This is a genomic window from Sulfurospirillum tamanense, from assembly GCF_016937535.1.
Lineage (GTDB): Bacteria > Campylobacterota > Campylobacteria > Campylobacterales > Campylobacteraceae > Sulfurospirillum_B > Sulfurospirillum_B tamanense.
The window spans coordinates 1-56,768 of the sequence record NZ_JAFHKK010000002.1; the positions used below are offsets into that span (position 1 = coordinate 1).

The following is a 56,768-nucleotide window of genomic DNA, read 5'->3' on the forward strand; positions in this document are numbered from 1 at the left end:
GATGTGGTTAATTACTCATCTATGGCACTGGATTAAAGTGTATTCAGTTTTTAGAAATTTAATGATTGGCTTTGGTAAAATACTAATTATTAAACTTTGATTGACAAAGATATTATACGAAGGACGCCCATGAAAAATGTACTCATCATTAACGGACACCAATACTACCCCAACATCGCCGAAGGAAAGCTCACGCAGCTGTTCATTGACATGGCCGAAGCCTTTTTAAAAGAGAACGGTTTTAGCGTCAAACACGCCAAGGCGCAGAGTGATTACGACCCGCTTGAAGAGGTTGAGAAGTTTAAATGGGCGGATTATTTCATCATCCAATATCCTGTCTACTGGATGGGCGTGCCGTGGATGATGAAAAAATACATCGACGAAGTGTTTTCCGCGGGCGCTAACAACGGCATCTATGCTGGCGATGGACGTTCGCGCAGTGACGCAAGTAAGCGGTATGGAAGCGGAGGATTGATGCAAGATAAAAAGTACATGCTTTCTTTGACGTACAATTGCCCTGCTTCTGAGTTTAGCGACAAGGAGGGATTTTTTGACGGTTTGAGCCTCGATGAAGCCCATGTTGCAACCCACAAAACATGGCAGTTTTGTGGTGCCAAACCCCTGCAAACCTACGCGGTGCACGACATTTTCAAAGGCGATTTGAACATCGAGGCTGAAAAAGCGAAGTTTGTGGCTGTTTTGACCAAAAACTTTTTAGGATAACTGTTTCGTGTATAATACGTCCACGAAAACCAAAAAAGGATAAGTTGTGGCGTATTATGATTGGGTGTTGACGTTTCACATTATGGCCTTCATGTCGTGGATGGCGATGCTGTTTTACTTGCCCAGACTTTTTGTGTATCACGTCGAACACGCGGAAAATGAGGGCTTTAAAGAGGTCGCCAAAATCCAAGAATACAAACTCTACAAATACATCGGCTTGCCCGCATTTTGGGCTACGTTAGCCAGTGGCGTGACCATGCTCATCCTCGACCCACAGCTACTCTCAAGCGGCGGATGGCTGTACGCCAAGTTTACGGCCCTCATCGCGCTAACGTGGTATTCGTTTTCCCTAGAAACCTACCGCAAAGCTTTGGCTGATGGAACGTGTACTAAAAGCGGTAAGTTTTTCCGCGCCTACAACGAAGTCCCCACTTTTTTAGCCCTGCTCATCGTGGGCTACGTCATCTTCAAGACCTTCTCATGGGCCTTTACCCTCATCACCATCGGCATCTTCGCGGTCATCGCCGACTTGATTTTGGATGGGAAAGAGAAAAAGAAATAGGCTTACATGTAACGCCTAAAAAGTATTACTGGCGAGAAAAAACAAAGCCTTTAAAATAGTGTTCTATCAATGGCTCCAAAGGTTCTTTCTTTTCTCGCTTGGCTTGGACACTCTGTAAGGCCCGTTTTAAAAGGTATTTTTCCACGGGGTTTAGGCTCGAAAGTTTGGTAAAAAGTGGCATGGTCTCACGTAGAGAATGCAAAGGTTCATTGCGCATTTTTTCCAAAAAAAGGTACTCTATTTCTAGTACGGATTTGGTATCTTTAAAATTTAACTCCAGTAGCACAATCTGCTCTACCTCTTTACATGTAAAGCACGGCGTAAGGGTTTGCGCATAGTGAGACAAGACGACGAGGAGTTCTCGCAGTTGGTCATCATTGTCTGTGCGTAAAAGCTTATAAAGTCTTGGCTTGGTCTTTTTCCAGTTGTGTAAAGTAGCGCGAGTTACTTCATAATTTTCAACAACTTCTTTTATGCTCTTCATCAAATAGTTATCCTTCTTGATTTCAGAACATCCTAACTTCTAAATAATTAGCTATCCATTGTAGATATTATGTATTTTATTTCAAAATATTTTATGCTTACAAAAGTAAAAAGAAGATAAAATCATTTTTATCAAAATATTAGACAATTTATTTATAAACTAATACTTTTAGATAAATTATTTTATAACTGGATTTTCATGCTCTTCAATTCTTACGCTTTTATCTTCATCTTTTTACCCATTAGCTTCGGCATTTACTTTTACCTGAACCATTTACGCCTCACTACCGCTGCCAAGGGTTCTCTTGTGTTTGCCTCTTTATTTTTTTACAGTTGGTGGAACGTGCTGTATCTTCCGCTGCTTTTAGGTTCCATGTTGTTTAACTTTATCATCGGAAAAAGCTTGAGCGAAGCCAAGCGCGTGCGCCCTAAAATTCTGCTAATCATCGGTATCGTCGGCAATCTTGCCTTGCTGGGATATTTTAAATACGCTGATTTTTTCATTGCCAATGTCAATGTGCTTCTGGGTGAAGACGCACTGCCCATGCTCAATCTTGCCCTCCCGCTTGCTATTAGCTTTTTTACGTTTCAGCAGATTGCTTATTTGGTGGATTCCTACAAGGGCGAAACCAATGAGTATGATTTTCTAAATTACGCCGTCTTTGTTACTTTTTTTCCTCAGCTCATCGCGGGGCCCATTGTCCACCACAAAGAGATGATGCCTCAATTTGCAAGCCGCTGGAACAAAGTAAAAAACTACCGTAACATTGCCCTTGGGTTGTTTATCTTTTCGATGGGGCTATTTAAAAAAGTAGTCATTGCTGATACGTTTGCGGTTTGGGCGACTAACGGGTTTGACAAGGCAGAGGTCCTTACTTTTTTTGAAGCGTGGGCGACGAGTTTGAGCTACACCTTTCAACTCTATTTTGATTTTAGTGGCTACACCGACATGGCCATCGGGGCGGCTTTGTTGTTTAACATCAAACTCCCCATCAACTTCAACTCACCCTACAAAGCGCTCAATATCCAAGACTTTTGGCGACGTTGGCACATTACGCTCTCAAGGTTTTTAAGAGACTATGTGTATATCCCTTTAGGAGGGAGCCGAACAGGAAGTTTTCGCACCCATGCAAATCTGTTTGCCACTTTTTTGCTAGGGGGTCTGTGGCATGGGGCGGGCTGGACGTTTATCATCTGGGGAGCGTTGCATGGCTTGGCTATGGTTCTGCACCGCATTTGGAGTAAGCTTGGCATTGTGCTATGGAAGCCTTTGGCGTGGCTGGTGACGTTTATGTTTATCAATATGACATGGGTGTTTTTTAGGGCAACATCGTTTGAAGATGCGTGGAAAGTGCTAAAGGGGATGAGTGGGGCGAGTGGGGTGGTGTTACCTAATGTTCTAGCAAATAGGTTGTCTTTTTTAAAAAATCACGGTGTGGAGTTTGGTGGTTTTGTTGAGAATATCCAAGGAGACTTTTCTATTCCTTTTTGGATTTTAGGCGCGTTGGTTTTGGTACTTGGGTTTAAAAACACGAATGAAAAATTGGTGGCGTTTAATTTTAATCTTTGGTCGGCCATTTTTGTTGCTTTGACCTTTTCTTTTGGCATTTTGTCGCTTACGAAAGTGAGCGAATTTTTGTATTTTAATTTTTAGGATATTAAGATGAGTAGTAAAAAGTGGCTGAAATTATGGGTACTTATTTTTTCTATTTCTATTTTGTTAGTTGCATTATTTAATTATAAAATTGATTCACTAGGATTGGTTGCTAAAAAAGGTTACTTGGATTTAGCTGCAAAAGCCTTAGCGAATGGAAAAATAATTTCTGGTTTAAATAATTTTGACGAAAGGTTGTTTAGAAAAAAGATAATTGAAAATATCAATTATGAAATTGAATGGATTGCTATTGGCTCATCTCGAACAATGCAGTTAAGAAAAAGAATGTTTTTGAAAAAGGATGTCGGATTTCAAAATTATTCTGTAAGTGGGGCGTCACTTGAAGACTATATGGCCTTAATACAAGCACATTACAATAAATTTAACTCTTATCCCCAAAATATTATTTTAGGCATAGACCCATGGATTTTTAATAGGCATAATGGCCAGAACCGATTTTTAACCTTGGAAGACGAGTACAACCAATTTTTATCAATTCTGGGTCACGATAATAAAAAACAACATGAATCCACAAACAATTACAAAAAGCTTTTTTCAGTTGAATATTTTATTGAAAATTTAAAATTTGTTAAAAATAATTTTGATAGTGGTCTGAAAGGCTTTGAAATAGTAACATCAATAGATATAGATACCCAGTTGCGAGAGCCGGATGGCTCTATTCAATACCCACTCAAAAGTAGATTTCCTGATTCTAATGAAGTTAAAAAAAGTGCAATTCAATATACAAAAGGAAGTGTGTATTCGCTTGAAAGGTTTGATAGGATAAATAATAAAAAACTATTTAATCACTTTGTTAAATTTTTGCAGCAAAACAAGATTACTGTTTATTTTTATTTGCCACCCTACAATCCATACACATACGATATTCTAGTTGAAAAAAAGGAGTATCAAATCATAAATGAAGTAGAACTATTTTTGAGTAGCCTTGCTAATAAGTACAATATTAAAATTATTGGCTCTTATAATCCTCATAAATATGGTTTTACTAATGAAGATTTTTTTGATGGAATGCACTCACTAGATAGTGTATATATAATATTATTTAAAGATTTGATTGCTATATAATTTTTTTAAATAAGCGTCACCAAGCAAGTATTGTTCATGTAAAGCCTACCTACTGCTTAGGCCGTTGCAAAAGAATCTTGATGTAAATGAACACGGAGAGCGCCACAAAGTAGCTGATGATGCCAAGGCCTACGCGTGTTTGTGCGCTGGCGTCTTGGGACTGAGGATAAGGGGCGCGTGCTTCAAACAAACTTGGCAACCACTCCAGTCCTAAGACCATCATGGCGCTAATGCCAACAATCACCCAAAAGATTTTAAGATTTGGCATCGTATTCCTTTCGTGAAAGCCACGGCAAGATAAAAAACAAGCCCATTAGTACCGTAGAAAACCCCATGCCAAGCCACAATCCCGCAGGCGTAGTAGGAAGCTTGCCAAGGACGGTGAGTGCTACAAGGCACACCACGAGCGTCCAAAACCACCACCGAAAATAGGGCCGCTCATGGGCAGGAACACGGCGCGGGTTTTTGTCTAACAGAGGCAAAAAGATAAGCCCCGCATTGGCCACCACGAGGCACACCATGCCCACATATGCACCTTTAATCGGCCCAATATCAAAGAAAAAACTCTTCAAGGGTTGCAGCATCCACAAAAAATACCACTCAGGGTAGATGTGTGCGGGCGTGTCGGTGGGGTCGGCTGGCATCATATTTAGCGGGTCTAGGGCTAGATAAGGATGAAAAAAGACACAGTAAAAGAAAAACGCAAAAAACACAGAACACGCCAGTAGGGGTTTGAGTACGGCGTTAGAAAAAAACGGTTTAGCTTCTTTGGGCGGTAGCGCACTTTTGCTAAAGCGGGGTTCTTTGGTTACATGTAAGCCTTTGCGATTAAAGGAAAGTTTTGTGGTGGCGTGCCATTTGAAAAAGTCCGCATGAAAGAGCAAAATACCAATGATACAAAGGGGCATCACGATGATATGCACCACATAAAAGCGCAACAGCGTCACATCGCTGACCGCAAAATCACCCCGCACAAGGCGCATGATGTCTTCGCCCGCTCCTGGAATGTAGGCTAGCAGACTGGTGATGACTTGCGCCGCCCAGTAGCTCATCTGGCCCATAGGAAGCACGTAGCCTGTAAAGCCGATGATGACAAAGCACACGTACAGTGCCATGCCATTGTACCAGTAAATCCGCTTGCCGTGTTTGTAAAACCCAAGGTAAAGCATCCCTAAAAGGTGAATGTAGAGCAACCAAAAAAAGAGCGTCGAGCCCATGGCGTGGATCTTGCGCCACAGCCAGCCATAGGGAACTTCGTGCATGATGATGGTATTGACACTCTCAAAAGCAAGAGCGGCGTCTGGCTTGTAGTGCATGGCTAGAAAAATGCCTGAGATGACCATGAGGATAAACAGTGCTACCATGATGGTGCCCGTATAAAGCAAAAGGTTAAAGTTAGGAATGCGCCATTTCACCCGTTTGCCTCCATAAGTTGCATGTAGGCTTCGCCCGCTTGACCGATGAGCAATAGTTCTCCTTGAGCATCAAAAGGGGGAATCTCTAAGGGCTTTGAAACAGGCCCTCTTAAGGCGTAGCCGCGCAAGTCAAAATAACCCTGATGGCAAGGGCACACGAACTCTTTGGCTTCTTCTTCGTACTTTGGCACACAGCCAAGATGCGTGCAAATGCCTACCATGATGGTGTAGTGGTAAGCGCCAATGGCCACATCGCGCTTGGGGTCAAAAGGCACGGAGGCATCGTGTTTGTAAATAAAAATAGGTTTTTTGAGCCACGAAAAAAAAGAGACGGTGTTTGGGGACAAAGTAGTGGTGTCGATGAGCGTCGCGGCTTCTAAAAGGGCTTTTTTTGGGGGTTCAAGTGAGCCAAAAAGCGTTCCAGCGGTAAAATACCCTCCCGTCCCTGCAAGGGCGAGCAGTGAGTAATTGACCAGTCTTCGCTTAGGGTCCATGCATTTCCTTCTAAAGCTTGTGGCGGGCATTGTACCAAAACTAAGGTCGTAGTTTAATAAAAGCAAAAAACAATAAATTAGGCACAATGAAGAAGAAAAAAGCAAAATAGTTTTTGAACCAATTAAGAGTTTTTGCTATACAATGAGAAAACGGTTTACATGTAATGCAATGGCGGATTTATTAACAAAGGGACACTCCATGGAAATTTCCGTTTCCCAGCAACTTCATATGCTACTCAAACTTGGTAACCTTATTAGCACCAAGGCTGATTTGGTGGAGATTTTGACCATTTTGGGTGACACGGCTAGAGATGTGGTGGGAGCGGAGCGTTGTTCTATTTTCGTGTATGACAAAAACACACATCAGCTTTGGACAAAAATGGCCCACGGGGTTGAAAAAATCACTGTAGATGCAGATTTTGGTGTGGTGGGAAAGGCACTGCTCGCCAAGGAAGTGCAAATTGTTGTGGATGCGTACAAGGATTTTCGCTTTAATGCTAGTGTTGACAAACAAACGGGATACGTTACCAAGAATATCGTAGCTGTTCCTTTGCTTAATCATCTAGGAGAGCCCATTGGGGTATTTCAGGCTCTCAATAAGCGTGAAGGCGTTTTTAGTAACATTGATGCGGAACTGCTTATTTTGATTGGAAACTACGCCAGTGTTTCTTTAGAAAATGCCATTTTGCATGAAAAACTTCGCACGAGTCAAGCAAAAATCATCAATAAACTTACTGAAGCGGCAGAATTCAAAGATAATGAAACCTCAGCTCACACCAAAAGGGTCGGCCTTTATAGTGAGATTGTAGCTCAAACACTGGGATTAGATGAAACTTTTTCCAAGCTTATCCGTCTTACGGCACCCATGCATGACATCGGTAAAATAGGTATTTCTGATGCGATTATCAAAAAAACAGGCGCCCTTACTCCCGAAGAGTTTGCTCTTGTAAAAACCCATGCTATGATTGGCTACAATTTACTGAAAGACCCAGAAGACGAAGTGCTTACTATGGCGGCAAATATCGCCAGAGACCATCACGAAAAAATAGCAGGCGGTGGCTACCCTGATGGCAAAAAAGGGGAAGAGATTTCGCTAGAGGGTCGCATTGTGGCTATTGCAGATGTGTTTGATGCCCTTACTTCACAACGTCCTTATAAGCAGCCGTGGAGCTTGGAACGCTCCTTGGAATACATTAAACAACGCAAAGGGACGCAGTTTGACCCTGATGTCGCGGATGCTTTTTTTAAAAAAGAAGAAGAGATAATCCAAATCCGCTTGCACCTAGAAGACTAGTCGCGTGTCCAAGCGCTAAGTTCGGCGATGTCTTTAGGGGTGGTTTGGCAACATCCGCCGATGAGGCGAGCACCCAGAGCGTGCCATGAGCGTGCCAAATGGGCATGGGAAGAGGCGGGTCCTTGCCATGTTTTGCTCAGTGCGTCGTACTGTGCCCCACTGTTTGGGTAGAGGATGATGGGTTTAGTGGTGCTCTCTTTGAGCGTTTGGGTGAGTGCGCTGATGTGTTCGGGTGCGGTGCAGTTGATGCCAATGGCGAGTACTTGGGGTTTTGAGTCTAGCCACTGGGCGCACGCTTGGATGCGCTCACCGCTACATGTATGTGCCCCATCTTTCGCGCTAAAACTTACCCATGCGCCCATGTGGGGGAAGTCTTGCAAAACCTCCACAATAACCTTGGCTTCTTGGAGGCTAGGGATGGTTTCGATAGCCAAAATATCGGGTCCTGCTCCCACTAAAAGGCGCATCCGTTCACGGTGAAAATGGCGCAAGGTTTCATCGCTTACCCCATAACCCCCACGGTATTCTGACCCATCGGCCAAATAGGCCCCATAAGGCCCGATAGACGCGGCCACGAGAGGTTTGAGGCGTTTTGATTCAGTGCACGTTTCCCAAAACGCATCGCGGGTGCGTTTGGCTAAAAACACGGAAGATTGGATGAGCTCTCCCGCCTCTTTAGCGTTTAATCCACGCGCCATAAATCCTTCAAGGCTAGCTTGGTAACTGGCGGTGATGATGACATCGGCTCCCGCTTCAAGGTAGTCACGGTGTACGCTTGCGATGGCTTTTGGGGTGTGAAGCAACAAGGCTGCCGACCACAAGGGGTCGCTAAGGTCATGGCCACGGTGGGCGAGTTCCGAGCCAAAACCACCGTCGATGACACACGCGCGTTGCTGGTCTAAAAAGGGAAGAAAAGGGTTCATGGGCGTCCTTTGAAAAAAGCAGTGTAAAAGGTTTTGGCTTACGAAGGGCTTTTAGGAGAGGGTGAAAATAGATTTTGCAAAATCTAAAATCTGTTTCACCCCAAAAGAGCGTTATTTTGTTTTGTAAGGGTAGCCTAGTTTTGTACCTATAAAAGAGGCACTATTGTTAGTCCATAAAATTGACGAAAAAATTTATTTTATAGAAAAGTGAGAACGTACGATAATGGATGAAATAACCCCTTCACTTTTTCCTTGGGTGTTGTCAGAATCTGCCATAATTCCTAGTGTCACCTTGCCGCGTGGCGGCGCACCAAAAAAAGTTTCATAATCTTTAAGGATGTTAATACGGTGAGAATTCCAGCTGTTTAAACTGCTCTGGCAATCTGCTAAAGGAACGATATGCACCTTATCTGTATAGGGACTGACAAAACTTTTTGCTTCAATGGGATAAGGGCTGATGACATAAGTTAAGGCTGCTTTTGGTGGGTAAGTACCATAAAAAAGTTTAAGAAGATTGTAGAGCACCTTTTCGCTAAAAGTGGCTTCGTTTGGGTCGTACTCCCATGCTACATAAAGACGGAGCGGGTAGTCGTCACCCTCTTTGTGTTGGGGGCTGCCTTGGATGTCGCATTGGGTAGCTTTCCACCGCATTTCTATGAGTGGAAACATTTGGGCATCATAAGTTTTGTTGAGGCGTAGCGCGGAAGCAGAATTGTCTGAAGAGAGTAAAAGGCCATCACTTGAGAGGGCATAAGTGGATTGGCGAGGGATTTTTTCAAAAGCAATGTGTTCCCATCGCTCAAGAGATTCAAAGCGCTCATCTAAAAAAATCGTAGCATGAAGGGATGAAAAAAATAGACTTAAAGCAATAAAAACCTGTTTCATTCTGCAAAGCCTTTGACGAAAAATTTAGAAACAAAAACGGATACTTTATCAGAAAAATAATTTAAAATAACTTTTAAAGATAGGATTAATCTTTACATGTAAAGGCATTCAGGAGACTCAAAGAGGGGCTAAAGTACTGTACGTTTTTTAGACGTTACATGTAGCGCCTAGCTTATTCTTAGCAAAGGGAAAAATCCGATGACCATCTCTCCCATGACTTCCGAAGATTTTCAACTCTTTTGGCCAGAATTTGAAGCCATTATTAGCGCCCAAGAAACGTACGCTTACGACCCAAACATGACTTACGCGGAGGCGTACGCGTTGTGGTGTGAAAGCCCACAACGGTGCTTTGTGGCCAAAGAAGGCGAAGAGGTGCTGGGGACATACTATCTCAAGCCCAACGGCATGGGCCCAAGTAGCCATGTGTGTAATTGTGGCTACATGGTAAGCATGCACGCTAGAGGCAAAGGTGTGGCGCGGGCGTTGTGCGAACACTCCCAAGAAGTAGGCCGAGTTTTGGGCTACCACGCCATGCAGTTTAATGCGGTGGTTTCGGCCAACGCCGTGGCTGTAGCCTTGTGGCAAACATTGGGTTTTGCTATTGTGGGCACCATTCCCAAAGGCTACAAACACGGAAAGCTCGGGTATGTCAATACCTACGTGATGTACAAGGAGCTTTAGCCCTTTACATGTAAAGGGCTAAAAAAGTAGAGTTAAAAGCTCGCGGGTGTAAAGACGAGTCCGAGGCTTTTAGCCACAGCTTCGTTGGTACAGTTGCCTTGGTGGCAATTAAGACCGTTGAGAAGTCCAGCGTCCGCTTTGAGGGCGGCTTCTAGTCCTTTGTCGGCGATGGAGAGGCCGTATCCAAGGGTGGTTGAGGTGAGTGCCATGGTTGAGGTGAGCGACACGGCGCCAGGCATGTTGCCCACGCAGTAGTGCACGATGCCTTCTTGGGTGTACGTGGGTGCGTCGTGGTAGGTGACTTTGGAGGATTCAAAACATCCCCCTTGGTCGATAGCGACATCTACGATGACCGCGCCTTTTTTCATGACTTTTAAATCCTCAGTTTTGACAAGCTTAGGCGCACTCGCTCCAGGCAACAGCACCGCGCCGATGACCAAATCCGCTTCTTTAAGCGCGTCTACAAGGTTGCTACGATTGGAGTAAAGCGTCGTGACTTTGGAGCCAAAAATATCATCATAATACCCAAGGCGCGGCGCGGCAATGTCCATGACCGTCACGTTTGCACCCAGTCCCACGGCCATCTTGCACGCATTCATGCCCACAACGCCACCACCGATGATGAGCACATTGCCCCGTTTTACACCCGGTACACCACCTAACAACACACCGCGTCCGCCGAAGGGTTTTTCGAGGTATTTGGCTCCTTCTTGCACGGCTAAACGCCCTGCGATTTCACTCATGGGCGTGAGGCATGGCAAATGGCCATTGCGGTCGGTGATGGTCTCGTACGCTACGGCACTAACCCCTTTTTCCATGAGTGCTTTGGCTTGGGCAGGGTCGGCCGCAAGGTGCAAGTAAGTGAAAAGAATTTGGCCTTTTTTAAAGTAATCGTACTCCCCAGGCAACGGTTCTTTGACTTTGACAATCATATCCGAGGCATCAAATAGGGCGTGTTTGTCCGTTTCGATGCGCGCACCCGCGGCTTCATAAGCATCATCTTCAAACCCAGCCCCCTCTCCCGCACCCTTTTCGACGATGAGCGTATGGCCGTGGGCTACATAGGTAGCAACATTTTCAGGCGTAAGCCCAACGCGGTATTCGTGAACTTTGATTTCTTTGACTAGACCGATAACCATAAGAGACTCCTGTTAAAAGATACGCGTGTGCAAGCGACACACAAGGCGTTTGACGAGGTAAGCGGGTTTTCCCCAAAGAGGCACTCCAAAAGAGAGTCCCGCGGCATTTTTTCCTCCAAGATCCACTAAAACCCCCTTATTGATGACGGGTTTTGGGCGCGGTAAGGCACGTTTGGCCAAAAGGGCTTTGAGAGTTTTGGCAACGTGTTTGGCTTGCTGTTTGGCCACTTGGGCCGTGGGCAGGTTTTGGTTGCCGTTAGCATCGTACGAACACACGATGTCGCCAAGGGCAAAGATACTTTCAAGCCCACGCACGCGGTAGTGAGCATCCGTTTCCACAAGCCCATGGGGTGTAAGAGGTAGAGCGGGTGTGAAAGTTGGAAGAGTTGGGCTCACACCAATGACAAAAAGAGCTAGAGAAAAGGGCACTTCGCGCTCATCGCTTAATCGAAGAATCCTATCATTGACTGCGGTAACAAAAGCACCATGGTAGCGTTTGATGCGCAAGGTTTCACAAGCTTTCAGAGCGGCTTTGGTGAGGTGAGCGTCCATGCCTGGAAGTGGGGTGGGTTTTTGCTCCACCAACGCGATGTGCACATGGGGAAAGCGTTTGGCTTTTTGGGCCAACTCTAGGGCAATTTCTGCCCCGCTAAGTCCGCCGCCAATGATGGCGATAGTGTGCTCGTGCTCTTTATCTTCAAAAAGTGCTTCGGTGCGTTTTTTGGCTTCTTGTAAGTGGCTTGGAAGCTTGACGTCGATGGTGTGAGCGTGGATATTTTCGATTTGTTTAGGGAAAAACGAGGTACATCCTGTGGCAACCACCAAGGTGTCATAAGAGAAGGTTTCGTTTTCGGTGTAGACGTGTTTGGTGAGAGGGTCTACATGCGTGACGCGCTCTTGCACAAAGTCCGCCCCGTATTTGGTGCAAAAACGTCCCAAATCGTAGGCTACTTCCTCGAAAGGCAAATCGCCCGCCAAGTAGCGGTGGAGCTTGGCTTGGACAAGGTGTACAGGGGATGCATCGATGAGTGTAATGCGAAGGTTGGGAGTACGTGCAAGCTGAAACACAAGGGTGGTTCCCGCGTAGCCGCCTCCGATAATAACAAGAGAGTGTTGCATCGTTGAATCCTTGCTGTTGTAATTCACGAAAAGTATAACAAAAAAAGAGAGAGATGCGTGCTAAAAATTTAATCATACTAAAATAAATTTAGTTTTGTTGATGGTTATGTTACTTAAATTAAATTTTACTTCATGGGTGCTAAAGCCAAAAAGGGTTACAATGGCTAAAAAGATTCTTAAGAAGAGGCTAAAATGGAAGAAGAGTTTAGCGTAGGTAAAACCGTCAAAACGTTGCGCTTGGCGCAAAGTATGAGCGCCAAAGACCTTGCTACGCAAGCTGGCATTTCCTATGGGATGCTCTCTCAGCTTGAAAACGGCTCCACGCAAGGTTCGGTAGAAACCTTGCGCCGCATTGCCAAGGTGTTAGATGTGACCCTTGCCCAACTCTTTGCCGATGAAGAAAGTCCCTTGGCCTCTGGTGACGAATCTGCCCTCATTGTGCGTAAAAACGCCCGCAAAACCATCTCCTTTCCTGACCCGCTTTACTCCTGTCAACTGCTTACACCTAATCTGCAAGGGAACATCGAATTTGTTTTGGTGACTTTGCAGCCGGGCCGCATCACCGAAGAAATCTTGCCCCACACCCGCGGGGGCGAAGAGTGCGATTATGTGCTTGAGGGGGTCATTGAAGTGACCCTTGGAGAGAAGGCCTTTACGCTGTATGCGGGGGATTGTATCCGTTTTGACCCTTCCATGCCCCATAAAATCGAAAACAAAGGCGACCACGTAGCGACGTACATCAGTGCTATCACGCCGCCCTCTTTTTAGTCTTACATGTAAAGGTTAGGATGAGACTTGAGGGGAAGGTCGGTCGATAAAATAGCCTTGTGAAAAGTCAATGCCTAAAGTTTTTACCGCCGAGAGTACCGTGCTGGAGTGGACAAATTCTGCCACGGTTTGAATGCCAAGTTTTTTAGAAAAATCCACAATCGTTTCCACAATCATTTGCGCGTTTTTATCCACATCAATGTTTTTAATGAGGCTACCGTCGATTTTGATGAAGTCGGGGTTGAGTTTGATGATGTAGGAGAAGTTGGAAAATCCACTGCCAAAATCGTCGATGGCAACCTTGGCGCCGTGGCGTCTGATTTCATTAAAAAAGCGCACCACTTCGGCAAAATCATGCACTTGGTCAGATTCAAGGAGCTCAAACGTGACTCGCTCTCCCAAGGCTGAGTCTTTGAGTTTTGTGATGATGAACTCGGAAATGTGCGGGTTAATGATGTCTTCAAAGGAGAGGTTGACGCTAAAATCAAAAGGGTCTTTGGTAAAGATTTCAAAGCTTTTTTCGATGATGGTGGTGGTGATTTTGTCGTACACCTTGATGGTTTTGGCTACAGGGATGAAATTGTTGGGCGAGTGAATGATGCCTTCTTTGTCGACCAAACGCGAGAGGGTTTCAAACTTGACGATTTTTCCTGTTTTGTTGTCTATAATGGGCTGGAAGTAGGGCACAATACCTGAAGATTCGACGATAGCTTTTCGGATTTTGGTGGCGTATTTTAAATTGGCTTCATACTCCTTGGAGAGTTGCATCATGTCTTCGTAAATCCAAAATTTTAAGCGTTTTTCTTTGGCGTATTTGAGTGCCATGTTGACTTTTGAGAAGATGTCGTCTTGTTCGTAGCTCACGCACGAAGAAAAAGTACAATCCACAAAAATTTCTGTTTGAGCGTATTGGTAGCACAGGTGTGAAAAGCGTTGGATTAAGATGCCTAAATACTCCCTTAGAGCATAAAAGTTCATCTTTTCATGTTTTAAAATGGCAAACTCATCACCAGCGATACGGTAGACTTTGGCGTCTTTAAATTCATCTTTAAGGGTTGTGGCAAAAGATTCTAGAACAAAATCACCGACGATAAATCCGTAAAAATCATTTAAAAGTTTGAAGTTGTCAATGTCTACAACGATGAGGGTAAAGTCGTTCATTTCCTCAAGGTCATAGCGAAGTTTATAAAGGTTGGGAAGAGAGGTGAGCGTGTCAATGTAAAATTGGCTTAAGAGTTTTTTTCGGGTGAGTTCAAGTTCGCAAGAAAGTTCCTGAATGCGTGCTTCAAGCATACGCTGTTGCTCCACAATTAACTCCTCTGTCAAAATCTTGAAAAGATTGTAACAAAGCTTCATAAAAAAAGAGATTATGTGCCTTATTTGTTAAAAATGATGAGCAAGGGTTAAGCTTACATGTAAGCATCTCGCAGTTGACAACAAAGCGCAAATAGCAGTAAGATTCCCATCAAAAAGGCCCCTTTATGCACGCATTCATTCATGCTCTTCCCAAAGCCGAACTGCACGTTCATCTTGAAGGCACCCTAGAGCCCGAACTCTTGTTGCGCTTGGCTCAAAAACACGGCATCCCCACGCCCTATGAAAGTGTCGAAGCGGCGCGCACGGCATACCAGTTTGACTCCTTGCAGTCTTTTTTAAACCTCTATTACAAGGGCGCGGATGTGTTGCGTGACGCGGAGGATTTTTACACCCTCACATGGGAGTACCTCACCCGCGCCCACGCGCAAAATGTCTGCCATGTGGAGCCCTTTTTCGACCCCCAAACCCACACCGCTAGAGACATCCCTTTGGACGCAGTGTTTGAGGGCATCACGGGGGCGCTACGCCAGGGGGAGAAAGAGTTTGGCATCACATCGGGGTTGATTTTGTGTTTTTTGCGCGACCTGAGCGAAGAAGCGGCACTGGCCACCTTTGAAGCGGCCTTGCCTTTTCGCGACCAGTTTGTGGGTGTGGGGCTAGACTCCGCGGAAGTGGGTAATCCGCCCAGTAAATTTACCCGCGTCTTTGCCAACGCCAAGGCCGAGGGCTTACACCTTGTGGCCCATGCGGGCGAAGAGGGTGACAGCAGTTATATTTGGGACGCGCTGAACGCTTTACATGTAACGCGCATCGACCACGGCATCGCGTGTGAACAAGACCCTGTGTTGGTGGCCTATTTGCGTGAACATGCCATCCCTTTGACAGTGTGTCCCCTTTCTAACCTCAAACTCAAAGCAGTGCCAAGTATGAAAGAGCACAATATTTTGCGCTTGCTAAAAGAGGGGGTGTGCGTCACGGTAAACTCCGATGACCCTGCCTATTTTGGCGGGTACATGAACGAAAACTACGAAGCGTTAGTAACCCATTTGGGTGCGACTAAAGAAGAACTAAAAGCCCTTACATGTAACAGTTTTCGCGCCTCCTTTTTGGGCGAAAAAGACAAGCAAGCCCATCTGGCGCGCGTGGAGAGTATGTGAGATGGAAGAGGCATTTTTAGCCCACCAAAAAGCCCTTTTGGGGTACGTGTACAAGCGGGTGAAAGACAAGCACATTGCTCAAGACATCGTGCAAGAAGTTTACCTCAAAGCCCTAGAAAAACAGACAACATTGCGTTCACCTGAACGTTTGGTGGGGTGGTTGTACACAATTGCGGCCCATGCGATTGTAGATTTTTACCGCGCCAAATCTCCCGCGTTGCCCCTTTGCGATGACCACGCCCAGCCCCAAGTGCGCAAAGAATCCTTGGAAGAATTAAGTGCGTGCGTGGAGCCACTGCTTGCTTTGTTGCCGAAGCATCATGCCCTTGCTTTGCGCTTGTATGAGCTAGAAGGCCTTTCGCAAAACGCCATTGCAAAGGAGTTAAACCTCTCTTTATCCGCCACCAAATCCCGCATTTTACGGGGCAGAAAACAACTCAAAGAGCGTTTATTGGCGTGCTGTGAGATTGAATACGTGCGTGGCAAAGTGGCAGGATTTACCCCACGAAAGGACTGCGATAGCACGTGTGCGTGCTAAGGGTTGCATCTTTTTTGCTCTTTTTCCGTCTTTACATGTAAAGCATTCACAAAGGAGAAAAGATGATAACGACCAAAGAGCAACTTTACGAAGAGGTGCGTACGGTGTACGGGGAAATTGCCCAAGGTAAGCGTTGCGGATGTGGGCCAAGTTGTTGCGGGGACGCACAAGCGCAAAGTTTGGGGTTGGGTTACAGTGCCACAGCCTTGGCTTCGGTGCCAAAAGAGGCCAACAAGGGGCTAGGATGTGGAAATCCCACGGCCATAGCAAGCCTCAAAAAAGGCGAAGTAGTGGTGGATTTGGGCAGTGGCGCGGGACTTGACGCGTTTTTGGCGGCGCACCACGTGGGCGAAGAAGGGCGAGTGATTGGCGTGGACATGACCCCGCAAATGCTCACTAAAGCCCGCGAAAACGCCCGTAAAGGAGCGTATCAACACGTCGAGTTTCGCCTAGGGGAAATCGAAAACTTGCCCATTGCTAATGGCGTGGTGGATGTGATTATTTCCAACTGCGTCATCAACCTCTCCCCTGACAAACCCCGCGTGTTTAAAGAAGCCTACCGCGTGCTAAAACCTGGCGGCCGCTTGGCTATCTCAGACATGGTAGCCCTAGCGCCATTGCCTGAGATTTTAGCCCAAGACATCGCCTTGTACACAGGATGTTTAGCGGGGGCGTCGGTGGTGGGTGAACTGGAAAACCTGCTCACCTCCTGCGGGTTTGAAGCGGTTTGCATTACCCCAAAACACACTACCACCTGCGGCACAGGCCAAGAGCGCATTGAAGACTACGTGGTTTCAGCGACCATCGAAGCGGTGAAGCCAAAACCGTAGTATAATGCGCAAAATTCTTCTAAGGCGAGCAAAATGACGTGGTACCTTTTAGGCTTAGTGGCAGGGTTTGGGCTACTGGTGTGGAGTGCGGGAAAATTTGTCGAAGGTGCGGCGTCTACAGCGAAACAGTTGGGCGTGCCCATGCTGCTCATCGGGGTCTTGGTGGTGGGCTTTGGGACGAGTGCGCCAGAGATGGTTGTCTCCGCCATGGCGGCCATGGAGGGCAATCCTGCTCTAGCTTTGGGCAATGCCCTTGGGTCAAACATCGTCAACATTGCTCTCATTTTAGGCGTAACAGCGGTGATTGCGCCCATTGCGGTGCATTCGGGTATTGTCAAAAAAGAGTTGCCGTTATTGCTTGGCATTAGCCTTTTGAGTGGGGTTTGTGTGCTAGATGGTCGACTCAGTCTTGGCGAGGGCTTAGTGCTGTTGGCGGGATTTTTTGGGCTCATCGGGTGGTCGGTGGTGGCGGCACTTAAGGGCAAAAACGACACGCTAGAAACGGGAGTTGAAGCAGAAATCCCCGCGATGAGCTTAGGGGCAAGCGTGGCGTGGCTCGTGGTTGGTTTGGTGCTGTTAGTGGCAAGTTCGAGGTTGTTGGTGTGGAGTGCGGTGGGCATTGCTGAGGCTTTTGGCGTGAGTGATTTAATCATCGGGCTGACCATCGTGGCCCTTGGCACCTCCCTTCCCGAACTGGCCGCATCTATTGTTGCTATTAAAAAAGGGGAACACGACTTGGCCGTTGGCAATGTGGTGGGGTCAAACATGTTTAACATCCTTGCCGTCATTGGCATCGCAGCGGTGATTCACCCGATGGAAAACATCGCGCGTGAAGTACTAACTCGCGACTGGGTGGTGATGATGGGCCTTACCCTTGCGCTTTTTGCCATGGCGTATGGGCGCAAAGGACGGCAAGGGCGCATCAACCGCGTCGAGGGCGCGTTGTTGCTTGGCGTGTACGTGGGGTACAATCTTGTGCTTGGGGCCTCCATAGGGGCGTTTTAGGGGGAATTTTTTGCCTCACCCTAGTCTCTCTTGGTGGCGAGGCAAAAAATCTTTACATGTAAGGAGTCAAGTGATAGAATTTTTGCTGTTTTTAGGCTTGCTTGGGGCGCTTAGTTCTATCGTCTTTTGGAGTGTTTTGCTGGGTATTTCACCTATGCCTTCTCTTCCTAAAACCGCCCGAAAAATTGCCCAACAGGTAAAGAAACACCCCGCTTCTACGGTGGTAGAGCTTGGAAGCGGTTGGGGGACGTTGGCTCTTTGCATCGCTAGGCATAACCCCACGAAACAGGTGTTGGCGTATGAGCGCTCTTTTGTGCCGTACGCTTTTTCTTTGCTTCTTCAAGCCCTTTGGCGCACGCCTAATGTCACGTTTAAAAACGCCAATTTTCTTACCCACACTTTTACGAACGAGCAGATTGCCGTGGCGTATTTGTGTCCTCGCAGCATGGTATCTTTGTGGGAGCATTGGAGCAAGAACGGCTTTCCTAGGGTGCTTGTGAGTGCCACCTTTGCTTTACGTGGAGTCATCCCGACGCAAACCTTAAAGCCCTCAGGGTTTTTGGAGGCTATCTTGTTTGAATACACCACGTTTAAACCCACCGTGCTAAAATAGCCCATCAAAAACAACAATATGAAGGAGTAGTGTATGAACTTAAAAACCCAATTTTTAGACGCCATGCAGTTTCGCCATGCGTGCAAACTGTTTAATGAGCAAAAAATCTCCAAAGAAGATTTACGGTTTATCTTAGAAGCAGGGCGGGTAAGTCCTAGTTCTTTTGGCGCTGAACAATGGAAATTTATTGTAGTGCAAAACGAAGTCCTAAAAAAAGAGATAGAGGCGGCTTCTTGGGGTCAAAAACAAGTTTCCACTTCCAGTGATTTGATTGTCATTTTAGCACGCAAAGACGTGCGCAGTTCTGATGTGTACACCAGAGCCCAACTACGCCGTTTTGGGTTGGCGGAAGAAGCCTTTAATGGTTTTATGGAAATTTACAAAGCGTGGATTGATGGCAGAGATGACCAAACTTTAGAATTATGGAGTGAAAAACAGTGCTACATCGCCGCGGCGAACATGATGAGTGCAGCGGCGTTTATTGGGATTGATTCATGCCCTATCGAAGGGTTTGATGCCGCTAAGGTCAATGCTATTTTAGGCATCGATACCGCCGTGTTTCACACCGCTTTGCTCATCCCCTTTGGCTACCGCGCTAGCGAACAACGCGCCAAGCACCGCTTGAGCTTTGACGAAGTCGTAGAATTTCGAGTCTAGTATGCTAAAAGCCCTTGAGACCTTTTTACATGTAGTGGAAAAGGAGGATTTTGTGGAAGGCCATGAAGTTCTTGAAGACACGTGGCGTGCGTGGAAAAATGACCCCGCGACCCGTCAAGAAAGCTACATCCTCAAAGGTCTCATCAACGGGGCTACAGCCTTGGCCTTGGTGCGTTTAGGGCGGGAGCCATCGGCACACAAAGTGTGGGAAACCTATGAAAAATACCGCCCGCTCATCGACACCACCCCTTCGCCGCTTACGCCCAACTACCGCCAAGCGTGCGCCCTTTTGGAAGAAAAATACACGAAAGTGTTTTCTGATTTAGCTCCTTAGGCACCTACTTCTACCACGGTTTCAATCCAGCGGTCAGATTTTACCTTCCCTTCCTCAGGCGCTTGTATGCCAAGTTTTTCAGGGGCCACACCCGCTTTTTTTAAGGCTTCTGCGAGAGCTTGTGCTCGCGCGTTAGCAAGGGCGTGAAGTTCTTGTTCCAAGACTAAGATACTCTTTTTTAGCGCTGCTAATAGCGCTTCGTGAAAGAGGGCAAGGTCCAGTTTTCCCTCTTTGGTGTGGGTTTTTTGCAAGGCTTCGTACGTTTCTTTGGAAAAAGTCTCATGAAACCATGCACTAAGAATCTCCTCGTACGCTTTTCCCTTTTTAAGCTCCGCCTCAATGCGTGCCATGGCCGCTGTGTGTTGCAAAGCCGCGGTATCGCGCGCCGCATGGTAGGTGCCTGTAATGTTCAGGCGCAACTGAGGGCGCTCTTCTAGAATCTTGCGGTAATGGACCATTTTTTCCTCTTCGGAAGGTAACAAGGTCGTCACGCCCGCGTCAAAATCGATGGCTTTTAAAGTCTCGCCATCGATGCCAAGTAAGCTTCCTAGCAAGCGAAAAGGAGAGGTGACAATGTTGGTGAGCACGTTGGTGAGCGCACGCCAAATGATGGCTCCGTAACTAAACTGCGGGTCGTTTAAATCCCCGTGAACTGGCAGGTTCAAGTCGATGCGCCCGTTGCGGTCTTTGAGTAAGGCGATGGCAAGGTTTAGGGGCAGATTCAACGCTTCTGGACTTTCGATGCGCTCCCCGAGGGTCAAGGTTTGAAGCACGATGGTGTTGTTGCCTTGGAGAGACTTTTGGCGCACCTTGTAACCCAAATCCAAATCCAATCGCCCGTCACTGATGGCGTAGCCTACAAATTTTCCCGAATAGGGCGAAAGGCGCGTGAGGTCGATATTTTTAAACAAGACCCCGATGTCGATGTGGTTGGCAAGGTCAAAAGGAAGCATCTCCCCGTCAATTTGCACGTAGCCGTAGCGGTCAACAGCTCCCGTGAGCGCTAACTTAGAGGGTTGGGTGGAAGTGAAATTCAACGTGGAAAGTGTGCCTTTGAGGGAGTGAATTTGGGTGGCAAAAGGCAAAGGTAAAGAGTCGTCTTTAAAATCCATCGATCCTTTTTCGAGCCCAAAGCGACTTAGCGTGACATCCGCAGGAGCTGATTTTTCAGCAGGGGTTTGGTCGGATGTTTCAGGAAAAAGTTCTCCTATGTTGGTACTCATGTCGGAGCGAATGTGTAAGGAAGCGTAAGGCTCCAAAAGTGCCACATCCTTTACATGTAAGGCAAAGGGATGAGTTTGAAATTCTAATGCTTTGACTCCAAGGTTTTTCCAGCGCACCAAAGGCGTGTTGGCACGGTCGCTAATGGCAATATTTTTGAGGTTAAAGGCACTGGTAGTATGGAGGGAAAAATCCTCTTTTACAGCGTAAGAACTTTGCAACTCTAGCGATCCTGAGGTAAACGCGCCACGGAAAAAAGGCTTCAAATAAGGTGCGTAGTAGGGAAGGTTGGGGTGAGAAAGGGTGAACATGCCTTGGGCATTAAAAGGACTCACGTGAAGAGTTCCTGTGTTTACCACTTCTGCCCCGTCGGCTAAAGCCTTCAGGGTGTAGGCAATGGGTTTAGAAAAATCACTAAGAAGAGGTGAAGCTTCTAAAGATAGCTCTTCTAGGCGGTGGGTTTGTGGACCCCCTAGAAGCACTGCCTTGCCTTCTTTGAGTTGCAGGGTTTCCACTTGTGCTAAAAAGGGTGATTTGGGGGTTTCTTGCTCTTCTTTTGAAGGAGGCAAAAGATGCGCCAAATCCAAGGTTCCCTCCTCTAGTAATGTAGCCTGAACAAAAGGCGCATCTAGACCAATATTCTTTACATGTAACGCTTCCTCTTGGAAGGTTATATCCGTTACATGTAAGGTTTTTAAAGTTCCAAAAGGAGTATCTTCGCCAGTTTTAGCTATCCAAAAACCCTCCATGCGTGCCAACGGCAAGGTGGCAAAAACGTGTTGACTTTTGAAGACACCCTGCATGTTGCGTAGGGCGATAGCGTTAAGTTTGGCGTGGAGAGTGTTGGCGTAGGAAAAAGCAAGTGTTGAAGCATCAAAATCAGCCTGCCCAAGAACGCCTTTCCAGCCCTCTTTGTTCATATCAAAATTAGCTCTCACGTTAGAAATTCCTAAACCAGAAGCATTAAAAAAGGGTTGTCCGCGCTCTAAAAGTGCCACATCCCTAAGCTCTAGTTTTGCCCCATCAAGGCTTACATGTAAGCCTTCTTCACCCCACGTCACGAGATAGGGAAGTTCTAAGGTGGCACGAGCGTTAGTGAGGGTGTAGAGTGAATCATGCAACAAATAATCCCAAAATGCTTTAAGCCTCGCGTTTTCAAGCCGTGCATTACCGTAGAGTTTGAATGGATTCAGGCTTACGCCCCCTTCCCAGCCTAGCTCATCAAGCAACGAACCCACCCCGTCAAACTGTTGCGCTCCTATGGCGCCTCGTTTGGTGCTTAAGTCTTGCGCGGTGTAGTTTAGGCCTCCTAATGTCGTAGAAAACACCTCGGCTTTGCTTGCGTCTGTGTAGGTAAGGCTCCCTTCTTTGAGGTGAAAATGTTTTAAGAGAAAGTGTACAGAAGAGGAGGAAGAGGAGGTTTTTTCTTTTGGCGAAGAAGACGGTAGAAGATGGGCCAAATTTAAGCGTCCTTGGGTGGTAATGGTGATAAAAACCCGAGGGTTTTCAATGCGCAAAGCTTCAACAACCACCGTTTTGGTAGCGAGTGCCGTGGGATTTACATCTACAAAAAGCGTTTCAATGCGCAAGGCGGTGGCGCCGTATTGGTCGTCCAGACGCACATCATGAAGGCTTAGGGCAAAGGTAAAAGGATTAAAACGCGCGTGGGAAAAATCAAAGTAAATATGGTGGTTTTTTGCCAAATAAGAGGGCAAAAAAACAGGGAGAAGCAGGGGCAAAAAAAGTGCGCCAACAAGAGCATAGCCAGCAATGATGCCGCCTATCCAAAGGCTTAAGCGTTGGTAAAAAGGACCCATGAAATCCTCCTTTGGTGGTGCTAAGATTGTAACACAAAGCCCTTGAAAAAGTGTGTTATAATCGCCCCAAAAACGAGGTTTTTGCATGCTTGTGCATATTTGTTGCTCGGTGGACAGCCACTATTTTTTACAACGTCTTCAAGAAACCTTTCCCCAAGAGTCCCTTGTGGGGTTTTTTTACAACCCCAACATTCACCCTTACGAAGAATACCTTTTGCGCCTTGGAGATGTGCGGCGCAGTTGTCAAGAGCTGGGTATTGGACTACTAGAAGGTGAATACGCCCTTGAAGCGTGGCTAGAAGAAGCCAAAGGGCTGGAATGTGAGCCCGAAAAGGGCAAGCGCTGTGAAATGTGCTTTACCATGCGTCTCAATGCCTCGGCCCAAAAAGCGGTGGAGCTGGGCATTAAGCGCATCACAACGACCTTGCTCATGAGTCCTAAAAAATCCCTCCCACAGCTTGAAAGTGCCGCCAAAGAAGTGGAACGCGCCTTTGGTGTTTCTTTTGTATCAGTGGATTTTCGCAAAGGTGGGGGCACCCAAGCCCAGTTTGCGTTGGCTAAAGAAGCGGGGTTGTACCAGCAAAATTATTGCGGGTGTGTGTTTGCCCTTACCGCCCAACGCGAAGCCCAAAAAAAACCCTGTGTGGAACTGACTTTCTCTCTTGCCAACCAAATCCAACCCGGCTCTATCAACGAGCGTTTGGAGCTTTATGAAACGTCCCAACCCAAACGCCGCCAACGTTTTTTAAATTACCGGTTGAACCACGCACGGGTGATGCAAAAAGAGCAGGTAATTCCCTCGTATGTATTGTTTTATTCCTTGCCTAGTAAACCGTTGCTTCAAGGGGAGTGGAAAGAGGTAGAAAAAGGCATAGCTTTGTTTTCCAAAGAACCCGCTTTGATGCTTACGTTGGAAGTGTTTAACGCGCTTGTAGCGACACAATTTCAGGATTTAAAGCAGCTTTTAGCTTCGCCTGTGGGTGTTGAAAAAGAGTTACATGTAAGGCAAAAACTCGAAGGTGCACTTTTCTCTTTGACGCCCATTCTTGTGGTTGAGCATATCCCCCAAGGCAAAACAACCCTTTCCCTAGAGGCGACACTCTTTGATGATGTTAGAGAACTTTTAGCAACCTTTCGCTAAAATTGACAGATTTTGCTTATGAGGTACTTATGATCGATATTAATGAAATTCAAACCATTCTTCCCCACCGTTATCCGTTGCTACTCATCGACCGTGTCACGGAGATGGAAACGGGGAAATCCATTGTTGCGTATAAAAACGTCACCATCGGCGAGCAGGTATTCCAAGGCCATTTTCCTGGACATCCCATTTACCCTGGCGTGATGATTATTGAGGGTATGGCCCAAGCGGGTGGCGTACTGGCATTTAAAAGCATGGCGCCTAGTGCCCAAGAGGAGACCAAAGAAAAAGTGGTCTATTTTATGAGCATCGACAAGGCCAAGTTTCGCGCACCCGTTACCCCAGGTGACAAGCTTGTGTACTGCCTTAGCGTGCTCAAACACAAAGGCGCTATTTGGGTCCTAGATGCCAAAGCTTATGTGGATGAAAAGCTAGTGGCTGAGGCCGAGCTTAAAGCCATGATTGTAGACAAATAAATGCCGCATATTCACCCTACCGCTACTGTTGAAACAGGCGCTACTTTAGCCGAAGATGTCACGGTTGGCCCTTATGCGTTTGTGAGCGCGCAATCGGTTTTACACGAAGGGGTTGAGGTGATGCAAGGGGCGCAAGTGTGCGGAAAAACCACCTTGCATGAAGGGGCGAAAGTCCACCAATACGCCATCATCGGTACCCCGCCCCAAGACCTTGGCTACCAAAAAGAAGACGACGTGGGTGTGGTGATTGGCGCGCGCACCATCGTGCGTGAGTTTGCGACCATCAATGCAGGTACCAAAAAAGGCGGTGGCACGACACGCATTGGTGAGGATTGTTTTATCATGATTTACTGTCACATTGGGCACGACTGCCAAGTGGGAGACCGTGTTATTATGGCCAACAATGCTACCTTGGCGGGCCATGTGGAGATAGGCTCCTATACGGTTATTGGTGGGATGACACCCATCCATCAGTTTGTGAAAGTAGGTGAGGGATGCATGATTGGCGGGGCTAGTGCCATTAGTCAGGACATCCCACCTTTTTGCCTTGCTGAGGGAAACCGTGCTTTGGTACGCGGACTCAATGCCATCGGCCTTCGCCGCCGATTTGATAAAGAAACAATTGGTGCGCTCAAAGAAGCATACCGGCAGTTATTTCGTAGCACTTTGCCTATCAAAGAGAGCGCTCAAATGTTGCTTGAAAAAAGCATTAACCCCCAAGTGCAAGCACTATGCCAATTTATTGTAACAACAAAACGGGGAATCCCATACGAGAGGGCAGAACAAAATGAATTATAGAGAATGTAGTTTTTGTGGCGCAAAAGAGAGCAATGACACCCGTTTAATCGCAGGAAACCATGTGTATATTTGCGAGCACTGTGTTATTTCGGCCCACAAGATTTTCTTTGGCGAAAGCAAAGAAAATGATACTGGTGTGGCTGTTGATAAAGAGCTTTTGGCTCCCAAGGCGCTCAAAGCTATGCTAGATGAATTTGTCATTGGACAAGAAAAAGCCAAGCGCGTTTTTTCAGTGGGCGTTTATAACCACTACAAGCGTATTTTTAAACAAGGGCTTGTGGAAAAAGATGATACAGAGATCTCCAAATCCAACATTTTGCTCATCGGACCAACAGGAAGCGGAAAAACACTCATGGCGCAAACCATGGCCAAGTTTTTGGATGTACCTATTGCCATTTGTGATGCTACAAGCCTCACCGAAGCTGGGTACGTGGGTGAAGATGTGGAAAATATTTTAACCCGTTTGCTTCAAGCGGCGGATGGGGATATTAAAAAAGCAGAACAAGGCATTGTCTTTGTGGATGAGATTGATAAAATTGCCCGCATGAGTGAAAACCGTTCCATTACCCGTGATGTTTCGGGCGAGGGAGTGCAGCAAGCGCTTTTAAAAATCATCGAAGGTAGTGTGGTCAACATTCCACCTAAAGGCGGGCGCAAGCATCCTAACCAAGAGTTTGCCCAGATTGACACGTCTAATATTTTGTTTGTGTGCGGGGGTGCCTTTGATGGGATGGAAGAGATTATTAAACGGCGCATCGGCAACAATGTATTAGGCTTTGGTCAAGAAAAACGCGGCAAGAGCGAAGAAGAAGGGTTGCTAGAGCTCATTGAGCCGGATGATTTGGTACATTATGGGCTTATTCCTGAACTTATTGGCCGTTTACATGTAGTGGCGACCTTGGGCAAGATTGGGCAAGAAGAGATGGTGCGTATTTTAACCGAACCCAAAAATGCCATTTTTAAACAATACAAAAAACTGTTTGCCATTGACGGGGCAGATTTAACCTTTGAACCCGAAGCCCTTGAGGCGGTAGCAAGTTTAGCCATTAAGCGCAAAACGGGCGCGCGGGGACTGCGAAGCATCATGGAAGAGTTGATGATTGATATCATGTATGAACTTCCTGAATTGGAGGGGTATGAAATCCTTATCACAGAAGACACGGTTGTTAATGGCGCCAAGCCCTTGCATATTAAAAAAGATAAAAAAAGCGCCTAGCGCACAAAAGGTAATGTGAATGATATTAGATCAGTTAATCGGTTTTTTCTCTAGCGACATGAGTATTGACCTTGGTACGGCCAATACCTTAGTGCTTGTAAAGGGCAGAGGTATCATTATCAACGAACCTTCTGTTGTGGCAGTACAGCGTGATAAATTTGGGCGTCAAAAGATTTTAGCCGTAGGTCACGAAGCTAAAGAGATGGTAGGAAAGACTCCCGGCGACATTGAGGCAATTCGCCCCATGCGCGATGGTGTTATTGCGGATTTTGACATGACAGAGAAGATGATCCGCTACTTTATCGAAAAAGCCCACAAGCGCAAAAGCTTTTTGCGCCCGCGCATCATTATCTGTGTGCCTTATGGGTTGACACAAGTGGAACGCAAGGCGGTACGCGAGTCTGCCATGAGTGCAGGAGCACGTGAAGTGTTTTTGATTGAAGAACCTATGGCGGCGGCTATTGGCGCGGGATTACCTATTCGCGAACCCCAAGGAAGTTTGGTTGTAGATATTGGGGGCGGTACGACAGAGATTGGTGTGGTTTCATTGGGTGGGCTAGTTATCAGCAAATCCATCCGTACCGCGGGTGATAAAATCGACATGTCTATTGTGGATTACGTGAAGCGTAAATACAACTTGCTTATTGGCGAACGCACAGGCGAGCAGATTAAAATCGAGGTAGGCAGTGCGGTGGCTCTTGATTCAGAACTCTCTATGATGGTCAAAGGTCGTGACCAAGTGAGCGGGTTGTTGAGCCGGATTGAACTGACCAGTGAAGATGTGCGTGAAGCCATGCGCGAACCCTTAAAAGAGATTGCCGACGCGCTCAAAGACGTGCTTGAAGTCATGCCACCAGATTTGGCAGGGGACATCGTGGAAAACGGCGTGGTGCTCACGGGCGGTGGCGCGTTGATTCGGGGTATTGACAAGTACTTGGCTGACATTGTGAAGTTGCCGGTGTTTGTTGCGGATGAGCCGTTGTTGGCCGTAGCTAAAGGTACGGGCAAGGCTTTGGAAGAGATTCAGCTTTTACAACAATTGGCGAATGAGTAGTAAGCTTAAATTTTTTTTTATCATTGGGGCATTTATCTTTGTCTCACTAAAGTATGGCGGTAGTGCACGTGGTGTGGTGGCAGATTTTTCTACTGCCATTACCACGGGGTATCTTGCTACGGTTGAGCGTATTGGGGAGTGGACACAAGAATACTTGTTGCAGCGGGATACGATTCGTTCGTTGCGGGCCCAAAACAGTGAACTAGAACGTTCAGCGCTGCTTTCTATTGCTTTTGCAGGAAAATTAAACGAACTACTAAAAGACCACGAAAAGCCTTCTTTTGCGCCAGATGTGCAATTGGTAGAGGCTATTTCTTATGCTAATTTAAGCAACTACCACCGCGTTTGGCTTGATTTTGAAGACTTTAATGCATCGCGAATTTATGGGCTGGTTTATCAAGGAAATACAGCGGGGATTGTCATTTCTGAAAACGGAAGGCCACTGGGGCTTTTGCAAGGTGATCCTAAGTCCATTTTTTCAGTCACAGTAGGAGAAGAGGGTATTCCTGGGATTGCCATGGGAAGCAACCAACACATTCATGTGCGCTATATCCCCATGTGGATGGAGCCAAAAGTGGGAGATGAGGTTAAAACTAGCGGGATGGATGAAACCTTTTTTGCAGGAGTCCCAGTGGGAAAAGTTGTCGAAGTAATTCAGGAGGAATCTTACCAAAGTGCGGTGGTGTTGCCTTATACTCAAGCCAAAGCCCCCATGTACATGTATGCCATTAAATAAAGCCAGAACACCAAAAAGTCTAGACTAGAACCCAAAGGGTTGTTGTGTAAACTTTGAGCGAGGAACAAACAATGCCAAAACGTGAAGACATTAAGACCATATTATTGATCGGTTCAGGGCCCATTGTCATCGGGCAAGCGTGTGAATTTGACTATTCTGGAACGCAAGCGGCCAAAACACTCAAAGAACTTGGCTATCGGGTGGTGCTCATTAACTCCAATCCTGCAACCATTATGACAGACCCTGAGTTTGCCGACCGCACCTATGTGGAGCCCATTACCCAAGAAGTCATTGAGCGCATTATTGAAAAAGAAAGCGTAGATGCTATCTTGCCTACCATGGGCGGCCAAACTGCGCTTAATGCGGCAATGAAACTGCATGAGGGCGGAAGATTGGGCAAGACGATTTTTTTAGGAGCAAAGCCTGAGGCTATCAAGAAAGGGGAAGACCGCCAAGCATTTAAAGAAGCGATGCAAAAAATAGGTATGGATTTACCTAAAAGTTTTTACGCGTACAACATGGATGACGCCATGAAGGCTGCTTCAGAGATCGGCTTTCCTCTTATTATTCGTGCTTCTTATACCCTTGCAGGTGGCGGAAGTGGTGTGGCTTATAATATCGATGAATTTAAAGAATTGGCGCAATCTGGCATCGAGATTAGTCCCATTAATGAAATTCTTATTGAAGAGTCACTTTTGGGTTGGAAAGAGTACGAAATGGAGGTTATTCGGGATAAGGCAGATAACTGCATCATCGTCTGCTCCATTGAAAACCTTGATCCCATGGGGGTGCACACGGGCGACTCCATCACTATCGCTCCTGCCCTGACCCTTACCGACAAAGAGTACCAAAAAATGCGCAACGCTTCTTTTGCTATCTTGCGTGAAATCGGTGTAGATACGGGTGGGTCTAACGTACAATTTGCCGTGCATCCTCAGACAGGGCGCATGATTGTCATTGAGATGAACCCGCGCGTAAGCCGCTCTTCGGCTCTTGCTTCTAAGGCGACAGGCTACCCGATTGCTAAAGTAGCAACCCTTTTAGCAGTTGGCTTTACACTGGATGAGATTACAAACGACATTACGGGTACGCCAGCGAGTTTTGAACCCGTTATTGACTATATTGTCACCAAAATACCTCGTTTTACTTTTGAGAAATTCCCGCAAGCAAACTCCACTCTTGGTACGTCTATGAAGAGTGTGGGTGAAGTCATGGCGATTGGCCGTACTTTCAAAGAATCTTTTCAAAAAGCCCTGTGTTCTATGGAGACAGGTTGGTCGGGATTTGAGTTTGTAAAGGTGAGTGATGAGGAGCTTATTAAGGACATTCGTCGCGCCCACAGTGAACGCATTTTGTACGCAGTTGATGCTTTTGGGCGCGGGTTTAGCGTGGAGCAAGTACACGAGTGGAGCAAGATTGATCCGTGGTTTTTGAATGAATTTAAAGAACTGATGGATTTTGAAAAACGCATTGATATGGACATTCTAAACGACGAGCCTTTGTTGCGCGAAGCAAAAACCATGGGCTTTTCAGACAAAATGATTGCCAAGCTCATCAACCGCCAAGACAATCTAGAGCTGACCCAAAACGACATTTACACTGCCAGAATGCGCCTTGGTATTGATTTTGAGTACAACGAAGTGGACACGTGTGCCGCGGAGTTTAAGGCCTTAACACCTTACTTGTACTCTTCTACCAACATTACCCGATTGCCCAAAAAAGAGCTGCCAAAAAGCGATAAAAAGAAAGTCATGATTATCGGCGGTGGACCAAACCGCATTGGGCAAGGGATTGAGTTTGATTATTGTTGTGTGCACGCGGCTTATGCCCTTAAGGACATGGGGGTGACGACTATCATGTACAATTGTAACCCTGAAACCGTCTCCACTGACTACGACACTAGCGATATTTTGTACTTTGAGCCTATCGATTTTGAACACGTGCGCAGTGTGGTCGAAAAAGAGCAGCCCGATGGGGTGATTGTGCATTTTGGAGGGCAAACCCCGCTTAAGCTTGCCAAACGGCTTACGGTTGTGGGCGCCAAGATTATCGGAACTACCGCGCGGGTCATTGATATGGCCGAAGACCGTGAAAAATTTGCAGGATTTTTGCGTAAATATGACATCAAGCAACCCGAAAATGACACCGCAACCAGCGAAAAAGAAGCCCTAGAAAAAGCCTCTAAAATTGGTTATCCCGTCCTTGTGCGGCCTAGTTATGTTCTTGGCGGGCGTGCCATGCGTACAGTCTACAGCGAAGAAGAACTGCGCACCTACATGAACGAAGCGGTAAGTGTGAGCCATAATTCTCCTGTGCTCTTGGATAAGTTTTTAGATAACGCCATTGAGCTAGACGTGGACGCGATTTGTGATGGCACAGAAGTCTACATCGGTGGCATCATGCAACACATCGAAGAAGCGGGCATTCACAGCGGAGACAGCGCGTGTTCGTTGCCGGCCATTAGCATTAGTGAGCGCTTGCTTAAAGAAGTTGAAGCGCAAACCAAGACCATTGCCTTAAATCTGGGAGTAGTCGGGCTAATGAATATCCAGTATGCCATTTATAACGACATGTTGTATATGATTGAGGTAAATCCACGCGCTAGCCGTACGGTGCCTTTTGTGAGCAAAGCGACAGGCGTGCCTATGGCAAAGGTGGCTACGCGCGTAATGTTCCAAGGAAATCTACGCGAAGCATTGGCCTTTTACGATACCTTTAACGTGGTCTATGAAGAAAACGGTATCTTAAAACCCAAAATGAAAGGCCATGTGGCTGTTAAAGAGGCGGTATTTCCGTTTAATAAACTCCAAGGGGCCGACCTTATTCTTGGGCCAGAAATGAAATCCACGGGCGAAGTGATGGGTATTAGTGACTCCTTTGCCATCTCCTTTGCCAAAAGCCAAATTGCTTCCCATAACATTTTGCCAAAAACGGGGACAGTGTTTATCTCCCTTACGGATGTGGATAAAACCCACGCCAAAGCGATTGGTGAAAAATTCCAAGCCCTCGGGTTTAAAGTTTTAGCCACGTCAGGGACATATAAAATGCTTCAAGAATCAGGCGTGAAAAGCGAATTTGTCTATAAAATTAGCGAAGGTCGCCCCAACGTGGAAGATATGCTCAAAAATAAAGAGATCGATTTGGTTATCAATACCAGTGATAACAAATCCAGTAAAGACGATGCCAAAAAGATTCGCCAATCGGTCTTGCGGTTTAAGATTCCCTACTTTACGACCATCTCCGCTGGTCTTGCAGCAACCACAGCCATCGAAGCAATTCAAAATGAAAGCGCTTTAGAACCTAAATCCTTACAAGAGTACTTGAGCTAACCATGGACCCCCGCCGCGTCTATCTTGTTCAGACTGACACCACGGTGGGGTTTTTATCTCAAGATAAGGCCAAACTCAATACCATTAAAGGACGAAATCCCAACCAGCCTTGTTTGAAAAGTGTGTCTACATGTAAAGAACTTCAGCGCCATGCGCGCGTTCCCCATTCTTTTAAAAAACGGGTAAGATACGCTAAGAAAACCACGTTTTTGTTTCCAAACGGCGAGGCGTTGCGTCTGGTGGCCCCAGGCGAACATGCCCGTTTTTTGGAGGCGTTTGGGTGGATGTATTCTACTTCGGCCAATCCCACTGGCAGAGGCTTTGATTTGGCTTTTGCTAAGGAAAATGCAGATGTGGTGGTGGAGAACCAAGGCGGCTTTTTTGAAGCCCCGCCCTCGCGCCTTTTTCAACTTGGGCGCATTCGTGCAAGGAGGAAGCGATGATTTATAAAATCGTGAACGGATTTATCCTTGGGCTCGCGCTGACGTTGATGGTGGATTTTTTAGTGTTTATTGGCCTAAAACTGCATTATTTTGACGCATTGAAAATCACTGAGTATTTTAACATCTACTTTTTTGACCACCAATCTTTTGTACTTTTGGGTATCAGTGCGCTTTTTTTTGGCATCGGTGTTTTATATACCCCTTTTGCAAAACTGTTTTGGTGGGGGTATTTGGTGCTTCTTGGCGTGAGCAGTCTTGCCCTCATGGAGTCCGTTGGTCGTAGCCTTGGCGAAGCGTTTTTTTTGCAAGAAAACCAACAATTTCAAGTGGGAAATGTGCGCTTTGTAGGAGATTTACTCTACGAGGGCCGCCACGCTATTTACGTTAAGCGGCCCGATGTGGAACATACCATAAGAATTGTAAAAAGCGATGTTAGGTGGGGTCTTTAGCCAGCAACGTTTTAAGGGCGAGGCTAGCAAGTGTGAGCCCAAAACTACCCGTCACGCCCACAAAACTTCCCAGCTCTGTGCAGTTGGGCGGCTCGCTTGAGTAGACCACGTTTAAGTCTCCCTTAAACCCCGCTTTGCGTAACTCGTAGCGAAATTTTTTAGCCAGTGCGTCTTGTTGGGTGTTCCAAATGGAATCCATATGAATGCGCGTAGGGTCAAGGCGTTTGGCGCCTCCCATGGAGCACACCAGCTTCCCCTCCTTTACATGTAAGGCCAATGCCACTTTAGAACGCATATCGTCAATGGCGTCAATTACTACATCATACGGGCTAAAATCATATGTCCTAATCCACGCTTCATCCACCCTTACATGTAAAGGAATGGCGCGCGGGTAAAGGGTTGCTAGATGGTGCACTTTGACTTCGCCTACGGCCTCACTTCCAATTTGTCGGTTTTGGTTGGTGATGTCGTACACGTCCCCGTCCACAATAGTGATTTTACCCACACCGGTGCGCATCAGCGCGTCAAGACAATAACTTCCCACGCCACCCACGCCAAAGAGCAAAACATGACTTCGTTGGAGTTTTTTGAAGGCTTCTTCGCCAACTAAAAGTTTGACACGGTCGTAACGGGTTTTTAATTCAACCACTGGGAAAGTCCTTCCATCTCATCGTATGCGCTTAAATCCAAATGAATGGGCGTAACAGATACAAACCCTTCGTGAATGGCCGTGAGATCGCAAAATTTTTCCTCTTTGCTTTTCCATAACAAGGAAGGCGCACCTATCCAGTAGTACTCCAAGCCTCTAGGGTTGCGGTGCAAGTGGGCTTCGTTGCCGTAAACCCGTTTGCCAAGATTAGTTACGCGTATTCCCTTGCACGCCGCAGGGGCGCAAGCAGGAATGTTGACATTTAAAAAGCGCCGTTTTTTCAGAGGAAATCCCCCGTTTAGAACTTTTTGCGCTAACGTATGCGCCGTTTGTTTGGCTAATTCAAATCCAAAGCGGTCTAAAGATGCGCCACCGTCTTCAAAGACTTGGGAAAAAGAGATGGCAGGGATGCCTTGCAAGACTGCTTCCATAGCAGCACTTGCTGTGCCGCTATAGGTAATGTCTTCGCCAAGGTTTGCTCCAAGGTTGATGCCACTGACAACCAAATCGGGTTTTTTATCCTCTTTAAAAAGGGCATGCAGTGCCAAATAAACGCAGTCGGTGGGCGTGCCATCATCAAGTTTAAAAAAGTCATCGGCAATTTGCACAAAGCGCAAAGGACGCGTAAGGGTCAAAGAGTGCCCGCAAGCAGATTTTTCAGTGGTGGGGGCCACAACAGTGACCTCGCCAAGGGGGCGCATGGCTTCAGCAAGGGCTAGCAGCCCTTCGCTTTCAAAGCCATCATCATTAGTGATTAGGATACGTTTTTTTTGCATAAAAAACCTCATGGTATAGTGTGTGAATTTCCTCAAAGACGCAGATTTAGCGCATGGCATTATAGCAAAAGCCAAGCTAATCCAAGAAAGGGCCAAAGGGGTAAAATACCAATAATAATCATTTTTATAAATATATACATATTTTTAGCAAAACATAAGATTTAATAAAACTCCAAGTTTTGCTTTACTATCATGAAAATAACCCCTTTTTTAGGGACAATTTATTACTTTAAGGAGTAACCATGAGACCAAGTGGAGTATTACGATTGGTGCTTATGGCATTTTTTTTGATGTCATCAATGCACGCAGCTACATGGAAGTATGCCATGGGCGAAGGCGAGAGTGATCCTCAGGGTATTTATGCCATGAAGTTCAAAGAAGAGATTGAGAAAAACTCTGACCATAAGATTCAAGTGTATCCCGTGGGAACCTTGGGCGAGGAAGCCGACATTCTGGAGCAAGCACAAGCGGGCTTGTTGCAATTTATCGGTCAATCTACAGGCTATATGGGCGCAAGTATTCCTGAGATGGATGTTTTTTTCGTACCCTACTTGATGCCAACAGACCCTCAGCAGCTTGATACGTTTTTTCGCAACAGTAAGGCTATCAATGAAATGTTTCCCGAGATTTTCAGAAAGCACGGACTAGAGCTTTTAGCCATGTTCCCTGAAGGCGAGCAAGTGGTTACTACAATGGAAGAGTTTCGCTCCCCTGAAGATTTAAGAGGCAAGAAAATCAGGGTTATGCCAGGTTCTCCGTTACTTATTGAAACGTATAGAGCCTTTGGCGCTTCACCGACGCCTATGAGTTGGGGAGATTTGATTGGGGCCCTTAAGACCAACATGGTCGATGGACAAGAAAACCCCACGGTGTGGATTGAAGCGTACGGACTAGATGAACTTACTAAAGTCATGACTTACATGGGCCACAATCACTTTACTGCAGCTGCGATGGCAGAATCGAACTTTTTCAATAGCCTTAGCGATGCAGATAAAAAACTCATTAAGAATGCCTCTGATGCTGCGTTAAAGCACATCTTAAAAGTGGCACAAGAGTTGGATGCAACAGGGTTGGAAAAAATCAAAAAAAAGAATCCAAGTTATAAAATCGTTCGCCTAAGCGAAAAAGAGCGTGATGCATTTCGCAAGCGCGTTGTCCAGGTGGAAAAAAGCTTTGTAGAAAAAGCAGGAAAGAGTGGAGAGGGCATTTTAAAACAAATGAAAGCTGACCTAAAAGCAGCAATGCAATAGACCAAACAGTGCCACGCATGGCTTTTAGCTGTGGGTGGCGCGATTACTAACCAAGGATGCAGTGATGGAAGAGAAAAAAGCAACATATTCTTCTATTGTGTTTCGTTTTGTGGATACACAAATTAGCAGATTAGAAGGATTTATGCTGGCCGTAAGTGTGGTATTGATGGCTGCCAATACAATAGCCGGCGTCATTAGCCGCTTTGTTTTTAATTATTCGTTTTCATTTACCGATGAACTTAACAGTATTTTTATTATTCTCGTTACCTTTTCAGGCATTAGTTATGCTGCTCGCCAAGGGCGACACATTCGTATGTCGGCAATTTTCGATACATTCCCTGATTGGTTGCGAAAGGGATTTACTATTATCATTTCCGCCATAACAGCGGCAGTGATGTTTTTTTTATGTTACTACGCCGTAGAGTATATCCAGACGCTTATGCAGCGCGGGCGGATTATGCCTGCTCTTGGAATACCTATTTGGTGGGCTTATGTGTGGGTGCCTGTTGGGTTTTTTGTTACAGGTGTTCAGTATGTGCTGACAGTGGTCAAGAACTTACGCGAAAAAGACATTTACCTCTCTACGGATATGCTAGACGGGTACGGCGACATTGACGCCGATATTGAAGTATAGGGGGAAGTGATGGCATTGATGATTTTTTCTATCATGGTAGTGTTGTTGCTGCTAGGATTTCCCATGATGATTCCCCTGATTGCGGGGGCTACAGTAGGTTTTTGGGAGCTTTTTAACGGTGATTTGAGCCGTATGGAGTTCTTGATTCAACAGATGATGGGCGGTATTCGTCCTGCGTCACTCATTGCTGTGCCGATGTTTATCCTCTCTGCAGACATCATGACCCGTGGCCATTCGGCAGATCGATTGATTAATTTGGTAATGGCTTTTGTACGGCACATTAAAGGAGGACTTGCGGTCAGTACAGCTTCGGCGTGCACGTTGTTTGGGGCGGTTTCAGGCTCAACCCAAGCAACCGTAGTTGCTGTTGGTTCACCTTTGCGCCCACGCTTAAAAGCAGGTGGCTACAAAGACTCTTTTATTTTAGCGCTCATTGTTAATTCGAGCGACATTGCTTTTTTAATTCCTCCAAGTATTGGGATGATTATTTATGGGGTAGTGTCTAAGACATCCATTCCTGAACTTTTTATCGCAGGGATTGGGCCAGGATTGTTTATTTTGATGATGTTTTCAATTTACAGCATTATTTATGCGTACAAACACAATATTCCCACTGAGCCTAAAGCAACATGGAAAGAGCGGGCTATTGCCATCTATGAAGCATTATGGCCTCTTGGGTTTCCTGCCATTATTATCGGTGGTATTTTTACAGGGATTTTTAGCCCTACGGAGGCTGCGGCGGTGAGCGTGGCGTACGCTCTTTTTTTAGAAATGGTTGTTTTTCGTACACTAAACCTAAAAGGATTGTACGATACAGCCCTTTCGACAGGCCTTGTAACAGCTGTGGTGTTCATTTTGGTGGCTGCAGGCGCTGCTTTTGCATGGGTACTCTCTTTTGCCCAAGTGCCCCAAGAAATTCTCTCTTCTATTGGCATTTATGATATGAGTGCCACTAGTGTGCTGTATGTTATCTCTATCGCCTTTTTTGTAGGGTGTATGTTTGTAGACCCTATTGTGGTGATTTTGGTTTTAGTTCCTATTTTTGCCCCTGTGGTGCAAAGCGTTGGGCTTGACCCTGTGCTAGTGGGGACAATCATCACACTTCAAGTAGCGATTGGTTCGGCAACACCGCCCTTTGGATGCGATATTTTTACGGCTATTGCGGTGTTTAAGCGACCATATATTGAGGTAGTGAAAGGGACGCCACCTTTTATTTTTATGTTGTTGAGCATGGCGGTATTGCTCATCCATTTTCCAGACATCGCCCTCTTTTTACGCGATATCGCTTTTAACAAATAGGGAGGGGAGACATGTTTCAAAAAATACTAGTTCCCATTGATGGTTCAGAAAAATCCATTGAGGCCGTTAAAGTTGCTAGCAATATCGCCAAAACATACGATGGTGAAATGTTAATCCTTTCTGTTTTTCGTCACCATAGTCTAATGGAACGCTCTTTTTCTATGGCGGGCGTTTCTAAACGTACAGAAAGCCTAGATGAAACACTCAGTGCATATGCTAAAGAGATAGTAGAAGAGGGAAAAAATGTAGCCAAAGAGCTTGGCATTACAAAAATTAGAGGTTTTGTGCGAGGCGGTCAGATTGCTAAGCAGATTTTGAGTTTTGCAAAAAAGAGTGAGGTGGACTTGATTGTTATTGGTTCTCAAGGACAAGGAGATTTAACAGGCTATTTGCTTGGTGGCGTTTCTCATAAAGTAGCGGGCCTTGCTAAATGTCCCGTCATGGTTATCTAATGCCTATTAAGATTTCAAAATACTTGGGTGTATTGGCGGTGAACTAGTCAGAATAAAAACATGCCTTCACTGTTTTTTTACGACTTTACTCACCGACTGATTAAGCCGGTGAGTAAAGTTCTAATCAAACTTGTAACCAATTCTAATCCAAGGAGTCAGTGATGGCGAACAACATGGAGATTTTCGAGCAGTGGGAATCAAAAATCAGAGCGTATTGTCGTGCGGTACCCACGGTATTTGCCTCGTCAAGTAACGCGACGATGCAAGACGAGAATGGTAAATCCTACCTCGATTTCTTTGCCGGAGCAGGAGTGCTGAATTTTGGTCACAACAACGCAGCAATGAAGCGTGCTGTGATTGATTTTATTGAAAAAGATGGTGTAACACACAGTTTGGATATGTACACATCCGTGAAACGTGATTTTATTGAAACCTTTGTGGAGACGATTCTAAAACCCCGTGGCATGAACCACAAACTACAATTTACGGGTCCAACAGGTACCAATGCCGTAGAAGCTTCACTAAAACTCGCCAGACGCATTACAGGGCGCGAGAACATTGTGGCGTTCACTAAAGGTTTCCATGGCATGACGTTGGGTGCCCTTACATGTACAGCTAACCAGTACTTTCGAAACGCCGCGGGCGTGAGTTTGGATTATGTGATTCGACAGCCCTTTGGGTGTGAGAGCCCGTGTAAAGGATGTAGTTTGGGGTGCGGTATGGAGTCGCTAAATGCATTGCGCGCTACCTTTGAAGACCCCGCTTCTGGCGTAAAAGCTCCTGCGGCATTTTTGGTAGAGACCATTCAAGCCGAAGGCGGTGTGCGTGTGGCGAGTCGCGAGTGGCTCCATGGTGTGCAACAACTGGCCAAAGATTTGGGCGCACTGTTTATCATCGATGACATTCAAGTAGGCTCAGGCCGCACGGGCAATTATTTTAGTTTTGATGGCATGGAATTAGACCCGGACATCGTAGTGCTTGCTAAAGGCATCGGGGGGTTTGGAACACCACTGGCCATGACGCTCAATAAGCCCGAGTGGGATGAGCACTGGAGTCCGGGTGAGCATACGGGCACCTTTCGTGGTCAAGGCATTTCGTTTGTAGCGGGTAAAGTGGGCATTGAGTATTTTAAAGACGAGGTATTTGGAAAGGATGTTAAAACCAAGGGAGTATTTATGCAGCAAACCTTGTTGCGCGTGGTGGCCAAACATCCTGAACTTCAACTGCGAGGCAAAGGGATGATTTGGGGTATGGACTTTGGCGTAGGTGAGCCAGTCAAAGCCATTGCGACAGCATGTTTTCAAAATGGTCTAATCATTGGGGCGTGTAGTGGTAAAGGCGAGGTGTTAAAATTTATCCCCCCGCTTACGATTCCCCAAGAAGAACTGGAGCGTGGATTGAAAATTTTTGAAGAGGCATGTGATAAAATCCTAGGAGTAGCCCAATGAGAGAACGCGATGATATGACTTTCCCTTTTGAGGAGTACAAGCGTCGAGTTGATGAGTTGCGTGGGCGCATGATGGAACGCTTGTTGGACGTGGTAATTGTCACAGACCCCGAAAATTTATACTATCTTACGGAATACAAAACCACAGGCTACTCTTTTTTCCAAGCCCTTGTGGTGCCACTTGAGGGCGAGCCTTATATGGTTACGCGTAAGCTTGAAGCCTCTAATGTCATCGCGCGTACATGGGTGGAGATTACCCGTTCATACTCGGATACAGAAGATGCCATTCAAATGCTAGTTACTAGCCTTAGGGAGATGGGTTTGGCCAAAAAACGCATTGGGTATGAGCGTAACAGTTACTTTTTGCCTGCGTACCAACAAGACTCTTTGCTTCATACCCTTACAGGCGGCCAATTGTGTGATTGCTTTGGGATTGTGGAACAAGGTAGGATTATCAAATCTTCCTATGAGATTGAAGTGATGCGCCGTTCTGCCAAGGCAACCCAAGCGGGGATGCGCGCAGGAATCGCGGCAGCCAAAGCGGGCGTGACGGAAAATGAAATTGGAGCAGAAATCTCTTCGGCCATGTTTAAAGCTGGCGGTGAGCCTCCTGCGGTGATGCCTTACGTAACTTCAGGTCCAAGAACGATGATTGGCCATGCTACATGGGAGGGGCGGATTGTGCGGCCTGGCGAACACGTATTTCTAGAAGTGGGTGGGTGTTATCGCCAGTATCATACGGCTATGATGCGCACGGTAGTGTTGGGCGAATTAACCGACAACATGGCATACGCGGAGGAGCGGATGAAATTGGCCCTTAAAAGCGCCAAAGCCTTGATTCGACCAGGGATTAGTGTGTCGGATTTGGATAATTTAATTCGCAACATCATCACCGTGGACGAAGAGCGTGGGATTTTGATTACCCGCTCGGGGTACTCCATAGGGATTGCCTTTCCTCCTAGTTGGGACGAGGGGTATATTTTGAGCCTAGCCCATGGCAACCCTACGGTATTGCGCGAGGGGATGACCTTCCATATCATCCCGTGGACATGGGGAGTGGACGGGGATAAGACGTGCGGCATTTCAGACACCATTCGTGTTACAGCAACGGGATGCGAATCCTTTTTTGAGCTGGATGAGGATTTTGTGGTGAAGAAAGAAGAGGGCAAGGTTGTGCTTCCAGAAAAAAAAGAAGTGTTGCCCTGCGACGAGCCACCGTGCGAGATAGAGGAGCGCAAAAGAGAAGCAAAAAAAGCCAATAAAAAAGGATCAAAATGAGTCAAGCACTAACAGCACGCAATCCTTATACCGAAGAAATTATTTATGAAAAACCCTTAGAGAGCGAAGAAACAATCAATGAAAAACTAGGCAAGGCACAAGAAGTCTACCGCGCGGTGTGGAAAAAAACCACGTACGAAGAACGAGCAGTTTACCTTAATAAAGTCGCTAAAGTTTTGCGCGATGAGGTGGACTATTTTGCCATGCCAATGGTGGAAGAGATGGGCAAGCCCATCAAAGAAGCCAGAGGCGAGGTGTTGAAATCCGCGTGGTGTGCCGAGCATTACGCCGAACATGCAGGGGCGTATCTGGCAACCGAACACATCGCATCAGATGCGACAAAAAGCTACGTACAGTATCTGCCTTTGGGGACAATTCTTGGGGTGTTGCCGTGGAATGCGCCATTTTGGCTAGCCTTTCGCTTCTGTGCCCCCGCACTTATGGCGGGCAATACGTGTGTGATGAAGCACGATTCGCACGTGCCAAAATGCGCCGAAGTAATTGAGCAAGCGTTTATTAAAGCAGGTGTTCCAGAGGGTGTATTTCAAAATCTAGCCATTAATTCAAGCTTGATTGAACCTGTGGTTAAACACGACGCTATCAAGGCAGTTTCCTTTACAGGTTCAGATATGGCAGGCTCAAAGATTGCTGCCCTTGCTGCATCCTTAATTAAACCGTGTGTACTAGAACTAGGCGGGTCAGACCCTAGTATCGTGTTGGCTGATGCAAACCTTGAAGAAGCGGCGGATGTGATTTGCCTTTCGCGCATCATCAACGCGGGCCAATCGTGCATCGCAGCCAAGCGGATTATCGTAGAAGAAGCCGTGTATGAGCCGATGATTGAGCTCTTAAAAACGCGGCTTGCTCAGTTGAAAATGGGTAATCCCAAAGAAGAGAGCACGGACATAGGCCCTATTGCACGCGAAGATTTGCGCGACGAACTACACAGGCAAGTGGAAGCGTCTGTAAAGGCGGGTGCAAGGCTGTTGCTTGGCGGTGAAATCCCTGAGGAAAAAGGGTATTTTTACCCTGTGACGCTGTTGGTTGATGTGACCTCAGAAATGGTGGCAAGTTGTGAAGAGACCTTTGGCCCCATCGCGGTGGTGATGAAGGCTAAAGACGCCAAAGATGCCCTAGGCATCGCCAATAACACCCCTTATGGCTTGGGTGCGAGCGTGTGGACAGAGGGCGCTAAAGGCGAAGCCATAGCTAGAGAAATCGAGGCGGGCCAAGTTTCGGTGAATGGGATTGTCAAAACCGACCCACGCCTGCCTAGTGGGGGCGTAAAGCGTTCAGGCTACGGGAGAGAGCTTGGACCACATGGCATTAAAATGTTTGTGAGTGCCCAACAAGTGTGGGTAGGCCCCAAAAAAGCTTAGCGCTAGGGGGCGCTCTTTATGACCAGTTTGTTATAATGCGACAAACTGGCCAAAGGATTTTTATGTTACCCCTTTCTTTTTTACGCGAGCCTTTTACATGTAAGGATTTTCAAGAAAAAACCACTGCGACGAGGGTGCTCCATGAAACTGCTTGTTAGCGCTCTTGAGCCCTCGGCCAATTTGCATTTAAAGCCTGTGTTGGAAAAGTTGGGACATGTTCAGTTAGAAGGTATTTTTGACCCTGCTTTTGGGACGCCTCTGCTTCCCTCTTCGGCCTTTTCGGTGATGGGTTTTTTGGACGTTGTGCCAAAAATCGCTAAAGCCAAACGGTCGATTAAAGCATTAGCACACATGAGCGAAACCGCAGACCATGTACTGCTCATTGATTCGCCCGCGTTTAATTTGCCTTTAGCTAAGGCCATCAAAGAGCGCAACCCTAAGGCAAAAATCACCTACTATATTCTTCCTCAGGTGTGGGCATGGAAGGCAAAGCGAGTGGCCAAAGTAGAGAAGTATTGTGATAATCTAGCAGCTATCTTGCCTTTTGAAACCCAGTGGTATGCTAAGGCTACGTATGTGGGCCATCCGCTGCTAGATGAAATTTCACAGGTCAAAAAAAGCCTTACATGTAAAGGGGTTATCGCCTTTTTGCCAGGAAGCAGGCCTAAAGAAATCGCAAGGTTAATGCCGTTGTTTAAAAAGGTAGCAGCAAAGCTGGGTCAAAAAGCCTTATTGGTTGTTCCTTCTTTTATTGCTCCAGAAAATATCCCCGCGCTTTATGGTGACACGAGCGGATTTACCGTGTGTTTTAATACCCACGAAGCGCTGTATGCGAGTGATTTTGCTTTTATCTGTTCGGGAACAGCGACACTAGAAGCGGCGTTGATTGGAACTCCTTTTGTGCTAGCATACAAGGCCAATGCGCTGGATTATCAGATTGCAAAGCGGTTTGTGAAGCTCCCTTTTGTGGGCCTAGCCAATGTGATTTTTCACTTTTTGAACGAGCCACCATTGCACCAAGAATTGCTCCAAGGTGCGGTGAGTGAAGCTGCCCTTTTGGAAGCGTATGCGGCGACAGATGGCGCTGCTTTTTTTGAACGCGCGCAAGGGCTTCGGACTATGTTAGGGCAAGGAAGCGCCTCAAATGTTGCAAAGATGATTCAGGTATAATGCGGGTTTACTTTTAACAAGGAGCGCTCATGCAACAAGAGCCAATGACACAGTACGGATACGAAAAACTTGAAGCAGAACTCAAAGATTTAAAGCAAGTTCAACGTCCAGAAATTGTGCGTGAGATTGACATTGCCCGTAGCCACGGCGATTTAAAAGAAAATGCAGAGTACCATGCAGCCAAAGAAAAACAAGCTTTTATTGAGTCGCGTATTCATGAGTTGAGTAATTTATTGAGCCGTGCCAAGATTGTGGATCCTAGCCAGTACGAGCACAGTTCCATTCGGTTTGGTTCAACCTTTACGCTTGAAAACTTGAACACCGAAGAGGAAGTGACCTACACGATTGTTGGGGTTACGGAGAGCAGCCTTGAAAAAGGACTTATCTCAGTAGGTTCGCCCCTTGCCAAACAGCTAATGGGGAAAAAAGAGGGTGATGAGGTGGTAGTGACCTTGCCCTCGGGTCAACAAGAATACGAAGTGCTAAGCGTTGGTTTTGTGCCAATCGTGTTTTAAAGGAGGAGTCATGGCAGAGAAAATTAATGTAGCGGTCATTGGGGCTAGCGGGTACACAGGGCTTGAGCTTTTAAAAATTTTAACCGTGCATCCCATGTTTCACATCACCTATGTGGGCACCAGCGAAGGGGGCGAAGATGTGGTAAAAATGCACCCCTCTTTGCTCAATGTTGCCAAAGGAAAAGCCCAAAAAAGTGAAGCAAGCCAGATTGCCAAAGTTGCTGATTTGGCCTTTTTGGCCTTGCCACATCAAGCGTCTATGGGCTTTGCTAAAGTGCTGTTAGTCCACGGGGTAAAAGTGGTGGATTTATCGGCGGATTATCGGTTGAGTCAAGAAGTGTACGAGGCTCACTATTGCCCCCACGAGGACCCAGAAAACATCCCCAAAGCCGCGTACGGGTTGCCAGAATTACACCGTGAGGCGATTAAATCCGCGCAACTTGTGGCCAATCCTGGGTGTTACCCTGCGGCGTCGCTTTTGGCATTGGTGCCATTTTTGCCTTACATGCGCGCGGATGCACCCGTTTTTATTGATGCAAAAAGCGGGATTTCAGGAGCAGGGAAAAAACCAAACCCCCTGACGCAATTTGTCAACATTAATGAAAACATGATGGCGTACAATCCTTTTTCTCACCGCCATGAACCTGAGATAAAAGAGCAACTCTTTTTGCGTAACAACCAGCCAAAACAGGTTTTTTTCGTTCCTCAGCTTATCCCAATAACGCGCGGCATGTTAGTAAACGCCTATGTACAGCTTAAAGAAAACATCGACCCCGTTGCCGTGCTTGAAGCGTTTTATGCCAATGAACCTTTTGTGCGTGTTCGCAAAGAACCCGTAACGCTTAAGGCGACGGCAGGTAGTCATTTTTGTGATATCTTTGCCAAAGAGAAAGAGAGCGTGTTGTTTCTCTCTTCGTCTATCGACAACCTGCTGCGTGGCGCCTCTTCCCAGGCAGTCGTTAATGCCAACATCATGTGTGGACTGGACGAATACATGGGTATTCCTACGTTGAGCTATGTGCCCTAGCGTTGTCCTCGAAAAAGGTGCTGTTTTTCTTGCGGATGGGCATGAGAATGACCAACGCTCTTACTTAAAAGAGTTTCTCTCCAATGTTGCGTCGGGAGAAATCCCACTTCCGACGCAGCTGTTTCTCATGGGCGATATGTTTGATTTGCTCGTGGGAAACATCTCCTATACGCGTCAATTGCACGCTCAGACCCTTGAAGCCCTTGAGGCCCTAGCCCAGCGTATTCCTGTGTACTACTTGGAAGGCAACCACGATTTCAACCTCTCTGTTTTGTTTTTACATGTAAAGGTGGTTCCCATCGAGCAGCAACCTTTACATGTAAAGACTCCGCAGGGGACATGGCTTTTGTTGCATGGGGACAAGTACGGCTATTGGAAACACCGTTTTTATACACGCTTTATTCGTTCTTCATGGGTGCTATGGGTGCTTGAAAAACTAGACATAGGGTTTTCACGCAGTATCTCAAAGAATCTTTTGGCTTTCTTGGCCCAAAAACATATTTGCAGAAGTATCGAAGGATTTGAGGCAAAAACGCGTGGACGTTTAGAGTTGTATCCATTAAATGGGGTTGTGGGCGTGATGGAGGGCCATTTTCATCAAGACGCTCAGTTTGAGGTGGGATCGGTGCGGTATATTAACTTTTCGAGTTTTGCGTGTGACCAAAGTTATTTTGTTGTACAATGCGTCAACAGCATACACTGTGCCAAACAGTATTTAAGGGGCAACAATGTTTGACGATAACGTGCTCAAGGTGGGCTCGAATGAAATGGAATTGGTCGATTTCCGTATTTTTAAACAGGATAAAGACCGCGTGTATGAGGGGATTTATGGTGTAAACGTCGCCAAAGTCCGGGAAATTATCAAAATCCCAAACCTCACTGAACTTCCTGGTGTTCCTGAATATATTGAAGGAATTTTTGATTTGCGAGGTGTGGTCATTCCCGTGGTAAACCTTGCCACATGGATGAACATCCAAGAACCCACTCAGATGAATATCAAGCCTCGGATTATCATTGCAGAATTTAGCAATATTCTCATCGGATTTATTGTTCATGAGGCTAAGCGTATTCGGCGTATCAGTTGGGATGATATTGAGCCCGCCTCTTTTGCAACGGGCGTGGGTGCCCTTGACCGCAGTCAGATTACAGGTGTGACGCGGATTGAAAATGACGAAGTGTTGCTCATCTTGGACCTTGAGAGTGTTGTGGAAGAGTTGGGCATTTACAAACCCAAAGTAGATGAAAACGATTTCCATATCGAGCAAGTTGTTGGAACGGCACTCATTTTGGACGACAGCACCATAGCGCGCAAGTTGGTACACGATGCGCTCAATAAAATGGGTCTTAAAGTTATTGAAGCCAAAGATGGTATCGATGGCATGAAGAAAATTGAAGAACTCTACGAAGCTTATGGCGCAGACCTTAAAAAAGAATTACGCATTATCGTGAGCGACGTGGAAATGCCAAAAATGGACGGCTTTCATTTTGCAGCCAATCTAAAAGAAGACCCACGGTTTGCAAGTATTCCCATTGTCTTTAACTCTTCAATCAGTGACCATTTTAGTGAATTACGCGGAAAAGAGGCGGGCGGTGAAGCCTATTTGACAAAATTTGATGCTGCGATCTTCTATAAAGAAGTGTCCAAAGTCATCAAAGCACATATTAAAGCTCCAGAGTAGAGGTGGGAATCATGGAAGATATTCAAGAAATTCTCGAAGATTTTTTGGTCGAAGCCTTTGAGCTGATTGAGCAAATTGACCAAGATTTGGTGGAGTTAGAGGCCAAGCCTGATGATTTAGAACTGCTTAATCGTATTTTTCGCGTAGCGCACACCGTCAAGGGATCTTCGTCTTTTTTAAATTTTGACGTACTGACACGGTTGACGCATCACATGGAAGATGTTCTAAACAAAGCACGCCGTGCTGAACTAAAACTGACTTCCGAAGTCATGGACGTGGTGCTAGAATCCATCGATATGATGAAAGCCCTGTTGCATGGCATCCGAGATCACGGTAATGATGTGGATGTGGGTATTGACATCGATGACATCTGCGTACGTTTGACTGCCGTCTCTGAGGGCGATGAAATTCCAGCTGCAGGAGAGGCTTTCATTGATCCCGCTCCTTCCTCACAAATGGTTGAGGAGACGGAAGAAGAGGTAGATGTGTCTGCACTAAATGACGATGAAGTAGAGGCAGAAATTGAGCGTTTGCTTAAACTTCGTAAAGAAGAAGACAGACAGCGTCGTGCACAAAAAAAACAAGAAACACCCAAAGAGAGCTTAAAAAAAGAGTCCGAAGAAGAAGCTGTGGTTGCAAAACCTGTGCGAGCGAGTTCTTCTGAGGAGAGAAGTGCTCCTGCCAAAAAAGGTGCTACCGCTGTTGAGCAAACTATTCGCGTAGAAGTGAAGCGCTTGGATGATTTGATGAATCTCATTGGGGAATTGGTGCTTGGTAAAAACCGTCTCATTAAGATTTACGATGATGTGGAAGAGCGTTATGAGGGTGAGCAATTTTTAGAAGAACTTAACCAAGTGGTTTCAGCGATTTCTATCGTTACAACGGATTTGCAAATCGCGGTCATGAAAACACGCATGTTGCCTATTGCAAAAGTCTTTAATAAATTTCCCCGCATGGTGCGCGACCTTTCTCGTGAACTTGGCAAATCGATGGACCTTGAGATTACAGGGGAAGACACCGAACTAGACAAATCTATCGTAGAAGAGATTGGTGATCCTCTAGTGCATATGATTCGCAATTCATGTGATCATGGCATCGAAGATGCGGCCACGCGCGCCAAAATGGGCAAACCAGAAAAGGGACTTATTGAGCTAAAAGCTTATAATGAAGGTAACCATATTGTCATTGAAATTACTGACGATGGCAAGGGGTTAGACCCTGACATTTTACGCTCCAAGGCGATTGAAAAAGGCATTATTACTGAGCGTGAAGCTGATAGCATGAGCGATAAAGAAGCTTTTGCACTCATCTTTAAACCAGGCTTTTCCATGGCCAAGCAAGTCACCAACGTTTCGGGTCGTGGTGTAGGCATGGATGTGGTGCGCACCAATATTGAAAAACTTAATGGCATTATTGATATTGACAGTGAAATAGGGCGTGGCACGGTAATGAAGCTTAAAATCCCCCTTACGCTCGCGATCATTCAGGCGTTGCTAGTGGGTGCTCAAGAAGAATATTACGCGATTCCTTTGGCCTCAGTGCTTGAAACCGTGCGGGTTCCTATTGATAATATTTACACCATTGAGGGCAAAAACGTCTTGCGTTTACGGGATGAGGTGCTTTCTCTTGTCCGCCTTTCGGACGTATTTGGCGTGAAGCAAGTATTTGAGGGCGGCGATATGACCTATGTGGTGGTCATTGGTCTTGCTGAATCAAAACTTGGCGTTATTGTCGACACTTTGGTGGGCCAAGAAGAGATTGTCATTAAGTCTATGGGGGATTATTTACAGGGCATCGAAGGGATTGCAGGGGCAACCATTCGAGGGGATGGTCGCGTGACACTGATTGTGGATGTGGCGGCGTTGATGGAGATGGCTAAGGGCATTAAGGTTGACATTCGCGCAGCAGCCAAAGAGAGCTTGGCCCATAAGAGTAAACCAAGTGACTACAAAGTACTTGTGGTAGATGACAGTAAGATGGATCGCAATATCATGATGAAATCCATGGAGCCTATTGGTATTACGCCGATTGAGGCTGCTAATGGCCTTGATGCGCTTAATATCATCAAATCAGGTGAGCATAGTATTGATGCGGTGCTTATTGACATTGAAATGCCTCGCATGGACGGTTATACCTTAGCAGGAGAGATTCGTAAATACTCTAAGTATAAAAACCTACCTCTAATTGCTGTAACTTCGCGTACCTCAAAATCTGACCGGTTGCGCGGCGTTGAAGTGGGCATGACCGAGTATATTACTAAACCCTACTCTCCAGAATACCTAGAGAGTGTGGTGCGTAAAAATATCAAACTATCGGAGTAGCACGATGAATGATAAATTAAATAAAATATTGCAAAAACAGCAAAAACAAGTGACAGACCCCGAAGCCAAAAGCCGCGAGGAAGTTATTCAGCTTGTAGGGTTTATTGTTAGTGATGAAGAGTATGCCATTCCGATGCTAAACATCCAAGAAATTATTAAGCCTCTAGAATACACGCGAGTGCCCAGCGTGCCTGATTATGTTCTTGGGGTCTTTAACCTGCGAGGAAATGTCATTCCACTCATAGATTTGCGTAAGAAATTTAACCTTGATTCGACCAAGCAAAGCGAAGATTCACGCTACATTGTTATGAAAGGGGAAAACAATATCGCAGGATTCGTGATTGACCGCTTAACGGAGGCTATTCGCATCCGCCAAGACCGCATCGACCCAGCACCCCAAACCCTTCATGCCGACAAAGGAATGATTTATGGTATTGGCAAACGCGAAGATAGCATTTTGACCATCTTGCGCGTGGAAGCACTGTTAAAACGCGACTTCTGATACTGGGCCGTTTTTAATAGCGGCCCCTCCTCTTTTGTACTTTGAAATAAGGAATATTACCTACCATGATAAAATTATGTGTTTTTGATTTTGACTCCACGTTGATGGATGGTGAAACCATTGACTTTTTTGCTAATGCGATGGGTGTTGGTGAAGAGGTGAGTGTTATTACTGAAAAAGCAATGCAAGGTGAGTTGGATTTTTTTGAATCACTTACACGTCGCGTGGGCCTTCTTCGAGGTTTGGACGTTTCTCGTGTTAATGAAATTTGTACATCCTTGCCCTATATGCCCAACACTAAAGCATGTATTGATGATCTAAAAGCTAGAGGTATTAAAGTGGTTGTGTTTAGTGGCGGTTTTAAGAGTGCTACAAACATAGCAAAAGAGGCGTTAGGATTTGATGCGCATTTTTCAAATACGTTACATGTAAAAGAGGGCAAGCTTACGGGTTTAGTGGGAGGTGAAATGATGTTTGACACCTCTAAAGGCGAAATGCTCCAAGCCCTTCAGGCTCTTTTGCATGTAAAGAAAGAAGAAACCATGGCAGTGGGCGATGGCGCCAATGACCGATCCATGTTTGCCCATGCAGGTACCCGTGTCGCCTTTTGTGCTAAACCCATTTTGAAGCAAGCAGCCAATGTTATTGTGGATCATAAAGATCTCAATGAAATTTTGAATCATCTGTAAGGACGAGCATGTATTTACTAAACGAACGTTTTTCATTGTGGTGCGATTTTGTGGAAAAAGAGTTTTTAGCGAATGGGTTTTTGGATTTAATCAAAGGGGGAAGAATCAATGGCGCAACCAGCAACCCCTCTATCTTTAAAAGCTCTTTTTTAACCTCTCCCGCCTACCAAGAGAGCAAAAAAGCACTAGAAGGAAAAACACCCAAGGAGATTTACGAGGCCCTAGCCATTGCTGACATTCAACAAGCAGCTAAAGTGCTTTTGCCTCAGTATAAAGCTGGGGACGATGGCTTTATTAGTATTGAGGTAGATCCTTTTTTAAGTAATGATGCAAAAGGAACCATCGAAGAAGGAAAGCGTCTTTTTAATGCCATCGGTATGCCTAATGTGATGATAAAAGTACCTGCGACCAAGGCTGGCTTTGAAGCCATGGAGGCACTCATGGGCGAGGGGATTCATGTTAACGCCACTTTGGTGTTTTCCCCTGCGCAAGCCAAAGGTTGTCTGGATGCTTTTGAAGCAGGCGTCAAGGCATGTACTAAAGAGACACCAAAGGGTGTAATTAGTGTTTTTGTAAGCCGTTTTGACCGTAAGTTGGATAGCGTGTTGGCGCAACACGCTATGGCACCTTTTAAGGTGGGGGTAGTTAATGCTATGTCTGTTTACCGCCTGGTTCAAGAGCGCGGACTTTCTCATGTGCGCTGTTTGTTTGCAAGTACAGGCGTTAAGGGCGAAGGGGTGCAATCAGATTATTATGTGCGAGCCCTGCTTTTCCCTAATGCCATCAACACTGCTCCTCTTGAGACCCTTCAGTCCTTTTTGGCTTCAGGCGCCAAAGGGGCACAAGAGCCATTAAATGAGGCGCAAATAACCGCATATTTTCAGGAAATTTCTAACGCCGGGGTGGTGATGGATGAAGTGTATGAGTCCTTGATGAACGAAGGACTAGAAGCCTTTCATCAAGCCTTTCGCGAACTATTAGACGCCCTGCAATAAGGAGACACTATGGCCCTAGCAGAAGTAAACGTTAGTGAATTGACCTTTGAGCAAACCAAGAAACTAAAGCATTACCTTGCTAGACTTATTGAACTGGGCGGAAGTGATTTACATGTAAAGACAGGTTCGACCGTGCGAGGTAGAATCAATGGGGAGATAGTCTCTTTTTCGGATGAGATATTAAGCCATCAAGAAGGGCTTGTGTTAGCCAAAGAGCTACTGCGCTCACGGTTTCCAGAACTTGTAGCACAGAAAAATATTGATTTTACGTTTAAACTCAATGAAGAGTACCGTTTTCGCGTTAATCTTTTTTTTCAAGTGGACGGTGTTTCAGGTGTTTTTCGGACTATCCCTTCAGTGCTCCCTACTTTTGAATCCTTAAAGCTTCCTTCAATCGTCGAGAAGTTTTGTGGTATAACACGCGGTATAGTGTTGGTAACTGGTCCTACAGGAAGCGGAAAAACAACTACATTAGCTTCTATGATTAACTATATCAACCAGACGCGTAAAAAACACATCATTACCATTGAAGACCCTGTAGAGTATGTGTACAAAGATGATCAATGTATTATTAATCAACGTGCCATCGGGCAAGATGCGTTGAATTTTTCTGACTCTTTGCGTGCGGCATTGCGAGAAGACCCCGATGTAATTTTGGTAGGGGAGATGCGTGATCTTGAAACCGTCGAAACCGCACTTCATGCGGCAGAAACAGGCCATCTTGTGCTCTCAACGCTCCACACAGTGGATGCCAAGGAGACCATCAACCGCATTATAGGCATGTTCCCAGGAAGCGAGCAAAATCGCATTAAAATGTCTCTCTCTTCTGTGTTGCAAGGGGTGGTTTCGCAGCGCTTGGTGCGTACAAAAAAAGGTGGACGTATGGCGGCCGTGGAAGTACTTGTTAAAAATGCACGCATAGAAGCATTGATCCTAGAAGGGCGTGATGGCGAAATTTTGGATGCCATCAAAGAAGGAAAAGAAGCCTATAAATCCCAAAGCTTTGACCAAGCTCTTCTAGAACTCTATGCTCAAGGCCATATTAGTTTTCAAGAAGCACTACTAAATGCCTCTTCATCTAGCGATTTGAAAATGAAACTGGAATTTTACGATGCTCAATTGGAGCAAGAGAATACAACACGAGAAGAGTTTTACGCGCAAGAGCGAGTAGATACTGATATTCTGCGTTTAAAACTTTAGCTTTTCTTTAAGGGAAACTTGGTATAATCCAACCCTTATTTTTTCACAAGGATCAACACTATGTTGGAAGGTATCATTAGAGAGAGTATCGAGAAAAAGAGCACTAAAGCTCTTAGACGAGATGGTTATCTAATTGCCAATATTTATGGCAAGGGATTTAACAATATCAATGCAGCGTTCAAAGAGAACGAGTTTATTAAAACCGTTCGCAAAAAAGAGACGTTAGCGTTCCCTGTCAAAGTGGGCGAACAGACATTGCAAGTCGTGATTGTAGAGTACCAAAAAGACCCCATTACAAGCCGTTTGGTGCACGTTGATTTAAAAGTTGCACAAGAGGGTGTCGTGGGTAAGTACATGGTTCCTGTTAAGCCTGTTGGTACCCCCATTGGTTTAAAAAATAAAGGCGTTTTAGTACAATCTAAAAAACGCTTAAGCGTACGCTGCAAAGCAGAAAATCTTCCTGCATTTTTTCCAGTAGACGTAAGCCGGCTTGATGTGGGCGATACAATTTTAGTACGCGACATGGAAACTCCTGAGACTGTCGAAATGTTAGACGCAGATCGCATTGCTGTTCTTGGGGTTATTAAAGCCAAATAAGGCTAAGTTGTGACTTTGATTGTGGGGCTCGGTAATCCCACACAAACGTATGCAAACACACGCCACAATATCGGATTTATGGTCATCGACGCTCTTGTTGGTGACCATGCCGTTACTTCTGTTTCCAAGCCCCAGTTTAAGGGCGAATTGTTTAAATCCTCTCAAACTCTTTTTTTAAAACCTCATACTTACATGAACCTTTCAGGTGAAAGCGTTCGGGCTGTGTGTGATTATTTTAAACCTGATTTGGTAGTAGTTATTCATGATGATTTGGATCTTGATTTAGGTGTGGTGCGCTTTAAAACGGGAGGCGGACACGGTGGGCATAACGGATTAAAATCAATTGACCAACACATTGGTTCGGCCTATTTTAGAATGCGTCTTGGCATTGGGAAGCCTGCCCAAAAAAGTGCGGTTGTTTCCTATGTTCTTCAAGGATTTAAGGCAGAAGAACTCCCTTGTCTTAAGCAAGTGATTAGTCATGGTGCATCCGCAATGGTTGCGCTTCAAAAAAGTTCTCCAGAAGAAGTCACAGCAGCGTTTACATGTAAAAAAGGAGTATGTGCACCATGACAAAACTCTACCAGCGTTACGTAGGAATGGTGTATTTAAAAAATGTCGTTGTCATTTTTGTGGGATTGGTGTTTTTTTACGCGGGAGTAGATTTAATCACCAATGTGAAAGATCTCCCCGATTCGGCAAATCTCCAACTTTTGTATGTGGCTTTAAATGCTTTAACAGCGGTTAATTATGCTTTGCCTTTGGCGATTGTCTTTGGGATGATTGTGTCAAAATTTTCCATGATTCGCTCCAATGAACTTATCTGTATGTACGCTGCTGGTATCTCCAAAACACAACTTCTTAAACCGCTATTTGTGTGCGCTATGGCACTAACAACTGTGTATATTAGCCTTAATTTTACCCCTTTTGTCTACGCCTATGAGTACCGTAGTCATTTGCTTAAAAACCACAACATCGCTCCTATTTCATCAGACTTATTTTTAAAATACGAAACCCGCTATGTGTATATTACCACCCTTGACCCCATCAAGCAAGAGGCCCAAGGGATTAAAATATTTGATGTGGAAGGGACGCGGTTAAAAAGTGTCATGGAGGCAAAGCGAGGTGTTTTTCAGCGTAATGAATGGTACCTTGAGGATGTAACGCTCACCCAAAAACCCACTGTAGAGTCTTTGGAAAGTCCAGGCCTTAATGTCACCACGATGCCACATGCAAAGGCACTTCAGGGGTTTAAGCCAAAAATTATTGAAAATGCCCACCAAGGCGGCATTGCGCTAACCATTGTTGACGCCTTGGATGCTTTGCATTTTTTTTCTGCCCAAGGCATTGATACAAAGGGTGTTAAAACATCCCTTTATACTATGGTTCTTTTTCCGCTGTTTGCGCCTCTTATGGTGGTTATTTTATACTTCTTTTTGCCCGCTTCTGCGCGCTTTTTTAACTTGGCATTGTTGAGCTTTATGTTTGTGATTGCCACATTGAGCACTTGGGGACTTTTGTTTGTGTTGAGTAAATTTTCTACCACAGGGGTGATTTTGCCTGAACTTGGTATTGCTCTTCCTATCGCAGTTATGGCTGGTATTGCTTTATCCCTGTTTTATCAACACCGCTAAATCACAAAGAGTGTTGAGATGCCTTTTAAAAAAGGCATGCAAAGCGTTGTTAACTTAGTTTTAGCCTACTTTTAGTAAAATGAGAGCTTGACCTACCCAAACAAGGAAATTCATGCAGTTTGAGGCGTTAGCGCAACAGTACAAAACCCCCCTTTATGTTTACGATTTTGATGGGATTACTTCCCAGTATGAAGCACTTAAGAATGCCTTTAAAGCCCGCAAATCTCTTATCTGCTATGCCGTAAAAGCCAACTCCAATCTATCAGTCATTCGCCATCTAGCCCAGCTTGGCTCAGGGTGCGATTGCGTGTCAATCGGCGAAGTAAAGCGCGCCTTAAAAGCAGGTGTGCCTCCTTATAAAATTATTTTTAGCGGAGTTGGAAAAAGAGACGAAGAGATTAAAGAGGCCCTTGAATGCGGTATTTTAATGCTTAATCTTGAAAGCGAAGCAGAGATGTATCGCGTCGAAACCATTGCTACGTCTCTTGGCGAAGTGGCGCGCATTAGTATTCGTGTAAATCCCAACATTGACCCCAAGACCCACCCTTACATCTCCACGGGCCTCCATGAAAACAAGTTTGGCGTAGACCTCGATACGGCCAAGCGGCTTTATATTCACGCAAAACACTCTGCCGCGCTAGATCCCGTGGGCATTCATTTTCATATTGGCAGTCAAATTACAGAATTGGAACCTTTTTACGAAGCCGCCAAGGTGGTTTCAGACTTGGTGCGCAACCTCAAAGCCCTTGATATTGAGTTGAAATTTTTTGATGTAGGTGGCGGACTTGGAATTAAATACAGTGAAGAAGAGACCATCAATCCCTACAACTACGCGCAGGTTATTTTAAATACACTTAAGGGCCTTGATGTCACCTTGGTGTGTGAACCTGGGCGCTTTTTGGTAGGAAATTGCGGCTATTTTTTAACCCGTGTGTTGTACGAAAAGACAAACGCAGGGAAGCGCTTTGTAGTAGTGGATGGTGCCATGAACGACTTAATTCGCCCCAGTCTTTATCAAGCATACCACCATGTAGAGTTGCTTGATGGAAAAGGAGAGGAAACGCCTGCAGACATCGTTGGTCCTGTGTGTGAAAGCGGCGATTTTTTTGCGAAAAATATTATGCTCCCTTTAACCCAACATAATGATGTGTTGGTGATTCACAGTGCAGGGGCCTATGGGTTTACTATGAGCAGTAACTACAATACCAGAGGACGTGCAGCAGAAGTGGCAGTTGAAGCAGGACAAAGCCGACTGATTCGAGTACGAGAAGATTTTGAAACGATGATTGCCCTGGAAGAAGCATGCCTGTAGGGTACTTGGTGGATGTGCAAGGCACCTTGCTAAGCGATGCAGATAAATCTCCATTGCCTGGAGCACACGCTTTTATTGAGCACTTAAACGCTTCAAAAACTCCTTATTGTGTGATTACAAACAACACCAAAGAAAAGAGTGAAGATTTTTTAACCCTCTTGCATCAAAAAGGTTTACATGTAAAGCATTACTTGGATCCTTTTATGGTGCTTGATAGCGTCATTGGCACAAAAGAAGTTTTGGTTTTTGGGCCTCAGCCCTTTGAGAAAGTGCTTACATGTAAAGGCTACAACACTCAGCCTAAAGCACCCAAAGCCATGCTCATTGCTAGCGATACAGCCTTCGATGCGCCTGTGTTTGCTACTATGATTGAAGCTGCTTTGAGCGGGGTTCGGATTGTAGGGATGCACGGAACGAGCGTCTACGCAAAAAATGGACGTAAATACCCCGGCGTAGGGGCAATCCTAGCGATGCTCTCCTATGCCACAAGCCGTGAGGCCACGGTGGTTGGCAAGCCAAGCCCTGCTTTTTATGAAGCTGCGCTTGCTTGTTTAAAAACGCAAGATAAAACCCTCTCGTGGAAAAATATTCGTATTGTTAGTGACGATGCTAAGGGTGACTTGCTAGGTGCTAAAGCTCTAGGAATGCACACAACACTTGTGTTGAGTGGAAAATGTCAAAGTAGTGAAGAAATTGCTCCCATCAGAGGAGATATTGACGCGGTGCACCCAACACTGTTAGATGTTTTGGAGGAGATAGTGTGAACCAAATTGAAATGTACCGCAATGCCATTGATGCCATTGATGACCAAATCATTGCCTTGCTCAATGAGCGTATGAAATCTGTTAAAGCTATTGGTCTATTAAAGCAAACCAGCGGTACTTCCATCTACCGACCAGAGCGCGAGCGGGAGATTTTGGACCGCCTCAAAAAAATAAACAATGGTGATTTAAATGATGCCGCCATCGAAGCTGTTTTTTTTGAGATTTTTGCGGTGAGTCGCAACCTTGAAATGCCAGAAAAAGTAGCTTTTTTGGGCCCCAAAGGAAGCTATACTCACCAAGTAGCCCAAAGCCGTTTTGGCGCCATGGGGAATTACCTTTCTCTTAATTGTGTTGAGGCTGTGTTTCGCGTGCTAGCCAATAAAGAAGCCAAATACGGTGTTGTACCGATAGAAAACAATACCGAAGGGGCAGTGGGCGAAACGCTAGATTGTTTGGGTAATTACGATGAGATTAAAATTGTTTCAGAAATCTACATGGACATCCACCACTCTTTTGCAACCTTGTCTGAAGATTTGGAGCATATTAAGCGCATCTATTCACACCCGCAAGGGTATAACCAGTGCCGTAAGTTTTTAGAGGAGCATCAGCTTTTGGATGTAGAGTTCATACCCACCAAATCCACCGCAGAAGCAGCCCAAAAGGCGAGCAAAGAGCCAAAATCTGCCGCTATTTGTTCACATATTGCCGCAAAACTTTACAATGTGCCTATTTTGTTTGGCAAGATAGAAGACAACCTTGCCAACAAAACCCGTTTTTTGATTTTGAGTGATTTTAAAAACAAACCAGGTGAACACAACAAAACGTCAATTCTAGCCAAAACA

General features: G+C 45.8%; 58 protein-coding genes (1 of these 58 running past the window's edge). 46 read left to right on the forward strand and 12 right to left on the reverse strand.

The window, feature by feature from the left end; translation table 11 throughout:
• Positions 1–129 precede the first annotated feature (129 nt).
• Complete coding sequence (locus tag JWV37_RS01090; RefSeq protein WP_205457806.1) at positions 130–723, forward strand: NAD(P)H-dependent oxidoreductase; 594 nt, start codon at positions 130–132, stop codon at positions 721–723.
• A gap of 46 nt (positions 724–769) precedes the next feature.
• A complete protein-coding gene (locus JWV37_RS01095; RefSeq protein WP_205457807.1) occupies positions 770–1,285 on the forward strand; it encodes a CopD family protein in 516 nt (171 codons plus the stop codon).
• A 25-nt stretch (positions 1,286–1,310) separates the two neighbouring features.
• Here the strand turns inward: JWV37_RS01095 and JWV37_RS01100 are convergent, their stop codons facing one another.
• Positions 1,311–1,769: a hypothetical protein gene (locus tag JWV37_RS01100; protein ID WP_205457808.1), complete on the reverse strand. Its 459-nt coding sequence runs from the start codon at positions 1,767–1,769 to the stop codon at positions 1,311–1,313.
• 198 nt (positions 1,770–1,967) lie between these two features.
• Between JWV37_RS01100 and JWV37_RS01105 the strand changes: the two genes are divergently transcribed.
• Together JWV37_RS01105 and JWV37_RS01110 are read left to right on the forward strand one after the other, a co-directional pair.
• Positions 1,968–3,422 carry an MBOAT family O-acyltransferase gene (locus JWV37_RS01105; RefSeq protein WP_205457809.1) on the forward strand — a complete coding sequence of 485 codons (1,455 nt, stop codon included), beginning with the start codon at positions 1,968–1,970 and terminating at the stop codon, positions 3,420–3,422.
• Between the two features lie 9 nt (positions 3,423–3,431).
• Positions 3,432–4,508, forward strand: a complete 1,077-nt coding sequence (locus tag JWV37_RS01110; protein ID WP_205457810.1) for a hypothetical protein — start codon at positions 3,432–3,434, stop codon at positions 4,506–4,508.
• Positions 4,509–4,557: 49 nt separating this feature from the next.
• On the opposite strand, the gene JWV37_RS01115 is transcribed toward JWV37_RS01110, so the two are convergent.
• The 3 genes from JWV37_RS01115 to JWV37_RS01125 are packed head-to-tail and all read right to left on the reverse strand — an operon-like array spanning position 4,558 to position 6,417.
• On the reverse strand, positions 4,558–4,776 hold the full coding sequence (locus JWV37_RS01115) for a hypothetical protein (RefSeq protein ID WP_205457811.1): 219 nt from the start codon (positions 4,774–4,776) through the stop codon (positions 4,558–4,560).
• Complete coding sequence (locus JWV37_RS01120) at positions 4,763–5,923, reverse strand: cytochrome b (protein WP_205457812.1); 1,161 nt, start codon at positions 5,921–5,923, stop codon at positions 4,763–4,765. The genes JWV37_RS01115 and JWV37_RS01120 overlap by 14 nt, the downstream gene beginning before the upstream one ends.
• Positions 5,920–6,417 (reverse strand): QcrA and Rieske domain-containing protein, encoded by a 498-nt coding sequence (locus JWV37_RS01125; RefSeq protein ID WP_205457813.1) that lies wholly within the window; start codon positions 6,415–6,417, stop codon positions 5,920–5,922. The genes JWV37_RS01120 and JWV37_RS01125 overlap by 4 nt, the downstream gene beginning before the upstream one ends.
• Positions 6,418–6,559: 142 nt before the next feature.
• Between JWV37_RS01125 and JWV37_RS01130 the strand changes: the two genes are divergently transcribed.
• Complete coding sequence (locus JWV37_RS01130; protein WP_205457814.1) at positions 6,560–7,711, forward strand: HD-GYP domain-containing protein; 1,152 nt, start codon at positions 6,560–6,562, stop codon at positions 7,709–7,711.
• On the opposite strand, the gene mmuM is transcribed toward JWV37_RS01130, so the two are convergent.
• Positions 7,708–8,634 carry a homocysteine S-methyltransferase gene (gene mmuM, locus JWV37_RS01135; protein WP_205457815.1) on the reverse strand — a complete coding sequence of 309 codons (927 nt, stop codon included), beginning with the start codon at positions 8,632–8,634 and terminating at the stop codon, positions 7,708–7,710. The two genes, JWV37_RS01130 and mmuM, sit on opposite strands and share 4 nt — an antisense overlap.
• Positions 8,635–8,826: 192 nt before the next feature.
• The gene (locus JWV37_RS01140) at positions 8,827–9,519 is read right to left on the reverse strand and encodes a DUF3047 domain-containing protein (protein WP_205457816.1); all 693 of its coding nucleotides are present in this window, start codon (positions 9,517–9,519) and stop codon (positions 8,827–8,829) included.
• A 198-nt stretch (positions 9,520–9,717) separates the two neighbouring features.
• On the opposite strand from JWV37_RS01140, the gene JWV37_RS01145 reads away from it, so the two are divergent.
• Positions 9,718–10,200, forward strand: a complete 483-nt coding sequence (locus JWV37_RS01145; RefSeq protein WP_205457817.1) for a GNAT family N-acetyltransferase — start codon at positions 9,718–9,720, stop codon at positions 10,198–10,200.
• A gap of 32 nt (positions 10,201–10,232) precedes the next feature.
• On the opposite strand, the gene ald is transcribed toward JWV37_RS01145, so the two are convergent.
• Both ald and JWV37_RS01155 read right to left on the reverse strand, forming a co-directional pair.
• Positions 10,233–11,339: an alanine dehydrogenase gene (ald, locus tag JWV37_RS01150; RefSeq protein ID WP_205457818.1), complete on the reverse strand. Its 1,107-nt coding sequence runs from the start codon at positions 11,337–11,339 to the stop codon at positions 10,233–10,235.
• Positions 11,340–11,351: 12 nt separating this feature from the next.
• Positions 11,352–12,458, reverse strand: coding sequence for an NAD(P)/FAD-dependent oxidoreductase (locus tag JWV37_RS01155; RefSeq protein WP_205457819.1), 1,107 nt, complete (start codon positions 12,456–12,458; stop codon positions 11,352–11,354).
• Positions 12,459–12,650: 192 nt separating this feature from the next.
• On the opposite strand from JWV37_RS01155, the gene JWV37_RS01160 reads away from it, so the two are divergent.
• A complete protein-coding gene (locus tag JWV37_RS01160; RefSeq protein ID WP_205457820.1) occupies positions 12,651–13,226 on the forward strand; it encodes a cupin domain-containing protein in 576 nt (191 codons plus the stop codon).
• Positions 13,227–13,241: 15 nt separating this feature from the next.
• Here the strand turns inward: JWV37_RS01160 and JWV37_RS01165 are convergent, their stop codons facing one another.
• The gene (locus JWV37_RS01165; RefSeq protein ID WP_369407630.1) at positions 13,242–14,534 is read right to left on the reverse strand and encodes an EAL domain-containing protein; all 1,293 of its coding nucleotides are present in this window, start codon (positions 14,532–14,534) and stop codon (positions 13,242–13,244) included.
• A 173-nt stretch (positions 14,535–14,707) separates the two neighbouring features.
• On the opposite strand from JWV37_RS01165, the gene JWV37_RS01170 reads away from it, so the two are divergent.
• From JWV37_RS01170 to JWV37_RS01200, 7 genes are all read left to right on the forward strand, one after another.
• Positions 14,708–15,700, forward strand: a complete 993-nt coding sequence (locus JWV37_RS01170; protein WP_240331946.1) for an adenosine deaminase — start codon at positions 14,708–14,710, stop codon at positions 15,698–15,700.
• A gap of 1 nt (position 15,701) precedes the next feature.
• Positions 15,702–16,238, forward strand: a complete 537-nt coding sequence (locus tag JWV37_RS01175) for a sigma-70 family RNA polymerase sigma factor (protein WP_205457821.1) — start codon at positions 15,702–15,704, stop codon at positions 16,236–16,238.
• Between the two features lie 62 nt (positions 16,239–16,300).
• Positions 16,301–17,068 carry an arsenite methyltransferase gene (locus JWV37_RS01180; RefSeq protein ID WP_205457822.1) on the forward strand — a complete coding sequence of 256 codons (768 nt, stop codon included), beginning with the start codon at positions 16,301–16,303 and terminating at the stop codon, positions 17,066–17,068.
• A gap of 33 nt (positions 17,069–17,101) precedes the next feature.
• Positions 17,102–18,073 (forward strand): calcium/sodium antiporter, encoded by a 972-nt coding sequence (locus JWV37_RS01185; protein WP_205457823.1) that lies wholly within the window; start codon positions 17,102–17,104, stop codon positions 18,071–18,073.
• 70 nt (positions 18,074–18,143) lie between these two features.
• On the forward strand, positions 18,144–18,686 hold the full coding sequence (locus JWV37_RS01190; protein WP_205457824.1) for a class I SAM-dependent methyltransferase: 543 nt from the start codon (positions 18,144–18,146) through the stop codon (positions 18,684–18,686).
• A 33-nt stretch (positions 18,687–18,719) separates the two neighbouring features.
• Complete coding sequence (locus JWV37_RS01195; RefSeq protein ID WP_205457825.1) at positions 18,720–19,343, forward strand: NAD(P)H-dependent oxidoreductase; 624 nt, start codon at positions 18,720–18,722, stop codon at positions 19,341–19,343.
• A gap of 1 nt (position 19,344) precedes the next feature.
• Positions 19,345–19,677, forward strand: coding sequence for a DUF309 domain-containing protein (locus tag JWV37_RS01200; RefSeq protein ID WP_205457826.1), 333 nt, complete (start codon positions 19,345–19,347; stop codon positions 19,675–19,677).
• Here JWV37_RS01200 and JWV37_RS01205 read toward each other — a convergent pair.
• Complete coding sequence (locus tag JWV37_RS01205) at positions 19,674–22,715, reverse strand: DUF748 domain-containing protein (RefSeq protein ID WP_205457827.1); 3,042 nt, start codon at positions 22,713–22,715, stop codon at positions 19,674–19,676. The genes JWV37_RS01200 and JWV37_RS01205 overlap by 4 nt on opposite strands.
• Before the next feature lie 85 nt (positions 22,716–22,800).
• Between JWV37_RS01205 and JWV37_RS01210 the strand changes: the two genes are divergently transcribed.
• The 9 genes from JWV37_RS01210 (at position 22,801) to JWV37_RS01250 (ending at position 32,357) form a co-directional block, all read left to right on the forward strand.
• Positions 22,801–23,856 carry an epoxyqueuosine reductase QueH gene (locus JWV37_RS01210; RefSeq protein WP_205457828.1) on the forward strand — a complete coding sequence of 352 codons (1,056 nt, stop codon included), beginning with the start codon at positions 22,801–22,803 and terminating at the stop codon, positions 23,854–23,856.
• A 29-nt stretch (positions 23,857–23,885) separates the two neighbouring features.
• Positions 23,886–24,332, forward strand: a complete 447-nt coding sequence (fabZ, locus tag JWV37_RS01215) for a 3-hydroxyacyl-ACP dehydratase FabZ (protein WP_205457829.1) — start codon at positions 23,886–23,888, stop codon at positions 24,330–24,332.
• Positions 24,333–25,130 (forward strand): acyl-ACP--UDP-N-acetylglucosamine O-acyltransferase, encoded by a 798-nt coding sequence (gene lpxA / locus JWV37_RS01220; RefSeq protein ID WP_205457830.1) that lies wholly within the window; start codon positions 24,333–24,335, stop codon positions 25,128–25,130.
• On the forward strand, positions 25,120–26,346 hold the full coding sequence (gene clpX, locus JWV37_RS01225) for an ATP-dependent Clp protease ATP-binding subunit ClpX (RefSeq protein ID WP_205457831.1): 1,227 nt from the start codon (positions 25,120–25,122) through the stop codon (positions 26,344–26,346). The genes lpxA and clpX overlap by 11 nt, the downstream gene beginning before the upstream one ends.
• A gap of 19 nt (positions 26,347–26,365) precedes the next feature.
• Positions 26,366–27,400, forward strand: coding sequence for a rod shape-determining protein (locus JWV37_RS01230; protein ID WP_205457832.1), 1,035 nt, complete (start codon positions 26,366–26,368; stop codon positions 27,398–27,400).
• Positions 27,393–28,136, forward strand: a complete 744-nt coding sequence (mreC, locus tag JWV37_RS01235) for a rod shape-determining protein MreC (RefSeq protein ID WP_205457833.1) — start codon at positions 27,393–27,395, stop codon at positions 28,134–28,136. Before JWV37_RS01230 ends, mreC begins: the two co-directional genes overlap by 8 nt.
• Before the next feature lie 71 nt (positions 28,137–28,207).
• Entirely contained in the window at positions 28,208–31,465 is a 3,258-nt protein-coding gene (carB, locus tag JWV37_RS01240) for a carbamoyl-phosphate synthase large subunit (protein ID WP_205457834.1), read from the forward strand.
• 2 nt (positions 31,466–31,467) lie between these two features.
• Positions 31,468–31,908 (forward strand): Sua5 YciO YrdC YwlC family protein, encoded by a 441-nt coding sequence (locus JWV37_RS01245; protein WP_205457835.1) that lies wholly within the window; start codon positions 31,468–31,470, stop codon positions 31,906–31,908.
• The gene (locus tag JWV37_RS01250) at positions 31,905–32,357 is read left to right on the forward strand and encodes a hypothetical protein (protein WP_205457836.1); all 453 of its coding nucleotides are present in this window, start codon (positions 31,905–31,907) and stop codon (positions 32,355–32,357) included. Before JWV37_RS01245 ends, JWV37_RS01250 begins: the two co-directional genes overlap by 4 nt.
• Here the strand turns inward: JWV37_RS01250 and JWV37_RS01255 are convergent.
• Positions 32,341–33,006, reverse strand: a complete 666-nt coding sequence (locus tag JWV37_RS01255; RefSeq protein ID WP_205457837.1) for a tRNA threonylcarbamoyladenosine dehydratase — start codon at positions 33,004–33,006, stop codon at positions 32,341–32,343. The two genes, JWV37_RS01250 and JWV37_RS01255, sit on opposite strands and share 17 nt — an antisense overlap.
• A complete protein-coding gene (surE, locus tag JWV37_RS01260) occupies positions 32,994–33,782 on the reverse strand; it encodes a 5'/3'-nucleotidase SurE (RefSeq protein WP_205457838.1) in 789 nt (262 codons plus the stop codon). Before surE ends, JWV37_RS01255 begins: the two co-directional genes overlap by 13 nt.
• Positions 33,783–34,024: 242 nt before the next feature.
• Between surE and dctP the strand changes: the two genes are divergently transcribed.
• The 23 genes from dctP to pheA form a co-directional block, all read left to right on the forward strand.
• A complete protein-coding gene (gene dctP / locus JWV37_RS01265) occupies positions 34,025–35,032 on the forward strand; it encodes a TRAP transporter substrate-binding protein DctP (protein WP_205457839.1) in 1,008 nt (335 codons plus the stop codon).
• Positions 35,033–35,066: 34 nt separating this feature from the next.
• Positions 35,067–35,666, forward strand: a complete 600-nt coding sequence (locus tag JWV37_RS01270) for a TRAP transporter small permease (protein ID WP_369407631.1) — start codon at positions 35,067–35,069, stop codon at positions 35,664–35,666.
• A gap of 9 nt (positions 35,667–35,675) precedes the next feature.
• Entirely contained in the window at positions 35,676–36,965 is a 1,290-nt protein-coding gene (locus JWV37_RS01275; RefSeq protein WP_205457840.1) for a TRAP transporter large permease, read from the forward strand.
• An 11-nt stretch (positions 36,966–36,976) separates the two neighbouring features.
• Positions 36,977–37,417 carry a universal stress protein gene (locus JWV37_RS01280; RefSeq protein ID WP_205457841.1) on the forward strand — a complete coding sequence of 147 codons (441 nt, stop codon included), beginning with the start codon at positions 36,977–36,979 and terminating at the stop codon, positions 37,415–37,417.
• 161 nt (positions 37,418–37,578) lie between these two features.
• The gene (locus tag JWV37_RS01285) at positions 37,579–38,865 is read left to right on the forward strand and encodes an aspartate aminotransferase family protein (protein WP_205457842.1); all 1,287 of its coding nucleotides are present in this window, start codon (positions 37,579–37,581) and stop codon (positions 38,863–38,865) included.
• On the forward strand, positions 38,862–40,142 hold the full coding sequence (doeA, locus tag JWV37_RS01290) for an ectoine hydrolase (protein WP_205457843.1): 1,281 nt from the start codon (positions 38,862–38,864) through the stop codon (positions 40,140–40,142). The genes JWV37_RS01285 and doeA overlap by 4 nt, the downstream gene beginning before the upstream one ends.
• The gene (locus JWV37_RS01295) at positions 40,139–41,521 is read left to right on the forward strand and encodes an NAD-dependent succinate-semialdehyde dehydrogenase (protein ID WP_205457844.1); all 1,383 of its coding nucleotides are present in this window, start codon (positions 40,139–40,141) and stop codon (positions 41,519–41,521) included. The genes doeA and JWV37_RS01295 overlap by 4 nt, the downstream gene beginning before the upstream one ends.
• A gap of 141 nt (positions 41,522–41,662) precedes the next feature.
• The gene (gene lpxB, locus JWV37_RS01300) at positions 41,663–42,691 is read left to right on the forward strand and encodes a lipid-A-disaccharide synthase (protein ID WP_205457845.1); all 1,029 of its coding nucleotides are present in this window, start codon (positions 41,663–41,665) and stop codon (positions 42,689–42,691) included.
• A gap of 29 nt (positions 42,692–42,720) precedes the next feature.
• Positions 42,721–43,206: a transcription elongation factor GreA gene (gene greA / locus JWV37_RS01305; protein ID WP_205457846.1), complete on the forward strand. Its 486-nt coding sequence runs from the start codon at positions 42,721–42,723 to the stop codon at positions 43,204–43,206.
• A 10-nt stretch (positions 43,207–43,216) separates the two neighbouring features.
• Positions 43,217–44,233, forward strand: a complete 1,017-nt coding sequence (gene argC / locus JWV37_RS01310) for an N-acetyl-gamma-glutamyl-phosphate reductase (protein WP_205457847.1) — start codon at positions 43,217–43,219, stop codon at positions 44,231–44,233.
• Positions 44,223–44,969 (forward strand): UDP-2,3-diacylglucosamine diphosphatase, encoded by a 747-nt coding sequence (locus JWV37_RS01315; protein WP_205457848.1) that lies wholly within the window; start codon positions 44,223–44,225, stop codon positions 44,967–44,969. Before argC ends, JWV37_RS01315 begins: the two co-directional genes overlap by 11 nt.
• Positions 44,962–45,912: a chemotaxis protein gene (locus JWV37_RS01320; protein WP_205457849.1), complete on the forward strand. Its 951-nt coding sequence runs from the start codon at positions 44,962–44,964 to the stop codon at positions 45,910–45,912. Before JWV37_RS01315 ends, JWV37_RS01320 begins: the two co-directional genes overlap by 8 nt.
• Positions 45,913–45,923: 11 nt before the next feature.
• Complete coding sequence (locus tag JWV37_RS01325; protein WP_205457850.1) at positions 45,924–48,233, forward strand: hybrid sensor histidine kinase/response regulator; 2,310 nt, start codon at positions 45,924–45,926, stop codon at positions 48,231–48,233.
• Positions 48,234–48,237: 4 nt separating this feature from the next.
• On the forward strand, positions 48,238–48,735 hold the full coding sequence (locus tag JWV37_RS01330; RefSeq protein WP_205457851.1) for a chemotaxis protein CheW: 498 nt from the start codon (positions 48,238–48,240) through the stop codon (positions 48,733–48,735).
• A 65-nt stretch (positions 48,736–48,800) separates the two neighbouring features.
• The gene (gene serB / locus JWV37_RS01335) at positions 48,801–49,424 is read left to right on the forward strand and encodes a phosphoserine phosphatase SerB (RefSeq protein ID WP_205457852.1); all 624 of its coding nucleotides are present in this window, start codon (positions 48,801–48,803) and stop codon (positions 49,422–49,424) included.
• Positions 49,425–49,432: 8 nt separating this feature from the next.
• A complete protein-coding gene (locus tag JWV37_RS01340; RefSeq protein ID WP_205457853.1) occupies positions 49,433–50,419 on the forward strand; it encodes a transaldolase in 987 nt (328 codons plus the stop codon).
• Positions 50,420–50,428: 9 nt separating this feature from the next.
• Entirely contained in the window at positions 50,429–51,619 is a 1,191-nt protein-coding gene (locus JWV37_RS01345; RefSeq protein WP_205457854.1) for a type IV pilus twitching motility protein PilT, read from the forward strand.
• A gap of 60 nt (positions 51,620–51,679) precedes the next feature.
• Complete coding sequence (locus JWV37_RS01350; RefSeq protein ID WP_205457855.1) at positions 51,680–52,216, forward strand: 50S ribosomal protein L25/general stress protein Ctc; 537 nt, start codon at positions 51,680–51,682, stop codon at positions 52,214–52,216.
• A gap of 9 nt (positions 52,217–52,225) precedes the next feature.
• The gene (gene pth, locus JWV37_RS01355) at positions 52,226–52,789 is read left to right on the forward strand and encodes an aminoacyl-tRNA hydrolase (RefSeq protein WP_205457856.1); all 564 of its coding nucleotides are present in this window, start codon (positions 52,226–52,228) and stop codon (positions 52,787–52,789) included.
• Complete coding sequence (locus tag JWV37_RS01360) at positions 52,786–53,850, forward strand: LptF/LptG family permease (RefSeq protein ID WP_205457857.1); 1,065 nt, start codon at positions 52,786–52,788, stop codon at positions 53,848–53,850. The genes pth and JWV37_RS01360 overlap by 4 nt, the downstream gene beginning before the upstream one ends.
• A 112-nt stretch (positions 53,851–53,962) precedes the next feature.
• Positions 53,963–55,162 (forward strand): diaminopimelate decarboxylase, encoded by a 1,200-nt coding sequence (gene lysA, locus JWV37_RS01365; RefSeq protein ID WP_205457858.1) that lies wholly within the window; start codon positions 53,963–53,965, stop codon positions 55,160–55,162.
• Positions 55,153–55,926, forward strand: coding sequence for an HAD-IIA family hydrolase (locus tag JWV37_RS01370; RefSeq protein WP_205457859.1), 774 nt, complete (start codon positions 55,153–55,155; stop codon positions 55,924–55,926). Before lysA ends, JWV37_RS01370 begins: the two co-directional genes overlap by 10 nt.
• Positions 55,923–56,768, forward strand: the 5' portion of a protein-coding gene (gene pheA, locus JWV37_RS01375; protein WP_205457860.1) for a prephenate dehydratase. It continues 225 nt past the right edge of the window; the window shows 846 of its 1,071 coding nt (coding positions 1–846); its start codon is at positions 55,923–55,925; its stop codon lies off the right edge, out of view. The genes JWV37_RS01370 and pheA overlap by 4 nt, the downstream gene beginning before the upstream one ends.

What these genes read in the sequence shown, in the direction of transcription:
- JWV37_RS01155 (WP_205457819.1), bottom strand. Translation starts at nt 12,458, where the DNA reads ATGCAACACTCTCTTGTTATTATCGGAGGCGGCTACGCGGGAACCACC.
- lpxA (WP_205457830.1), top strand. Translation starts at nt 24,333, where the DNA reads ATGCCGCATATTCACCCTACCGCTACTGTTGAAACAGGCGCTACTTTA.
- JWV37_RS01370 (WP_205457859.1), top strand. Translation starts at nt 55,153, where the DNA reads ATGCCTGTAGGGTACTTGGTGGATGTGCAAGGCACCTTGCTAAGCGAT.
- JWV37_RS01145 (WP_205457817.1), top strand. Translation starts at nt 9,718, where the DNA reads ATGACCATCTCTCCCATGACTTCCGAAGATTTTCAACTCTTTTGGCCA.
- JWV37_RS01205 (WP_205457827.1), bottom strand. Translation starts at nt 22,715, where the DNA reads ATGGGTCCTTTTTACCAACGCTTAAGCCTTTGGATAGGCGGCATCATT.
- JWV37_RS01140 (WP_205457816.1), bottom strand. Translation starts at nt 9,519, where the DNA reads ATGAAACAGGTTTTTATTGCTTTAAGTCTATTTTTTTCATCCCTTCAT.
- argC (WP_205457847.1), top strand. Translation starts at nt 43,217, where the DNA reads ATGGCAGAGAAAATTAATGTAGCGGTCATTGGGGCTAGCGGGTACACA.
- JWV37_RS01285 (WP_205457842.1), top strand. Translation starts at nt 37,579, where the DNA reads ATGGCGAACAACATGGAGATTTTCGAGCAGTGGGAATCAAAAATCAGA.
- JWV37_RS01280 (WP_205457841.1), top strand. Translation starts at nt 36,977, where the DNA reads ATGTTTCAAAAAATACTAGTTCCCATTGATGGTTCAGAAAAATCCATT.
- ald (WP_205457818.1), bottom strand. Translation starts at nt 11,339, where the DNA reads ATGGTTATCGGTCTAGTCAAAGAAATCAAAGTTCACGAATACCGCGTT.
- JWV37_RS01195 (WP_205457825.1), top strand. Translation starts at nt 18,720, where the DNA reads ATGAACTTAAAAACCCAATTTTTAGACGCCATGCAGTTTCGCCATGCG.
- JWV37_RS01170 (WP_240331946.1), top strand. Translation starts at nt 14,708, where the DNA reads ATGCACGCATTCATTCATGCTCTTCCCAAAGCCGAACTGCACGTTCAT.
- JWV37_RS01125 (WP_205457813.1), bottom strand. Translation starts at nt 6,417, where the DNA reads ATGGACCCTAAGCGAAGACTGGTCAATTACTCACTGCTCGCCCTTGCA.
- JWV37_RS01350 (WP_205457855.1), top strand. Translation starts at nt 51,680, where the DNA reads ATGTTGGAAGGTATCATTAGAGAGAGTATCGAGAAAAAGAGCACTAAA.
- JWV37_RS01330 (WP_205457851.1), top strand. Translation starts at nt 48,238, where the DNA reads ATGAATGATAAATTAAATAAAATATTGCAAAAACAGCAAAAACAAGTG.
- mreC (WP_205457833.1), top strand. Translation starts at nt 27,393, where the DNA reads ATGAGTAGTAAGCTTAAATTTTTTTTTATCATTGGGGCATTTATCTTT.
- greA (WP_205457846.1), top strand. Translation starts at nt 42,721, where the DNA reads ATGCAACAAGAGCCAATGACACAGTACGGATACGAAAAACTTGAAGCA.
- JWV37_RS01295 (WP_205457844.1), top strand. Translation starts at nt 40,139, where the DNA reads ATGAGTCAAGCACTAACAGCACGCAATCCTTATACCGAAGAAATTATT.
- fabZ (WP_205457829.1), top strand. Translation starts at nt 23,886, where the DNA reads ATGATCGATATTAATGAAATTCAAACCATTCTTCCCCACCGTTATCCG.
- JWV37_RS01230 (WP_205457832.1), top strand. Translation starts at nt 26,366, where the DNA reads ATGATATTAGATCAGTTAATCGGTTTTTTCTCTAGCGACATGAGTATT.
- JWV37_RS01275 (WP_205457840.1), top strand. Translation starts at nt 35,676, where the DNA reads ATGGCATTGATGATTTTTTCTATCATGGTAGTGTTGTTGCTGCTAGGA.
- lysA (WP_205457858.1), top strand. Translation starts at nt 53,963, where the DNA reads ATGCAGTTTGAGGCGTTAGCGCAACAGTACAAAACCCCCCTTTATGTT.
- doeA (WP_205457843.1), top strand. Translation starts at nt 38,862, where the DNA reads ATGAGAGAACGCGATGATATGACTTTCCCTTTTGAGGAGTACAAGCGT.
- JWV37_RS01245 (WP_205457835.1), top strand. Translation starts at nt 31,468, where the DNA reads ATGGACCCCCGCCGCGTCTATCTTGTTCAGACTGACACCACGGTGGGG.
- JWV37_RS01115 (WP_205457811.1), bottom strand. Translation starts at nt 4,776, where the DNA reads ATGCCAAATCTTAAAATCTTTTGGGTGATTGTTGGCATTAGCGCCATG.
- JWV37_RS01090 (WP_205457806.1), top strand. Translation starts at nt 130, where the DNA reads ATGAAAAATGTACTCATCATTAACGGACACCAATACTACCCCAACATC.
- clpX (WP_205457831.1), top strand. Translation starts at nt 25,120, where the DNA reads ATGAATTATAGAGAATGTAGTTTTTGTGGCGCAAAAGAGAGCAATGAC.
- JWV37_RS01210 (WP_205457828.1), top strand. Translation starts at nt 22,801, where the DNA reads ATGCTTGTGCATATTTGTTGCTCGGTGGACAGCCACTATTTTTTACAA.
- JWV37_RS01320 (WP_205457849.1), top strand. Translation starts at nt 44,962, where the DNA reads ATGTTTGACGATAACGTGCTCAAGGTGGGCTCGAATGAAATGGAATTG.
- carB (WP_205457834.1), top strand. Translation starts at nt 28,208, where the DNA reads ATGCCAAAACGTGAAGACATTAAGACCATATTATTGATCGGTTCAGGG.
- JWV37_RS01160 (WP_205457820.1), top strand. Translation starts at nt 12,651, where the DNA reads ATGGAAGAAGAGTTTAGCGTAGGTAAAACCGTCAAAACGTTGCGCTTG.
- JWV37_RS01130 (WP_205457814.1), top strand. Translation starts at nt 6,560, where the DNA reads ATGAGAAAACGGTTTACATGTAATGCAATGGCGGATTTATTAACAAAG.
- JWV37_RS01105 (WP_205457809.1), top strand. Translation starts at nt 1,968, where the DNA reads ATGCTCTTCAATTCTTACGCTTTTATCTTCATCTTTTTACCCATTAGC.
- JWV37_RS01110 (WP_205457810.1), top strand. Translation starts at nt 3,432, where the DNA reads ATGAGTAGTAAAAAGTGGCTGAAATTATGGGTACTTATTTTTTCTATT.
- JWV37_RS01340 (WP_205457853.1), top strand. Translation starts at nt 49,433, where the DNA reads ATGTATTTACTAAACGAACGTTTTTCATTGTGGTGCGATTTTGTGGAA.
- JWV37_RS01250 (WP_205457836.1), top strand. Translation starts at nt 31,905, where the DNA reads ATGATTTATAAAATCGTGAACGGATTTATCCTTGGGCTCGCGCTGACG.
- serB (WP_205457852.1), top strand. Translation starts at nt 48,801, where the DNA reads ATGATAAAATTATGTGTTTTTGATTTTGACTCCACGTTGATGGATGGT.
- JWV37_RS01185 (WP_205457823.1), top strand. Translation starts at nt 17,102, where the DNA reads ATGACGTGGTACCTTTTAGGCTTAGTGGCAGGGTTTGGGCTACTGGTG.
- JWV37_RS01325 (WP_205457850.1), top strand. Translation starts at nt 45,924, where the DNA reads ATGGAAGATATTCAAGAAATTCTCGAAGATTTTTTGGTCGAAGCCTTT.
- JWV37_RS01200 (WP_205457826.1), top strand. Translation starts at nt 19,345, where the DNA reads ATGCTAAAAGCCCTTGAGACCTTTTTACATGTAGTGGAAAAGGAGGAT.
- JWV37_RS01175 (WP_205457821.1), top strand. Translation starts at nt 15,702, where the DNA reads ATGGAAGAGGCATTTTTAGCCCACCAAAAAGCCCTTTTGGGGTACGTG.
- JWV37_RS01315 (WP_205457848.1), top strand. Translation starts at nt 44,223, where the DNA reads ATGTGCCCTAGCGTTGTCCTCGAAAAAGGTGCTGTTTTTCTTGCGGAT.
- JWV37_RS01345 (WP_205457854.1), top strand. Translation starts at nt 50,429, where the DNA reads ATGGCCCTAGCAGAAGTAAACGTTAGTGAATTGACCTTTGAGCAAACC.
- dctP (WP_205457839.1), top strand. Translation starts at nt 34,025, where the DNA reads ATGAGACCAAGTGGAGTATTACGATTGGTGCTTATGGCATTTTTTTTG.
- JWV37_RS01360 (WP_205457857.1), top strand. Translation starts at nt 52,786, where the DNA reads ATGACAAAACTCTACCAGCGTTACGTAGGAATGGTGTATTTAAAAAAT.
- mmuM (WP_205457815.1), bottom strand. Translation starts at nt 8,634, where the DNA reads ATGAACCCTTTTCTTCCCTTTTTAGACCAGCAACGCGCGTGTGTCATC.
- JWV37_RS01100 (WP_205457808.1), bottom strand. Translation starts at nt 1,769, where the DNA reads ATGAAGAGCATAAAAGAAGTTGTTGAAAATTATGAAGTAACTCGCGCT.
- JWV37_RS01180 (WP_205457822.1), top strand. Translation starts at nt 16,301, where the DNA reads ATGATAACGACCAAAGAGCAACTTTACGAAGAGGTGCGTACGGTGTAC.
- surE (WP_205457838.1), bottom strand. Translation starts at nt 33,782, where the DNA reads ATGCAAAAAAAACGTATCCTAATCACTAATGATGATGGCTTTGAAAGC.
- lpxB (WP_205457845.1), top strand. Translation starts at nt 41,663, where the DNA reads ATGAAACTGCTTGTTAGCGCTCTTGAGCCCTCGGCCAATTTGCATTTA.